At 72.4% G+C, this 44,711-nt stretch carries 35 protein-coding genes; 30 read left to right on the forward strand and 5 right to left on the reverse strand.

Translation table 11 applies throughout. The features are described 5' to 3' along the window. The 3 genes from BM393_RS24785 to BM393_RS24795 form a co-directional block, all read right to left on the reverse strand. Positions 1-308 (reverse strand): hypothetical protein (locus BM393_RS24785; protein ID WP_141225483.1); only part of this gene is annotated, 308 nt, incomplete at its 3' end. A gap of 3 nt (positions 309-311) precedes the next feature. Continuing rightward, positions 312-2,831, reverse strand: a complete 2,520-nt coding sequence (locus BM393_RS24790) for an RHS repeat domain-containing protein (RefSeq protein ID WP_141225484.1) — start codon at positions 2,829-2,831, stop codon at positions 312-314. 2 nt (positions 2,832-2,833) lie between these two features. Further along, entirely contained in the window at positions 2,834-5,212 is a 2,379-nt protein-coding gene (locus tag BM393_RS24795; RefSeq protein WP_175538505.1) for an RHS repeat domain-containing protein, read from the reverse strand. A 529-nt stretch (positions 5,213-5,741) separates the two neighbouring features. Here BM393_RS24795 and BM393_RS24800 point away from each other — a divergent pair. From BM393_RS24800 to BM393_RS24820, 5 genes are all read left to right on the forward strand, one after another. Further along, complete coding sequence (locus BM393_RS24800) at positions 5,742-6,629, forward strand: DUF2272 domain-containing protein (protein WP_091734208.1); 888 nt, start codon at positions 5,742-5,744, stop codon at positions 6,627-6,629. Then, entirely contained in the window at positions 6,626-7,237 is a 612-nt protein-coding gene (locus BM393_RS24805; protein WP_091734210.1) for a hypothetical protein, read from the forward strand. Before BM393_RS24800 ends, BM393_RS24805 begins: the two co-directional genes overlap by 4 nt. Positions 7,238-7,387: 150 nt before the next feature. Then, positions 7,388-8,323, forward strand: a complete 936-nt coding sequence (locus tag BM393_RS24810; RefSeq protein ID WP_091734212.1) for a sensor histidine kinase — start codon at positions 7,388-7,390, stop codon at positions 8,321-8,323. An 83-nt stretch (positions 8,324-8,406) separates the two neighbouring features. Continuing rightward, the gene (locus BM393_RS24815) at positions 8,407-9,093 is read left to right on the forward strand and encodes a response regulator transcription factor (RefSeq protein ID WP_091734214.1); all 687 of its coding nucleotides are present in this window, start codon (positions 8,407-8,409) and stop codon (positions 9,091-9,093) included. Beyond that, positions 9,084-9,941 carry a DUF4239 domain-containing protein gene (locus BM393_RS24820; protein ID WP_091734216.1) on the forward strand — a complete coding sequence of 286 codons (858 nt, stop codon included), beginning with the start codon at positions 9,084-9,086 and terminating at the stop codon, positions 9,939-9,941. Before BM393_RS24815 ends, BM393_RS24820 begins: the two co-directional genes overlap by 10 nt. Positions 9,942-9,956: 15 nt before the next feature. Here the strand turns inward: BM393_RS24820 and BM393_RS24825 are convergent, their stop codons facing one another. After that, the gene (locus tag BM393_RS24825; RefSeq protein WP_091734217.1) at positions 9,957-10,436 is read right to left on the reverse strand and encodes a hypothetical protein; all 480 of its coding nucleotides are present in this window, start codon (positions 10,434-10,436) and stop codon (positions 9,957-9,959) included. After that, entirely contained in the window at positions 10,433-13,948 is a 3,516-nt protein-coding gene (locus tag BM393_RS24830; protein ID WP_091734219.1) for a winged helix-turn-helix domain-containing protein, read from the reverse strand. The genes BM393_RS24825 and BM393_RS24830 overlap by 4 nt, the downstream gene beginning before the upstream one ends. 278 nt (positions 13,949-14,226) lie before the next feature. On the opposite strand from BM393_RS24830, the gene BM393_RS24835 reads away from it, so the two are divergent. The 25 genes from BM393_RS24835 to BM393_RS24950 form a co-directional block, all read left to right on the forward strand. Further along, a complete protein-coding gene (locus tag BM393_RS24835) occupies positions 14,227-14,805 on the forward strand; it encodes a DUF4255 domain-containing protein (protein WP_091734221.1) in 579 nt (192 codons plus the stop codon). 17 nt (positions 14,806-14,822) lie between these two features. Then, entirely contained in the window at positions 14,823-15,671 is an 849-nt protein-coding gene (locus BM393_RS24840) for a hypothetical protein (protein WP_091734223.1), read from the forward strand. 18 nt (positions 15,672-15,689) lie between these two features. Continuing rightward, on the forward strand, positions 15,690-17,309 hold the full coding sequence (locus BM393_RS24845; RefSeq protein WP_091734224.1) for a phage tail sheath C-terminal domain-containing protein: 1,620 nt from the start codon (positions 15,690-15,692) through the stop codon (positions 17,307-17,309). 107 nt (positions 17,310-17,416) lie between these two features. After that, positions 17,417-17,842 carry a phage tail protein gene (locus tag BM393_RS24850; protein WP_233218237.1) on the forward strand — a complete coding sequence of 142 codons (426 nt, stop codon included), beginning with the start codon at positions 17,417-17,419 and terminating at the stop codon, positions 17,840-17,842. An 11-nt stretch (positions 17,843-17,853) separates the two neighbouring features. Beyond that, positions 17,854-18,360 (forward strand): phage tail protein, encoded by a 507-nt coding sequence (locus tag BM393_RS24855; RefSeq protein WP_254783607.1) that lies wholly within the window; start codon positions 17,854-17,856, stop codon positions 18,358-18,360. 34 nt (positions 18,361-18,394) lie between these two features. Further along, complete coding sequence (locus tag BM393_RS25900; RefSeq protein ID WP_175538506.1) at positions 18,395-18,562, forward strand: DUF5908 family protein; 168 nt, start codon at positions 18,395-18,397, stop codon at positions 18,560-18,562. 1 nt (position 18,563) lies between these two features. Then, positions 18,564-19,307 carry a hypothetical protein gene (locus tag BM393_RS24860; protein ID WP_091734230.1) on the forward strand — a complete coding sequence of 248 codons (744 nt, stop codon included), beginning with the start codon at positions 18,564-18,566 and terminating at the stop codon, positions 19,305-19,307. 1 nt (position 19,308) lies between these two features. Beyond that, on the forward strand, positions 19,309-21,102 hold the full coding sequence (vgrG, locus tag BM393_RS24865) for a type VI secretion system tip protein VgrG (RefSeq protein WP_091734232.1): 1,794 nt from the start codon (positions 19,309-19,311) through the stop codon (positions 21,100-21,102). A 13-nt stretch (positions 21,103-21,115) separates the two neighbouring features. Then, the gene (locus BM393_RS24870) at positions 21,116-21,415 is read left to right on the forward strand and encodes a PAAR domain-containing protein (protein WP_091734234.1); all 300 of its coding nucleotides are present in this window, start codon (positions 21,116-21,118) and stop codon (positions 21,413-21,415) included. Positions 21,416-21,463: 48 nt separating this feature from the next. Then, positions 21,464-21,889, forward strand: a complete 426-nt coding sequence (locus BM393_RS24875) for a GPW/gp25 family protein (RefSeq protein ID WP_091734236.1) — start codon at positions 21,464-21,466, stop codon at positions 21,887-21,889. After that, complete coding sequence (locus BM393_RS24880) at positions 21,886-25,815, forward strand: hypothetical protein (RefSeq protein WP_091734238.1); 3,930 nt, start codon at positions 21,886-21,888, stop codon at positions 25,813-25,815. The genes BM393_RS24875 and BM393_RS24880 overlap by 4 nt, the downstream gene beginning before the upstream one ends. After that, a complete protein-coding gene (locus tag BM393_RS24885; RefSeq protein WP_091734240.1) occupies positions 25,812-26,612 on the forward strand; it encodes a hypothetical protein in 801 nt (266 codons plus the stop codon). Before BM393_RS24880 ends, BM393_RS24885 begins: the two co-directional genes overlap by 4 nt. Then, entirely contained in the window at positions 26,609-29,392 is a 2,784-nt protein-coding gene (locus BM393_RS24890) for a hypothetical protein (RefSeq protein ID WP_091734242.1), read from the forward strand. The genes BM393_RS24885 and BM393_RS24890 overlap by 4 nt, the downstream gene beginning before the upstream one ends. After that, on the forward strand, positions 29,385-31,325 hold the full coding sequence (locus BM393_RS24895; RefSeq protein WP_091734244.1) for a contractile injection system tape measure protein: 1,941 nt from the start codon (positions 29,385-29,387) through the stop codon (positions 31,323-31,325). Before BM393_RS24890 ends, BM393_RS24895 begins: the two co-directional genes overlap by 8 nt. Then, on the forward strand, positions 31,309-32,757 hold the full coding sequence (locus BM393_RS24900; RefSeq protein ID WP_091734246.1) for an ATP-binding protein: 1,449 nt from the start codon (positions 31,309-31,311) through the stop codon (positions 32,755-32,757). Before BM393_RS24895 ends, BM393_RS24900 begins: the two co-directional genes overlap by 17 nt. Before the next feature lie 5 nt (positions 32,758-32,762). After that, positions 32,763-35,705: a putative Ig domain-containing protein gene (locus BM393_RS24905; RefSeq protein WP_091734248.1), complete on the forward strand. Its 2,943-nt coding sequence runs from the start codon at positions 32,763-32,765 to the stop codon at positions 35,703-35,705. Between the two features lie 106 nt (positions 35,706-35,811). Next, positions 35,812-36,378 carry a DUF4157 domain-containing protein gene (locus BM393_RS24910; protein WP_254783608.1) on the forward strand — a complete coding sequence of 189 codons (567 nt, stop codon included), beginning with the start codon at positions 35,812-35,814 and terminating at the stop codon, positions 36,376-36,378. Positions 36,379-36,499: 121 nt separating this feature from the next. Beyond that, a complete protein-coding gene (locus BM393_RS24915) occupies positions 36,500-36,898 on the forward strand; it encodes a type II CAAX prenyl endopeptidase Rce1 family protein (protein ID WP_175538507.1) in 399 nt (132 codons plus the stop codon). Between the two features lie 13 nt (positions 36,899-36,911). Next, positions 36,912-39,017, forward strand: coding sequence for a choice-of-anchor D domain-containing protein (locus BM393_RS24920; protein WP_175538508.1), 2,106 nt, complete (start codon positions 36,912-36,914; stop codon positions 39,015-39,017). A 41-nt stretch (positions 39,018-39,058) separates the two neighbouring features. After that, complete coding sequence (locus BM393_RS24925) at positions 39,059-39,619, forward strand: TlpA disulfide reductase family protein (RefSeq protein WP_254783609.1); 561 nt, start codon at positions 39,059-39,061, stop codon at positions 39,617-39,619. Positions 39,620-39,772: 153 nt separating this feature from the next. After that, positions 39,773-40,033 (forward strand): DUF4266 domain-containing protein, encoded by a 261-nt coding sequence (locus tag BM393_RS24930; RefSeq protein WP_091734254.1) that lies wholly within the window; start codon positions 39,773-39,775, stop codon positions 40,031-40,033. Next, positions 40,020-41,240 carry a DUF3570 domain-containing protein gene (locus BM393_RS24935; protein ID WP_254783610.1) on the forward strand — a complete coding sequence of 407 codons (1,221 nt, stop codon included), beginning with the start codon at positions 40,020-40,022 and terminating at the stop codon, positions 41,238-41,240. Before BM393_RS24930 ends, BM393_RS24935 begins: the two co-directional genes overlap by 14 nt. A 10-nt stretch (positions 41,241-41,250) precedes the next feature. Next, on the forward strand, positions 41,251-42,321 hold the full coding sequence (locus BM393_RS24940; RefSeq protein WP_091734256.1) for an FAD:protein FMN transferase: 1,071 nt from the start codon (positions 41,251-41,253) through the stop codon (positions 42,319-42,321). Then, a complete protein-coding gene (dsbD, locus tag BM393_RS24945) occupies positions 42,318-44,249 on the forward strand; it encodes a protein-disulfide reductase DsbD (RefSeq protein ID WP_091734258.1) in 1,932 nt (643 codons plus the stop codon). The genes BM393_RS24940 and dsbD overlap by 4 nt, the downstream gene beginning before the upstream one ends. Before the next feature lie 16 nt (positions 44,250-44,265). Then, a partial coding sequence (locus tag BM393_RS24950; RefSeq protein ID WP_175538509.1) for an NAD(P)/FAD-dependent oxidoreductase occupies positions 44,266-44,711 on the forward strand: 446 nt, incomplete at its 3' end.

A 44,711-nucleotide genomic window follows, 5' to 3' on the forward strand; every position in this document is an offset into this window, starting at 1 on the left:
GTGACTTGCTTGAGCTGATCGATGCCGTCGAAACCCAGCGTCGTCACGCCGCTGCGAGCGTCGGTGTTGGTCTTGACGCGGTCCAGCGCGTCGTAGGCAGTGCTGGAGGTGAAGCCGAAGCCGGAGACACCTTTGGCCTTGATGACCTTGGTCGGATTGCCCTTGGCGTCGTACTCGTAGTCGGTGACCGGTGCCGGGGACACCGGCGGGGGCGGCAGCGTCGCCGCGTGTGCGCCGATCCCCAAGCACGCGGCTATCGCAGCCGCGAGTGCGCTCCGGCACTGCCAGTGCCATTTCTTGCTTTGCATGAATTACTCCCTGCCTGTTGTTTGTTGTGCCCGGCCGAGCGCGTCGAAGACGCGGCTCATGCTCCGCTTGAGCGTGCCTTGCGGGTCCTTGGCGACTTCCGCGGTCCGATTGCCGCTCTGGTCCAGCGTGTATTCGATGCGATTGCCTTGGCCGTCGGCCACAGCGGTCAGGCGATGCGCGTCGTCGTACTCGTAGGTCACGATCGCGCCATCGGGCTGTGTCGTCTTCTTGAGCAGCCCGGTGGGCCAGTACTCGTAGCTGGTCGTTGAACCACCGGTGGACACCGAGATCAGGCGCTGGCGAAGGTCATAGCCATAGGTGGTCGAGACCATGTTGGCGTCGATGACCTCCAGCGGCTTGCCATAGGCGTTGTAGCGGGGGAACTGCGTCAGGTGGCCGGCGCTGTTCACCGAGGACTTCAAGTCGCCCTTGGTGTGGTCGGCCGTCGTGTCGGTGTAGTACTCGTTGGTCACGACGAGCTTGCCGCGCGGGTCGGTCTCGGTGAGCACCTGGCCGGTGGCGTCGTAGGTCCAGCTCGTCGCGCGAGCCGGCACGCCGGACTGCAGCGTCGCATTGAAGCCTTGCGCACCGCTCTCATCGGTCGTCGCCTGCTCCACGCGCTTGCACAGCACGACGATGGGGTTGCCATCGGGCAGCAACGCGCTGGCCGGCGCGCAGCTCGCCACCGCATTGCCGTTGAAGGGATCGGGCTGTCCGTTGTAGACCAGCGTCGTGATGCGGCGCGGCTCCGCCGTCCGGGTGGCCAGACGCCAGTCGGGGTGCCATTGAGAACTCACTTTGCGTGCGCCCGCGGGTAAAGCTGCCCCCGCGCTCAACACCGGCGCACAAGCCGCGCCCGCCGTCAGGCCCTCGACACGTGACGACTCCAGATGCCGCACGTCAACATAGCTGTGACAGGTTTGACCACCATTGAAGTCAGTCCTGCGGTTGACATTCCCTTCGGCGTCGTAGTCCAGCGATGAACTTGACGCCTCGCATCCCGCGCCCGCCGGCTGCGACTGTTCCTTCGTTAGTGTGGAGCCTGCAATCTGCTGGCTCGTGAACCCCAGTGCCCGTCCATCAGGACCTGTCACGCTGGCATTCACAGCTTGCAGCACATCCAGCCGGCGAGTGGTCCGCAAGTTGGGAACATCGTCGGTGAGCGTCAGCGTCCACCGAGGGGGAGCCGGCCACTCCACGTGCCACCGCTCACCGTTGCTACCCGTGGCCGTCGTGATGGCGCGACCTTCCGAGTCGTACTCATACCTACCCAGGACCTGACCTCCTTCGTCGACCAACGACGTGATGGCCCAGGTCTGATCGGCATTCTCATAGCCGTAGCGCCGCGACGTGTCGTCCGGATGACCGATCTCGCTCAGGCCGCCAAAGCCTCCATACCGAAACGTGTGACGACGGCCGCCCGGGTCGTTTACAGCCTTGACCCGAACGGTCGAAAAATAGAACGGATCAGGCTCGTACTCGAAGCCCAACGTCCTCCCCGTCTCGTCGCGGACGGCGCTGATGACGCGCACGCGCATCGTGCCCTCCTCCTTGGCAAGCACTTCGCCATAGAGATAGTCCAGATATCGACCATCGGCGAAATGCACACGCGTGAGTTCCGGGCTCGAATCACCGACATACCGTTCGACGGCAGATGCCGTCACGTCGTAGTAGTTCCAGCCCGCATTGCTTCGGGTGAAGGTCGCCTTGTCGAGCTCCAGCGGCGTCGACGCCGAATCGCCGAAGGACTGGAACGACTTCGACGTCCCGTCGCCGCGCATGAAGACCGGCGTGTAGAGATCACCATTGATCATGGCGCGCTTGAGAAGATTGGCCTGCCAAAGCCTTCCGAAAGTGGCCGGTCCGCCTGGATACCGATCGATGCTCATGGCGGCATCCCGCGGTGCATAGCTGAGGACAAGCTCGTGCCCCCGCCCCCATCCGACAATGCGCTCGCGCTGCGACTTGAGGCCAGTCAGCACACCGATCGGATTCCCCCGATTCGGCGTGCATGTTGGGGCGGGACGCTCATCGCGGAACCTCATGCAGAGGCTGAACTCGGGTCGCCAGTCCGAGTTCAGGTATCCCCCACAGTCCATCAACACATCGAAGTAGCTGTTGGTGACATACGAGGAGGTCTCTCCGTTTCGCTTATTGCGCAACGTGGTGTTGATGGTGTACGTGCACTTGTGGATCGGATAAGGAAGCACGTCATGGAATCCAGAGGGGAAACAGCGCCCAGGGCTGGCAACGCTGGTCTCTACAGATTCGGGGTAGTCGATGGGCGCTTCAATGATTGGCCTCACCTTTGCCCATAACGCCTCCTTCAAGGCGTCCGCCGTTGGGTAGCAACCCGGCACCCCGCCTGCCGGGCTTAACGCCCGGTGGACGAAGTCGTAGGAGTTGTAGAGCTTGTGGCAATCCTCCGCATAGGAGGAGTGAGCAGCCAGCAAACACAGCAGCGCTGTCCCCCACTTCAACCATCTCGCCATTGCTATTCCCTTCTTATCGACGCTGATCAATCTCAATCCCTGCCTATCGATTGTTGTTCCCGGCCCAGCGCGTCATACACGCGCGCCAGGGTCCGCTTGAGCGTGCCTTGTGGGTCTTTGGCCGCTTCGGCCGTCCGGTTGCCGCTCTGGTCCAGCGTGTACTCGATGCGGTTGCCCTGGCCGTCGGCCACGGCGGTCAGGCGATGCGCGTCGTCGTACTCGTAGGTCACGATCGCGCCATCGGGCTGTGTCGTCTTCTTGAGCAGCCCGGTGGGCCAGTACTCGTAGCTGGTCGTTGAACCACCGGTAGATACGGAGGTCAGGCGCTGGCGCGCGTCATAGCCGTAGGTGGTCGAGACCAAGTTGGCGTCGACCACTTCTAGCGGCTTGCCGTAGGCGTTGTAGCGCGGGAACTGCGTCAGATGGCCCGCGCTGTTTGTCGAGGACTTGAGGTCGCCCTTGGTGTGCTCGGCGGTCGTGTCGGTGTAGTACTCGTTGGTCACGACGAGCTTGCCGCGCGGGTCGGTCTCGGTGAGCACCTGGCCGGTGGCGTCGTAGGTCCAGCTTATCGAGCGAGCCGGCACGCCGGACTGCAGCGTCGCATTGAAACCTTGCGCGCCGGTCTCGTCCGTCGTCGCCTGCTCCACGCGCTTGCACAGCACGACGATGGGGTTGCCATCGGGCAGCAACGCGCTGGCCGGCGCGCAGCTCGCCACCGCATTGCCGTTGAAGGGATCGGGCTGGCCGTTGTAGACCAGCGTCGTGATGCGGCGCGGCTCCGCCGTCTTCGTCGCCATGCGCCAATCGGGATGCCATTGGGAGCTGATCATTCGGACGCCCGCCGGCAACGCTGCCGCCGACACCGATTCGCACGCCATTGCCGACGACACACCTTCGATTCGCGTCACCTCCAGCTTGCGGACCGCGTCATAGGCCATGCAAGTGCGGTTGCCGTTGAAGTCGTCGCTGCGCGTGACGTTGCCAGCGGCATCGAAGGCCGAGCTCGAAGTGGACGCCGCACATCCCGCGCCTGCCGGCTGGCTCTGCGCGTCCAGCAACTGCAGGTTCCCTACCACCGTGCCATTCCAGGTGGATTGCCGTCCATCCGGTGCCGTGACCTGCGCCTCCCTCGGAGTCCCATCCAGACGCACATGCTCGCGCACGAAGACGTCGAGTTCAGGGTCGTAGCGCTCCACTGGCAGGGCGAACTTCGGCGGGTTCGGCCAGGCAATCGTCCAGCCGTTCAGCGACCCCGTCTGGGAGAAAGTGGCGCGGCCCTGGTCGTCATAGCGATAGGTTCCGATGCGCCCGCTGCCTTCGTCCAGGCGCCCCGTCAGCAAATGACGGAACGTGGTGTTCTCATAGAGGAACCGCTTCGTTGTCTGGTCCGCATAGGTGATGGATGTGAGGTTCCCGACATCGTCGTACGACAGCGGCAATACGACGCCGGCCGGGTCCGTGATGCTCTGGATGGCCGCGTATTTGAAATCGACAGACTTGTACTGGAAGGCGATCTGCCGACCGGCTTCGTCACGGATCGAGCTGATCAGATTGCGGCTCTCCGTGTACTCGCCGCCCGCCGGAACCGGAGTGATGGTGTAGTCCAGCCGGCGGCCATCGATATAGGCAATCGACGCCAACGTGCCATCGGGGCGAAACACCTCGATCGCGCGCTCAGCCTGGTCGAAGTACAGCGTCTGCTGGCTGTCGACCTGAGGCCACAGATCCCGCTCCGTGGGGTCCGCCTGGTCGCCGAAGGACTTCCAGGCCCCCAGGCCTCGCTGGAACAGATGGATGCGCTTGGGGTTGCCCTGGTTGATCCACTGCTTGTGGAGGTTGCTGAACCAGTAGCGGCCGAACGAGTTGGAGCCTCCCTCATGGATCGTCCCGTTCTCGGGCATCAGCAGGCTCAGGTAATTCATCTTGAGCGCGTGGCCGCGCCCCCAATCGAAGATGTCCTCGGGTTGCTGCTTCAGGCCGGTGAGCGGCTCGATGGGATTTCCGACGCCCGGCCGTCTCTGGCAATTGCCGCCAACGAAGAGGTCCCTGTCGATGATCGGCTTGCAGCTGTCGGTAGCACTGGTAAGGGCTTTGGTACGGAACTTCTCTCCGCAAGTCATCAATAGTTCGAAGGTTGACTTCTCCTCATCAACGGTGACGCGATCCGGATACCAGATGTGGGTCCTGGTCGTGCGAGCTGTGTAGTCACAAATTGCTGTGGGATATCGCGACGTCCCATACTCCCCATTCGGTCGGCAGGAGCCGGGTAATACCACCGTCGTTTCAGTCCATTCGCCGGAACTGCCCTTCTCCGCAGCAAGGGGCGCAACGGCTGCATAGGTTGCCGCGGACACATCACCGATGGAGTCCCGGCACTCTTGATACACGCTCCTTGTCGCTGGCGTGTCCATGTGGAGATACCTCGCGACAGGCCCACTCGGCGTCCACATGTGCCAGCAGTCCTTGGCCGCCATCGCCGGCAGCGCGAAGAGGCTCAGCCCTGAGGCAATCAGAAGACGGGCCCGCAGCCTGCGAGCTGGAATGAATCGATGCGCTGGGTCGCTCACGCGAGAACTCCCTGATGTGGTTTGGCAAGCCATCAGGAAGTCGCACACGTCCCAAGGGAAACCCCTGCGGCCGCACCATGGTCCAACCGGCAAGCGTCTGTCGCGCTCAATGCCAAGTCGGTCTCACTCCCTGATTCAGGGCGGCGATTCTCCATGATGAAGATGTCGATTGCAGGAATCGCTCCGGACAGTTGCAGGTCTCACCACGGCATCACAGACATGCAGCTCTCGCGAGGACCAGACCGGCCAGCGAAAGCACGATGCCCGCCTCCGACATTCCTCCCCCCAAGCTCAGCCCCACGCCGATGCCCCGATCGCCACCGCACCCCGACGATGAGCGCTCCACGCCGCCCTTGCGGACGCAGGAGCCCGCATGTCCTCGCGCATCCTTCGCTTCCCTCCCCTCCTTGACCGCCCCGGCATCGCCGGCCTGGCGCTGCGGCTCCTGGCCGCGCTGTCCATCTCGATCCTGCCCGGCTGCGCGGCGCTGCAACCGCCGCCCACCGAGCGATGGCCGGCCACCGATCCCGCGCCGGTCTACGCCGTCGAGGACATCCGCCCCGCGCCCGGCCTGGGCGGCGAACCCGCGCCCGACCCCGCCTCGACCGAGCGCCTGCTGGCGCTGGCGCTGCAGGAATGGCAGCTCTGGGGCCGGGGCCGCTGGGACGCCGCCACCAACCTCACCGAACGCCGCCTCGACGAGCCCCGCGGCCTGGAGGCCGAGCCCCACCTCCACGCCCGGGTGCTGCTGTACTGGCTCGGCGTCAAGGGCGGCGACTTCCCGGTCCAGCGCACCCGCCACGAGGACGGCTCGCTGCGCCCCTGGAGCGCCGTCTTCATCTCCTGGCTGATGCGCGGCGCCGGCTTCGGCGAGCGCCAGTTCGAAGCCGCCGAGCTGCACTGGCAGTACATCCGCGCCGCGCTGGACCACGGCGTCCGCGCCGGCTTCGAGGCCCGCGACGCCGCGTCCACCGCCCCGCGCCCCGGCGACCTGATCTGCGCGCCGCGCGACGCGGCCCCGGACGCGCCGTCGGGTTTCGCCCAGTGGAGCGCCCTCGCCCGCCCGCTGCGCGCCCGCGCCTGGCCCTGGCACTGCGACCTGGTCGTGCAGGTGGACGGTGCCGAGCTCGGTGCCATCGGCGGCAACGTCAGCGACAGCGTCACCTGGACCCGCACGCCGCTGGACGCCGACGGCAGGCTGGTGCCCACGCCCGAGCGGCCCTGGACCGTCGTGCTGCGCCAGAAGGGAGCCCCGCCATGAGCGCCGCGCTGGACGGCCCGCCACCGCGCGGGCGGCGGGCCGCGGTGCTCGGCTTCTGGCAGGGGACGGTCGGCGTGGCCACCGGCCTGAGCGTCATCGCCGGCGTGCTGATCTCGGTGACGCAGCTGGTCGAATGGGTCGACGACAGCAAACGCGCCAACCTGACCGGGCGCCTGCAGTCGCTGCAGCACGTGGCCCACCTGCTCGAGCGCGACGAGCGCATCCGCCTGCGCGCCCGCGCCTTCCTCAAGGAGCGACTGCCGGAGATCCTGCCGCGCCTGGACGAGCTGATCCGGCGCGCCGGCTCCGGCGAGGACCTCTACCTGAGCCAGGACATGGAGGACTACGCCGCCGTCCACTTCCATTACGAGCAGCTCGGCGCGCTGGTGAAGCTCGAGTACATCGAGTTCCCGCTGGTCTACGAGGTCATCCCCTTCCCCGACGACTACCTGGCGGCCGTCGAGCCGCTGCGCCAGGCGCTGGCCGACAACTGGAAAGGCCCCGGACGGCCGCTGCCGGATCTGGGCGCCAACATCGTCTATCTGAAGCGTTGTTACGCCTTCAGCCGCGCGCATCCGGACCAGATGGCGCGATGTCCGCCGCCCTGAGCGGTCGCGCCGGACGCGGCGAGGCGGTCCGCCGGCCTCCGGAAGGTTTCCGGAAGGTCGCGCTCCCCGGTCCCGCCTACCGTTGACGGTACCGATCCCCGGATCGTTCCTTCGACACGACGACGCCGCCATGGCGCACAGGGAGCTCCCATGAACCTCACCCCGCACCGTTGCCCTCCACCCCCGGCCTCGCCCCCCGCGGGCCGGCCCCGCCAGGGCGGCTTGCCCGCCCGGCTGGCCGCCGAGCACCGGCTGCAGCGCCTCACCCGGCTGCAGACCACGCTCGCCGAAGCCCACGCCGAGGCCGAGCGCCGCGAGCGCGAGCGCATGGCCCAGCTGCTGCATGACCAGGTCGGCGGACTGATCGTCCGCCTGCGCCTGGCCCTGGGCGACTGGCGCAGGACACAAGCGGACGGAGTCGGTGCCGATGCGAGTTCCGGCTCGGACTCGGACTCGGGCTCGGGCTCGGACGCCGGCTCCCACGCGGACGCGGCCTCGGGCGCCGTCCGCGGCCTCGGCGGCCGTGACACCGCGCCGGCGCACCCGGCGACGCGCTTCGGCGAGTTGCTCGGCGAGCTGTCCGAGACGGTGCGGACGCTGGCCTTCGCACTAGCGCCGCCGGACTGGCACGGCGACCTGCCGACGGCGCTGGAAGCGGTGGCGGTGGAGCTGGGCCTGCGCGGCACCCTGGAGGTGCGCATCGACGGCCGCGCGCTGTCGGCGGCCGACACCGTCGAGGTGCCGGATGCGCAGCGCGCCGCCGCCTGCCGGGTCGTGCGCGAGCTCTGCCTGAACGTGCAGAAGCACGCCCGGGCGACGCGGATCGAGATCACGCCCAAGATCCGGCAAGGCTGGTTGAGCGTGCGGGTGCGGGACGACGGTCGCGGCCTGCCGGCCGCGCCGCGCGGCGCTCACCGTCCGGAGCAAGCCAGCGAGGACGACTGGCGCGGAGCCGCCGATGGCCACGGCCTCGGCCTGGGCGGCGCTCGCGCGCAGCTGCAGGCGATGGGCGGCGCGCTGGTGCTGCGCTCCGAGCCGGGCCGCGGCACCAGCGCCACGCTGCTGCTGCCGCTCGCGCCCAAGTGAAGCGATCGAGGCGCGCGCCTGCGACCGCCCGCGCCCCGTCGCCATCCCATCCCCTCCCTTCCCCATTCACCGAGGAGACTCCCATGCCCCTGCGCATCGTCCTGGCCGATGACCACCAACTCGTGCGCGAAGGCCTGCGCGCGCTCCTGTCCCGCGATGCGGCGCTGGACGTCGTCGGCCTGGCCGAGGACGGCGCCGCCGCCGTCAAGCTCGTGCGTCACCTGCAGCCGGACCTGCTGATCACCGACATCGCCATGCCCGGCCTCAACGGCCTGGAGGCGACGCGGCGCGTGCGCGCGCAGCATGCGGCGGTGCAGGTGATCTGCCTGTCGATGCACGGCGACCAGCGCAGCGTGGTCACCGCGCTGCAGGCCGGCGCTTCCGGCTACGTGCTCAAGGACGCGTCCAGCGAGGAACTGCTGCGCGCGGTGCGCGACGTGGCCGCCGGCCGCATCTACCTCAGCCCGGGCCTGATGGGCGGCCTGGTCGACGAGATCCGCACGCGCCAGCGCCTGCCCGACGGCGCCGCGTCCGCGCCGGCCGGTCCCGCGCTGACCGCGCGCGAGCGCGAGATCGCCCAGCTCTTCGCCGAGGACCTGAGCACGCAGGAGATCGCCGACCGCCTCAAGCTCAGCGCGAAGACGGTCGCCACCCACCGCGAGAACGTCACCCGCAAGCTGGGCGTGCGCGGCGTCGCCGGCATCACCCGCTATGCGCTGGGCGAGGGCCTGAGCGACGGCGCGCCCCAGGGAGCCGGGTCATGCCGCTGATCGTCCACGCGTGGCCGGCCTGGGTGCTGGGCGGCGCGCTGTCGCTGGTCTGGGCAGCGATCGGGCTGGGCGCGCAGGCGCTGTTCCCGCGCCGCTGGCGCGAACGGGCCACCGCGACCGACCACCGCGTCGCGCTCGCGTCGCTGGCCGTGATCGTGACGGTCAACGTGCTGCTGCTGGCGGTCTCGGCGTTGTCGGTCCGGGACGCCTTCAGCGCCGCCGAACAGGCGGTCGAGCGCGAGGCCACGGCGATGGCGCAGCTGGCACGCTCGCTGGCGGTCTACGGCACGCCCGAGTCGCGCCTGGCCCGCGAGCGGCTGCGCGGCTACGGCCGCAGCGTGATCGGCAAGGAGTGGATCGCGATGCAGCGCGACCAGGCCAGCCTGCCGACGCTGGATGCCTTCGACGACCTCTACCGCACGCTGGGCGACCTGCATCCCGCGGCGGCCTCGGAGGCCGCCCTCCTCGCGCAGATCTGGACCCAGGCGAACGAGCTGCTGAGCCAGCGCCGCGCGCGGCTGATGGCCGCCCGCGACCAGGCGCCCGCGACGCTGTGGGCGGTGCTGCTGGCCAGCTCGCTGCTGACGCTCGCGCCGGTGGCGGCGTTGCCGGTCAGCGCCGGCAGCCGCGGCGCAATCGCGGTGCTGGCGCTGGTGCCGGGCCTGGTCTTGCCTGTCGTCGTGGCGATGGACCGGCCCTTCCTCAGCGCTGGGCGGGTCAGCGCGACGCCGATCGAGAACGCGCTGGCCCACATGCAGCGCTGGGATGCCCGGTGGAGCGCCGATGCCCCGTCGTCGTCGTCGTCGTCGTCGTCGCCATCGCGGCCTGGCGCGGCGCCCCTGCGCTGATGGCCGCGGCGACGATCAGTCGTCGCTGCTGCTGCCGTTGCGGATCTCCGGATCGGAGGTCGCGATCAGCGTCTGCGCGTTGCCGGAGGCCGGGCGGCGGAACACCAGCACCACGCCGCGTCGCGTGCCCGGCCCGACCGGCACGGTGACCGTGGTCGCCTGGTCCAGGCCGGTCGCGACGAAGGTGTTGGGCAGCCCGCTCGGCTTCTCCAGGGTCTTGGCCACCGCGACGAACAGCGTCACGCTGGTGTCCGGCTTGCTGTTGCCGAGTTGCACGAGCACCTCCGGCGACAGACCCACGGACTGCTGCGCGAACATGATCGCGTTGGTGTTGACGGTATCCAGCGGCTTGGGACTCGGGATGCGCTCCCAGCGCGCATTGAAGTAGGCGCAGGGAATCACGTTGTCGGCCGGCCCGATCAGGGGCACGACGAAGTACAGCGTCGATTCTTCGGCGTCGGCGCGCGCGAGCGCAGCGGCAGTGAGGTCGTTCATGAGGGTCGCCTTCCTTTCAGGGAGGGAGTTGGGACATCAGCGAAAAGGGCCGCGTGGGCCGGCACATAGCCGCCCGCCGTCAGCCGCCGGGTCCAGCCGTCGTCAAGCGCCTGCGGGCTCGCGCAGGCGCGCAAGGCCAGCCAGGCCTCGAGCACCAACCCGGCCTGCCCGGCGTCGACCGCCGGCTGGATCTGGTCGCGTTGCCGCGCGCAGCGCGCGCGATCGGGCCCTGCGCCGGCCGCATCGGCCCGCAGGCCCAGCAGCGCCCGGCGCGCCCGCAGTTCATGGTTCTGCCAGTGATGCGGCCGCAGGCGCAGCAGCGTCGCCATCGCCTCTTCGGTGGCTGCCAGCCGCGTGCGCACGCCAGCCCAGTCGCCGGCGCGCGCGGCGGTCCCGGCCTCGGCCAGCGCGACCCGCATGAGGGCCTCGCGCCGCAGGAAGTCCCGCGCCGGATCGCTGCCGGCGGTGGCCGGCTCACCGGCCAGTTGATCGCGCAAGGCCGCCAGCGCCGCGTCGACGGCCTGACCGGCGTCCAGACGCGCCAGCAGCAGGCTGCCCTCGGCGTGCTGGCGGTCGGCGCGCCAGTAGCGGTTCTCCGGATCGTGCCGCTCGGCCTGGCGCAGCCGCGCGACGCCCTCGGCCATCGTCGCCGCCGCCTCGCCGAGACGCCCCGCCGCGCGCAGCGCCTCCGCGCGGCGCAGCTCCAGCGTGCCCAGGTCACGCAGGCGCAGCTGCTCGTCGGGATGGGCGGCCGCCTGCGCCAGGCGCTCGGCGCGCGCGGCGTCCAGCGCCGCCAGGGCCTCGATCGGCCGGCCCCGCACATGCGCCACCAGGCCGAGCCAGGTCCGCGAGGTGGCCACGCCGTCGCGCAGGTCTGCGTCCGCGGGCGAACGCACCAGCGCCTCGAGCTTGAGCGCGAGCGAGGCCTGGAACCAGCGCTGCGCGTCCTCCCAGGCCCCGCGCCGGAACGCGATCGAGCCCAGGCTGTTGAGCGCGTAGCCCAGTTCCCCCTGCGCGGTCGCGTCCTCGGGCGCCTGCTGCCGCCAGCGCTCGCTGGCGATGCGGTAGCGGTCCATCGCCCGCGCCGCCGCGTCGAAGTCGCCGGCGTCGAAGGCGATCTGGCCCAGCCAGAACGAGGCCGCGCCGAGGGTGCGGTAGTAGTCGCCGGCGCTGACGCCCGGTACGCGCTCCAGCGGCTCGAGCGGCGCCAGCAGGCGCAGCGCCGCGTTCAGCGCGTCGATGGCGATGTCGGTGCGACCCTTGCCGCGACTGCTGTTGACCTCGCCGATCACCACCAGCGCCTTGGCGCGTGCCAGCGTGTCGGCGCCATTGGCCACGGTCGCCGCGGTCGCTGTCGTCGCCAGCTCGGCCTCCGTCTCGCCGCCCTCGGCCGGACCGAGCAACCGCAGACCCTGCTCGCCGATGCGTCCCAGCAGGTCCAGCTTGCCGATCGGCCGCAGGCCGTCCGCCAGCTCGCCGAGCATGAAGGACGCCAACTGCCGGCTCTGGCGCTCGCGCTCCGCCGCGACGCCGGCCTGGCGCGCATAAGCGATCGCCGCCACGCCCGCGACCGCCGCCAGCAGGAAGGCGCCGGCGCTGGCCGCGCCCAGCCCCCAGCGTCGCAGGCGCAGCCGTCGCTGCGAGCGCGCGATGAAGTCGCGGGCCTCGTCGCCGAGCAGCCCCGGCGCCTCGGCCAGGATGCGCGCGGCGTTCCACAGCGTCGTGCCGCGGGGCAGCAGCAGCGCGCTGGCCTGCCCCGCCTCGCGCCAGCGCGCGACCCAGGGCCGCAACTCGTCGCGCGCCGCCAGCGCGGCGCGGTGCTGCGCCACCCAGGCGGTGACCCGCGGCCAGCGCCGCAGCAGCGCCTCGTGGGCGACGCGGTAGCCGTTGACGCCGCCCGCGTGGTCCGCCACCAGCAGCCGGGCCTCGACGAAGGCGGCGACCAGCGCGCGCTCGGGCGCGTCGCTCAACTCCGCCGCGGCGACCCAGCGGCCGGTCGGCGACGCTTCCTCGCCGGCCAGCGCCACCAGTCGCGGCAGCAGCCGGGGCAGCGCCTCCTGCTGGTCCGCCGGCAGCTCGCCCAGCAGCGCCTCCGCGCGGCGGCCGATCGCGCCCTCCAGGCCGCCCAGGTCCTCGTAGGCCGACCAGGCCAGCACCTCGCCCGGTGCCCGGTGCAGGTAGAGCTGCTGCAGCGTGTACTGCAGCAGCGGCAGCGCGTCCGGGGCCTGCATCGCGTCGGCGCAGAGCCGGTCGTCGAGCCGGTTCAGCCCGCTCGCGTCGGTGCCGTAGCTCAGCCCGGCGGCGCGCGCCGGCAGCCGGATCATCTGCGCGATCGCCGACGCGGCGGGCGGCGCCAGGTCGAGGTGGGCGCCGCTCTCCTTGCCGCGCATCAGCAGCGGTCGCCGCGCCATCGCCGGATAGAAGTCGTTGCGGCAGACCGCCAGCACCACCAGCCGCGCGCTGCGCACCAGCCGCGCCAGCGCGTCGAACCAGGCCGCGGTGCGTGCGTCATCCTCCTGCAGCACGGCCTCGAGCCGGTCCAGCACCAGCAGCGGCGGCGCCTCGGCGCCGCCGCGCAGCGCGCGCGTCGCGTCCAGCCCGATCGCGAGCTGCCGCAGCACTTCGTCCGGCGCGTCGCGCAGCGCCGCCGACAGCGTGTCGATGCTGTGACCGGACAGCAGCGGCACGCCCTGGCAGTCCCAGTCCAGCATCGCGCCGGCCAGGCCCGCCCAGGCATCGAGGCCGCCCAGCGCGCCCAGGTCGACGCTGGCCGCGGTGCAGACGCGCAGGCGGGGGACGTCGCCGTCCCCGTCACCGCGACCCTCGTCGACGGCCGGGCTCGCCAGCGCCGGCACCAGTCCCGCCTGCACCAGCGAGGTCTTGCCCGAGCCGCTCGGCCCCAGCAGCACCACCAGCGGATGACCCAGCCGCCATTGCCGCGTCAAACGCGCATGCAGCGCGGCGACGGCCTCGTCGCGGCCGAAGAACACGCTCGCATGCGCGGCGTCGAACGGCTCCAAACCGCGGAACGGCGACTGCCCGCGCCAGCCGCCGGCATGGCTGCGCGGCCCCTGCGCCGACAGCACGCCCAGGGGCGCCACCACGCGGTAGCCCTCCTTGCGGATGGTCTCCAGGTAACGCGGCGTCGCGGCGCTGTCGCCCAGCGCGCGGCGCAGGCCGGCCACCACCTTGTGCACCGGGTTGTCGCCCAGCGTGGTCGCCTCGGGCCAGCAGTCCTGCAGCAGCGCCTCGGCGGACACCACCTCGCCCGGCTGGCGGCACAGCGCGACCAGCACCGCCATCGGCCGCGGCTCCAGCACCACGGTCTCGTCGCCGCGGCTCAGCCGCCGGGTCCGCACCTCCACGCGCCAGTCGCCGAGCAGGAACTCGCGCGGCGCGGCGGCAAGCACGCCGCCGGCGACCGATCCGTCCGCACCGGCGACCTTCGGCCGCGATGGCGCGGCCAACGCTGGCATCGCGGGCACCGAGCCCCCGCCGCTGCTCCTGTCCATGGTGATTGCTCCCTGCGACACGCCTCTGCGGGCGTGTGATGGCGCGGAGTCTAGGAGCGCCGGCCGCGCGCGTCAGCCCCTGCGCCCCGGCAGGGTTGACAGCTTGACAGCCGCGCCCGCATCGACATGCGCAACACCGAGGCGGATCTCGGCAATCGCGACGGCCAACATCCGCATCCGCCGGATGGGCCGCGGCGGGGCGCGCTCCTATCGTTCATCCCATCGACCCTCCGGCGCCTCGCGGCGTCCGAACCTCCCACCCGCCCTCGGCCCTCACCATGATCGACGCCGTCCTCCTCCACCTCGCCGGCCACCTCAACGCCGTGCTGCGCCGCTCGCACCAGTCGGCGGAGGACCTGGTCGCGGTGACCGCGCTGCACGAGGCCGACGGCGGACCGGCGGCCGGCGCCTCGCACCGGCTCGCCGCCTTCCTGGTGAACCTGGAGCGCGACCCGGTCGCCAGCCTGCCGGCCCAGGCGCTGGGCAGCGGCGAGCGCCTGGCCCGCTCCGCCCCGCCGGTGCAGCTGAACCTGCTGGTGATGTTCGCCGCCAACTACGGCGGCACCACCTACCCGGAAGCGCTCAAGCTCATCGGCAGCACCATCGCCTGCTTCCAGGCCACGCCGGTGCTGGACACGCAGAACTCGCCCGGCCTGGATCCGCGCCTGGACAAGCTCACGCTGTCCATCGAGCCGCTGAACCTGAACGAGATGGCGACGCTGTGGGGCGTGCTCGGCGGGCGCTACCTGCCCTCGGTGCTGTACCGGGTGCGCCTGCTCACCATCGACGCCCGCCAGCCCGATGCCCAGCTGCCGTCGGTGCGCACGCCGGGCGTGGGCGTCGGGGCCCGCGGCTGACCGCGAAGGAGCACCTCATGGGCCCCTACCTCCCCCTGCTGCGCATCGACGTCGAGCACGGCTATTACGCCGACGGACGCTGCCGCGGCCTGCGCTTCGTCCCCGCCGGCACCACCGCCGAGCGGCTGCGCCGCGCCGACGCGCTGGTGCGGGCCGACGGCGGCACGCTGCTGGTGCACGGCCCGGCCGAGGCGATCGAGCGACTGCGCGCCGACACCGATCCCGACGACGGCGAAGCCGCGCTGGACTGGCTGGTGCATGCGACCGACGACGACTTCGCCTGCGGCACCGAGGACCCCGCCGACCGGCCGCGCGAGCTGCTGTGGGTCGCGCCCGGAGCTCCGAGCACCGACGACGCGACGCTCGTCGCCACGCCCAAGGCGCTGGACGCGCCCGAGGTGACGGCGCTGCTCGCGCCGGGCGACCGCTGGCTGCCGCCCTTCGCGCTGCTGCACCTGCCGCTGCCCAGCCTGCCGGCGCATGGCCCGGCCGACAACGCCGCCGCATGGCCAGTGCAGCTCCGCTGGCCGCTGGCGCCGCGCGCCACCGTCTGGAAGTACTGCCTGTTCGGCGACTGGCCGGAACCGGCGCTCGCCGTCGTCGACCTGGCCGGCGAGACCGAGTTCAGCGCGCCCGCCCCGGACCGCCTGGACAACGGCACGCCGATGCTGGCCATCCGTTCCCGCGTCCGGTTGCCGCTGGCCCAGCGCTCGCCGCGACGCTTCCAGCTGCGCAGCCGTCCCGACGGCGCCGGCAGTCCCAAGGTGCTGATCCGCCGTCTGCCCACCGCGGCGGCGCAACTGCTCGCCCGCGAAACGATCGACGGCCAACCGACGATCGTCTCCGAGATCCACGTGCATCGATAACCCGCAGAGGAGGCCGCCATGGCTATGAAGACACCCGGTGTCTATATCGTCGAGAAGAATGCGTTTCCCAACTCGATCGTCGAGGTGGCCACCGCGGTGCCGGCCTTCGTCGGCTACACGCGTCGCGCCGAGAACGGCGGCAAGTCGCTGCTCAACAAGCCATGGCGCATCAGCTCCATGGCGGAGTACCACACCTACTTCGGCCACGGGCCCGATCCGCGCCTGACCATCACCGAGGCGCCCGCCCCCGCCCCGTCCGACTTCCGCGCCGACGGCAAGGACTACGCGCTGACGCAGGCCGACGGCGCCGACGGCGGCCGCTTCCTGCTGTACCGCGCGATGGTGCACTTCTTCCAGAACGGCGGCGGCCCCTGCTACATCGTGTCGGTGGGCGGCTACGGCGGCCAGGTCGAGGCGCCCGCGCTGGCCGGCGGCATCGAGGCCCTGATCAAGGAACAGGAACCGACGATGCTGGTCATCCCCGACGCGGTGCTGCTGCCGCGCGCCGACTGCGTCTCGGTGCAGCAGGCGATGCTGCAGCACTGCGGCGGCAAGATGCGCAACCGCATCGCGATCCTGGATGTCTGGGGCGGCTACCTGGACCGCAAGGACCCGGCCGGCGATCCGGTCGAGGCCTTCCGCAACGACCTGGGCGTCAACTACCTGGACTTCGCCGCGGCCTATTACCCGTGGGTCAACACCACGGTGGTCCAGGACAAGGACCTGGACTACACCCGCATCGCCAATCCCGCGCTGCTGGCCACGCTGCTGCGCGCCGAGCTGTCGCTGCCCGAGAACGTCGATCCCAAAACCACGCCGCCGCGCATCGCGCAGCAGGCCCAGGCGGTGGCCGACATCCTCAAGACCGACGACGACTGGACCCAGTACGTCACCGGCCTGGTCAACGCCTCGACCAAGACCGACGAGGAAAAGCAGAAGGCGCTCACGCCGGCCGCGCTGGCGGTCGCGGTGGAGACCCACAAGTCGCTGCTGCACAAGAGCCTCGTGTCGATGAGCCCGCTCTACAACGCGGTGATGACCGAGGCGCGCAACCGGCTCAACCTGCTGCCGCCCTCGGCCGCGATGGCCGGCGTCTACACCATGGTCGACAACAGCCGCGGCGTCTGGAAGGCGCCGGCCAACGTCAGCCTCAACGGCGTGGTGTCGCCGCAGGTGTCGATCTCGCACGAGGACCAGGAGGACCTGAACGTCACCACGCAGGGCAAGTCGATCAACGCGATCCGCTCCTTCATCGGCGAGGGCGTGCTCGTCTGGGGCGCCCGCACGCTGGACGGCAACAGCCTGGACTGGCGCTACATCAACGTGCGCCGCACGATGATCATGCTGGAGGAGTCCTGCCGCCTGGCGGCCAAGGCGATGGTCTTCGAGCCCAACGTGGCCAACACCTGGGTGACCATCAAAAGCATGATCGCCAGCTTCCTCACCGGCATCTGGAAGCGCGGCGGCCTGGCCGGCGCGGTCCCCGACGACGCCTTCAGCGTGCACGTCGGCCTGGGCGAGACGATGACGCCCGAGGACATCCTCGAAGGCGTCCTGCGCGTGACCGTGCTGGTGGCCATCAGCCGCCCGGCCGAGTTCATCGAGATCACCTTCCAGCAGCAGATGCAGAAGTCGTGAGGCCGGCCCGGCCCGCGGCCGGCGTCCCGACCCACGACCCCGATTTCCATCCATAACCCTCGCGGAGGCAGGCAATGGCAGACGACGGATCAGCGCAATCGACCACGGTGTGGCCGCTCCCCAAGTTCCGCTTCGAAGTGAAGTGGGACTCGGCGGTGATGTCCTTCCAGGAAGTGTCCGGCCTGGACGTGGAAGCGCAGCCCATCGAGTACCGGCACGGGGACAGCCCCGCGTTCTCGGTGCTCAAGATGCCGGGCATGAAGAAGTACAGCGACGTCACGATGAAGAAGGGCGTCTTCAAGGGCGACAACAAGTTCTGGGACTGGTTCAACGAGATCAAGATGAACACCATCAAGCGCAAGCCGGTGACCATCAGTCTCCTGGACGAGGCCGGCAAGCCGACCATGGTCTGGACCCTGGCCAACGCCTGGCCGACCAAGATCACCAGCACCGACCTGAAGTCCACCGGCAACGAGGTGGCGATCGAGACCATCGTCATCGCGCACGAAGGCCTCACCATCGCCAACGCCTGATGCCGCCGCCCGTGCCACGTTCCGCGTCGGCCCCGGGCCCGGCCCGGGCACCGGACGCGCTGCGGGCGCAGCTGCTGTATCCGCCGCCGGCCTTCCACTTCGCGGTGACCTTCGGGTCCAACGCGAAGGACCGCGACGGCGCCTTCCGCGAGGTCACCGGGCTGGGCCCGGAGCTGGAGACCGAGACGGTGGTCGAAGGCGGCCAGAACGCCTTCGTGCACCTGCTGCCCAAGGCCGCGAAGCATCCGAAGCTGGTGCTCTCGCGCGGCATCGCGACGATGGAGTCGCGGCTGCTGCTGTGGTGCCAGGCGGTGCTGGAGGGCGGCTTCGCGCAGCCCATCGCGACGCAGCAGCTGCATGTCTTCCTGCTCGACGGCGATGGCGCCCCGCTGCGGGTCTGGGCGGTGAGCAACGCGTATCCGGTGAAGTGGTCGGTCGAGGCCTTCCAGGCCACCCGCAACGAGGTCGCCATCGAGCGCATCGAGCTGGCCTACGCGGGATCGAGCCGGCTGGTGTGAGCGTCACAGAGGACCAGGACCGAGGACGACGAGCATGAGCATCGAAGTGAGACAACTGCTGATCCGCTCCCAGGTGACGCCCGCGCCGGCCCCGCCGGCGCCCGCCCTGGCGCAGCGCGAGCTGCTGCGGCTGCGCGAGCAACTGCTGGCCGAATGCCGCGCCTGGCTGGCCGACCGGCTGCGCGCGCAGCGGGAGCGCTGAGATGCCGGCCTCGTCCTCGTCCTCCTCCCCCTCCGCCTCGGGCGGCGGCGCCGACGGCGCCTCGACCGAGCTCACCCGGCTGCTGCTCACCCGCTACAGCCTGAGCCGCACCGGCACGGTCCAGCTGGACAAGGCCACCAGCTTCCAGGCGCAGATCAATCCGGCCGAGTTCAGCCACAGCTTCGGCATCCGCTACGACAAGACCAAGGCGCAGGGCTCGTCCGGCGTCGAGCCCAAGTTCAGCACGATGGACGACGAGCGCGTCGCCTTCAACATCGTGCTGGACGGCACCGGCGTCGTGCCGCCAGTGCCCGGCCAGCCGCCCGACGTGAAGGGCCAGCTGGCGCAGCTGAGCAAGGTGGTCTACGAATACGTGGACCTGCGCAGCGAGCCGCCCTACGTGCGGGTGCTGTGGGGCACGCTGATCTTCTTCGGCCGGCTGGAATCGCTGAAGGCGCAGTACACCCTGTTCAAGCCGGGTGGCGACCCGCTGCGGGCCAAGGTGGACCTGAGCTTCGTCGGCGCGATGAGCAAGGAGGAGGAACGCCGCGTCACCCAGCGCGCCAGCACCTCCGAGCAGACGCGCACCGTGCGGATGTACGGCAACGAATCGATCGGCCAGGTCTGCGAGCGCATCTACGGCGATCCCTCGGTCTTCATGAAGGTCGCCCGCTTCAACGGCCTGACCGACTTCCGCAACATCCCGCCGGGCACCGTGCTGCGGTTCCCGCCGATGGAGAAGTGACATGCCCGGCGTCTCCCCCAACCAGGACACGGTCGGCGTCGTCACCCTGGCCGTGCTCGCGGACGGGCAGCGGCTCGAGGCCAGCGCCGACCTGATGTCGGTGACCATCCGGCGCGCGGCCAACACCGTGCCGTCGGCGCGGCTGGTGTTCAACGACGGCGACATGCCGGACCGCGACTTCCCGCTCAGCGACTCCGCGCACTTCAAGCCCGGCGCCCGGCTGACGATCCGGGCCGGCTACGGCCAGCAGGAGGACACGATCTTCGAAGGCCTGGTCGTGCGCCACGGGCTGCGCGTGCAGGGCGACAACGACGCGCGCCTGATCGTGGACTGCCGCGACGCGGCGGTGAAGATGACCATCGGCCGCCGCAACGCCAACTACATCGACCAGCTCGACAGCGACATCATGAGCACGCTGGCCGGCGCGCACGGCCTGTCGGCCCAGGTCGACGCCACCACCATCACCCATCCGGAGCTGGTCCAGCACTTCTGCAGCGACTGGGACTTCCTGCTGACGCGGGCCGACGCCAACGGCCTGCTGGTGATCGCGACCGACGGCGCGCTGGCGGTGACCGCGCCCGCGGCCGAGGGCGAGCCGGCCCTGGCGGTCACCTACGGCATGGACCTGATCGACTTCGAGGGCGACGTCGACGCGCGCCACCAGTACGGCAGCGCGATGGCGGTCTCCTGGGACCCGAAGGCGCAGGCCGCGCTCGAAGGCAGCGCCGCCGATCCGGCCGCGCTGCCGGCGCAGGGCGACCTGGACAGCGCGACGCTGTCGGCCGTCATCGGCCTGGAGAGCTTCCGGCTGCAGGCCGGCGCGCCGCAGTCCAAGGACATGCTGAGCCAGTGGGCCAAGGCGCAGCAGGTCAAGTCCGGCCTGGCGCGGATGCGCGGCCACCTGAAGTTCCAGGGCAGCGCCAAGGCGCGCGTCGGCGGGCTGATCGCGCTACAGGGCGTCGGCGCCCGCTTCAGCGGCACCGTCTTCGTCACCGGGCTGCGCCACCACATCGAGGACGGCGCCTGGACCACCGAGGCCGAGTTCGGCCTCGATCCCGACTGGTTCAGCGCGCGGCCCGACGTGCCGGCGCAGCCGGCGGCAGGCCTGCTGCCGCCGGTGCCCGGCCTGCAGGTCGGCGTGGTGCTCAAGCTCGACGGCGACCCCACCGGCGAGCCCCGCATCCAGGTCAAGGTGCCGGTGCTGCAGGCCGAGACCGAGGGCGTCTGGGCCCGGCTGCTGCAGGGCCACGCCAGCAGCGGCTTCGGCGCCTTCTTCCTGCCCGAGGTCGGCGACGAGGTGGTGCTGGGCTACTTCGCCGGCGATCCCTCGCACCCGGTCGTGCTGGGCAGCCTCTACAGCAGCGGCCGCACGCCGCCCTACGCGCTGGCCGCGCCCAACGACACCAAGGCCTTCGTCACGCGCTGCGGCCACAAGCTCGAGTTCGACGAGAAGGACCAGGTCATCACCGTCGCCACGCCGGCCAACAACCGCATCGTGCTCAGCGACAAGGACAAGTCCATCCGGCTCGAGGACCAGAACGGCAACACCGTCGAGCTCAAGCCCGGCGGCATCGCGCTGGACAGCCCCAAGGACATCACCGTCACCGCGCAGGGCCGCATCGCGCTGGACGCGGTCGGCGCGGTGAGCATCAGCTCGCAGGCCGACGTCCAGGCCACCGGCCTGAACGTCAACTGCGAGGCCCGGATCGGCTTCACCGCCAAGGGCAATGCCGCCGCGGAGCTCTCGGCCTCGGGCCAGACCGTGGTCAAGGGCGCGATGGTCATGATCAATTGAGCAAGGAGCCACCATGCCCCCCGCCGCCCGACTCACCGACCTGCATGTCTGCCCCCTGGTCACGCCGGGGCTGCCGCCGGTGCCGCATGTCGGCGGGCCGGTCATCGGCCCGGGCGTGCCCACCGTGCTGATCGGCCTGCTGCCCGCCGCGGTGCAGGGCGACAACGCGACCTGCGTCGGCCCGCCCGACGCGATCGTGATGGGCTCCACCACCGTGCTCATCGGCGGCCGGCCGGCGGCGCGCGTCGGCGATGCCACCGCGCACGGCGGCAACGTCGCGCTGGGCCTGCCGACCGTGCTGATCGGCGGCTGACGCGCCCCACGACGCCCCTTCACCGCCCCACCCCTCACGGACCTCGACATGGACGGCGAACTCGACTTCCTCGGCACCGGCTGGGCCTTCCCGCCGGCCTTCGACCGGCGCACCCGCGGCGCGGTGATGGTCTCCGGCGTGGCCGACGTCGAGGAGAGCCTGCGCATCCTGCTGACCACCACGCCCGGCGAGCGCGTCATGCATCCGAGCTACGGCTGCGGCCTGCGGCGCATGGTCTTCGAGACGATGAACGACAGCACGCTCACCGAGATCCGCAGCCTGATCGAGAAGGCCATCCTGTTCTTCGAGGCCCGCATCGCGCTGAACGCCGTCGACATCGACACCTCGGGCCTGTACGACGGCGTGCTGCGCATCCGGCTGGACTACACGCTGCGCAGCAGCAACAGCCGCCACAACCTCGTGTTCCCGCTCTACCTGCGCGAGGGCGAGGTGCTGGGGAGCGAACCCGCATGACGACCGGCACCGAACAGCGCGAGCGCTTCCCGATGGCCCTGGAGCCCGGCTACTTCAGGCCGGACGACCTGAGCTTCGAGCAGCGCGTGGACATGATGGCGCGGCTCGCGGAGCAGCTGCGCTTCATCGACCTCGACGACCAGGAGGACGGCGACTGGCGCGGGCTCTTCGCCACCGACCCGACGCTGGTGATGGCCGGCATCGCGGCGCTCGATCCCTGGCCGCTGCAGCAGCAGTTCGGGCGCGACGCGGACTCGGCGCCGCTGGAGCTGCTGGCGCGCCAGGTGCTGGGCCTGGCGGCGCGGCTGGACCACTGGTGGCGCGCGCTCGCCGGCATCCATGACGACGCGCCGCGCGTGCTGCGCGAGCGCATCCAGCAACTGGTGGAGCAGCAGCTCGCCGCCGATCTGCGCTGGGTGGAGCGTCGCTTCCTGCGGCGCGGCGACGAGGCGGCCGCGAGCCGGCCGGCCGGGCCGGTGGAGCGCGACCTGTCGCGGATGTGGCATCGCACGATCGGCGAGGAGCCGGCGGCCGATGCCGCCGCCGAGCGCGAGGACCGCGAGCGGCTGCGGGAGCGCTTCTTCGCCTTCCTCAGCGCGGTCGAGGAAGTCCGGCGGCTGGCGCGCGAGCTGCTGCCCGACAGCATGGCCACCGCCAACCACGAGCCGGCGGCGGCCTTGTTGATCGCCTTCCTGAAGGTCTGCGAGACCGCGCAGCGCGAGGTCAACCGCCTGCCGGCGCGTCACACCGCCTTCTACTACCGCGATTGCCTGGGCTTCGGCCCGGCGCCGGCGCACGCCGACCGCGTCCACCTGGCCTGCCAGCGCGACCCGCGCGCGCCGGGCGACCTGACGCTGCCCACCGGCACCGCCTTCGAGGCCGGCAAGGATGCCGCGGGCCGGCCGGTGCGTTTCGTCAGCGAGGCGCCGATCGCCGTCACCGACACGCGGGTGGCCGCGCTGTGCACGCTGCGGCTGGAGCGGGATCCGCTGATCGCGCCGGAGCGCGACCTCCGTTACGTCACCCGCGCGAAGGTGGCGCGTCCGGTCGCGGACGGCCGCACCGTCTGGCCGCTCTTCGGCGCCGCCGGCGGCGCGGGCGCGGAGGACGCGCGCATCGGGCTGGCGGTGGCGTCGCCGCTGCTGGCGCTGCGCGAGGGCGATCGCGAGATCCGCGTGATCCTGCGCCAGACCTCCTCCGGCGCCGCGCCGGACCTGCGCGGCCTGCGCGACGCGGCGCTGCGGGCCGAGTCGGCGTCGGCCTTCCGCGACGCCTTCGGCGACCTGCTGCCGCAATGGCTGCTGGCCGACGGCGCGGACAGCCCGGCGGCCAGCGCGAGCAGCGCGAGCGCCACGACCGGTACGGGCGTGAGCGGCATCGAGATGGACGTCGACGACCTGTCGGAGGCCGACTGGACCGCGCTGCGCAATACCGCGCATCGCCTGACCGGCAACGGCCTGCCGGCGCTGTTCAACGGTCCCGGCCGGCCTCATCGCGCGCTGGTCTTCGACCGGCTGCTGCAGGGCGCCTTCCGCGTCAGCCTGAGCACGCCGTCGGGCTGGCACGCCGTCGAGGCGCGGCTCGAACGCGCCGCCGGCGCCGGCCTGTCGCTGTTCATCCGGCTGCGCGCCGACGCGCCGCCGGTGACCGGCTGCGACCCGGCGGTGCATGGCGCCGAATGGCCCACGCGGCTGCCGGTGCTGCGCCTGGAGCTGGCCACGCAGGCGCGGCTCTATCCCTACTCGCTGCTGGCCCGACTGCCGCTGGCCGAGGTCGACCTGCGGGTGAAGGCGCGCGGCGTGCGCGACGTGCGGCTGGCCAACAACCTCGGCCGGCTGGATCCCTCGAAGGCCTTCGCGCCCTTCGGCCCGCTGCCGGGCCTGTCGTCCTACCTGGTCGTCGGCTCGCCCGAGGCCGCGCGCAAGACCCTGGACCACCTTTCGCTGGACCTCGAATGGGGCGGCCTGCCCAACGAGCCGGGCGGTTTCGACACCCACTACGCCGGCTACGCCGGCCCGGCCGGCAAGGAGCTGCGGCAGGGCCAGTTCAGCGTCGAGATCGCCTGGCTGCGCGACGGCCAGTGGCAGGACTGCGCCAACCGCTCCGCCCGCCAGCCGCTGTTCGCCGGCACCAATGCCGCCGGCGAGCTGATCGCGACGCAGCACATCGAGCTCGATCCGGGCTCGGTGCGCAAGCTCAGCCGCGCCACCGAGGAGGACTGGTCGACGATGGCGATGCCGCGCAACGGCCTGTGCCGGCTGCAGCTCAGCGGCCCGCGCGCCGCCTTCGGGCACACCGCCTACCCGATCGAGCTCGGCGCGACGGTGGCCGCCAACGCGCGCACGCGCCGGCCGCGTCCGCTGCCGAACCCGCCCTACACGCCGGTGATCGAGCGGCTCTCGCTGAACTACGAGGCGGCCAGCGTCATCGCACTGGACCGCGACGACGACCCGCCCGAGGGCGTCGACGGCGAGCGCCTCTTCCACCTGCATCCCTTCGGCCTGCAGACGCTGCTCTCGGCCGTCTCCGGCGGCGGACACGGGCTGCTGCCGCGGCTGGGCGCCGACGGCAACCTCTACCTCGGACTGAGCGGCTCGGACCCGGGCGGCGTGCTGACGCTGCTGTTCCAGCTGCGCGAGTCCTCCGCGCGCGGCCCCCTCAACGGCGCCCGTCCGCGCGCGCTGCAGTGGTGGACGCTGGCCGACGACGACTGGCGCCCGCTGCCACCGACCCGCGTGCTGGGCGACACCACGCACGGCGGCCTGACCTCCGGCATCGTCACGCTGGACCTGCCGCGCGACATGAGCACCACCCACACCGTGATGCCGGCCGGGCTGTACTGGCTGCGGCTCTCGGCGACGAGCGACTTCGACGGCTTCGGTGGCCTGATCTCGGTGCGCACGCAGGGTCTGCGCCTGCGTCGCGAACTGCCCGGCGACGCGGGCGCCCCGCCGCGCGCCGCCGGCGCGCCGGCCGCGCCGCCGCAGCCGCTGGTGGACGGCGTCATCACCCGCCCCACCGCGACGCTGGCCGGGCTGGCGTCGGTCGCGCAGGTGGGGCGCTCCTTCGGGCTGCGCGCCGCGGAGGACGAGCGCGCGCTGATCACCCGCGCTGGCGAGCGTCTGCAGCACAAGGGCCGCGCCTCGCTGGGCTGGGACGTCGAGCGACTGCTGCTGGCGCGCTTCCCCGAGGTGCTCAAGGTCCGATGCCTGCCGGCCCAGGACGGCAGCGGCGTCGTCACGGCGGTGGTCCTCCCGACGCTGCCGCGCAACCTGCCCGCCCTCGCCTGCGCGGCGCCGCGCTTCAACGCGATCGAGCTGGCCCGCATGGCCAGCGCGCTGCGCGAGATCGGCTCGCCCTTCGCGCGCTTCCAGGTGCGCAACCCGGCCTACGACCGGCTGCAGTTGCGCGCCACCATCGGCCTGGCGCGCGGCGCGCACGAAGGTGCCACGCTGCGCCGCGTGAACCAGGAGATCGTCGAGTTCCTCTCGCCCTGGTTCGACGACGGCTACGGGCCGCGCTTCGACTGGCTGGTGCGCAGCGAAGACCTGGAGGCGCGGCTGCGCGGGCTGGAGGGCGTGAGCTTCGTGACGCGCTTGTCGCTGATCACCGTGGCCTGCGACGACCACGGCGTCTACACGCTGGCCGACACGGCGCGCGCGGAGATGGTCGCCGACCGGCCCGACCAGCCGCCGGCCATCGGCGCGGCCCATGCGCACGCGCGGCTGCCGTGGAGCATCGCGCTGCCGATGCCGCAGCACATCCTCACCGCGGTCGACCGCTTTCCGCAGACGGTGGCGCCCAGCGCCACCGGCGTGGACCGGCTGGCGGTCGGCAGCACCTTCGTCATCGGCGGACCGGCCGGACAGGACGCCTCGGGCGTTCCGGCCGGCCCCGCCTTCGTGATCGGCAGGGGCGCGCCATGACGACCCGCAACCGCGACACGCTGAAGCAGTTCTTCCAGGAGGGCCGGCTGCCCACCAGCGACCACTTCGGCGACCTCATCGACTCGATGCTCAACATGAGCGACGAGGGTTTCCGCAAGACGCCGGAGAACGGCCTGGAGGTCTCGGCGCCGGTCAGCCACGACGCGCTGCTGAGCTTCTACCGCGAGCAGAGCGGCCGCGAGGCGATCTGGTCGATGAACTACGGCGGCGACAGCGACCAGCTGATGTTCCATCACGGCGACGCGCGCGCCGCCGCGGCGCAGGCGCCGGTGCTGGCGCTGGACACCGCGGGCCGCGTCGGCATCGGCACGGCGCGGCCGCGCCAGACGCTGGAGGTGGCCGGCGTGGTGGCCTCGTCCGGGCGGCTGGGCGACCTGCGGCGCGCCGACCAGAAGGGCCAGCCGCTCAAGGCCGACGGCGAGTGGCACGACCTGACCGGCCCGCTGGGCGGGTGCCAGGCCTTCGAGGTGATGGCCGGCGTCGGGCAGAAGGACGGCGGCCGCTTCGCGATGCTGCATGCGATCGCGATGAACACCTACAACCCGCTGCCGGGCTGGCTGGAGTTCCTCTCGCCGCGCAAGCGCATCCGCAGCCAGCACGCCTGGTACGGCCGCCGCTGCGACCGGCTGCAGCTGCGCTGGGCCGGCGACCACGGCCGGCGCGCCAGCTACCGGCTGCAGATCCGCACGCAGTGCGACTACGGCGAGGACAAGCTGATCCAGGCCGCGGTGACGCAGCTGTGGTTCGACCCCGAGATGGCCGGAGGCACGCCATGAGCAGCGGCACCGCGATGCGCAAGCACCCGGTCTTTCCGTCCGACCTGCCGGGGCCGGTGGCCAATCCCGCCGTGCCGGAGATGCCGGTCCGGCTCTCGCCGCCGACCGGCGAGGAGCGCGAGCTCGGCTTCGACGGCCTGCGCGCCCGCGGCCTGGAGTGGCTGCAGGCGCTCGGCGGCGGCGTGTGGACCGACCACAACCTCCACGACCCCGGCATCACGCTGCTGGAGCAGCTGTGCTTCGGCCTCACCGACCTGGTCTACCGCGCCGGCTTCCCGGTGGCCGACCACCTGACCGGGCCCGACGGCACGATCGACTACGCCGGCCTGTCGCTGCATCCGCCGGCCGAGGTCTTTCCCTGCCGGCCGACGACGCCGGCGGACCATCGGCGCCACCTGCTCGACGCCGTGCCCGGCCTGGACGACGCGACGCTGACGCCGGACGCGGACAGCGGCCTGTACCGGCTGCGGCTGAAGCTGTCGCAGGACGGCGGCGGCGCGCCCGGCGCGGCGCCGTCGCTGGCCGCGGACCGCATCGCGGCGGCGCGCGCGGCCTACTTCGCCCGTCGCAACCTGGGCGAGGACCTGGCGCCGGACATCGTGCGCCTGCGCGACGTGCCCTGCGAGCTGCATGCCGACATCGACATCGCCGGGCCGCGCGACGGCGTGGACATCCTGGCCGAGGTCTACGACCGCTGCGCGCGCCACATCGCGCGGGCCGCCGTCTCGCGCACGCTGGACGAGCTGCTGCGCGAGGGCCGGTCGCTGGAGGACATCTACACCGGCCCGGCGCCGCGCCACGGCTTCATCGAGGACGCGCCGCCCTCCGAGGCCGGCCACGCGGCCGAGCGGCTGTTCCTGTCCGACCTCACCGCCGTCGTGCTGGCGGTGCCGGGCGTGGTCGACGCGCGCGTGATCGCGCTGCGCGCCGAGGGGCGCGAGGCGACGGCCGGCTCGGTCGAGTGGCGCGGCGAGGACTGGGCGCTGGCGCTGCGGCTGCCCGACCGCGACCAGCCCTCGACGATCACCGTGCGCCGGCGCGGCAATGCGGTGCCGGTGGCATGGAACGACCTGCGCCGGCGGCTGGAGGACCTGCGCGCCGCCGGCCGCGCGCACCAGGCGCGCGGCCAGGCCGGGCATGCGGCGCGCCCGGCGGCGCTGCTGCCGCTGGGCGTGCACCGGCGGCTGGACACCTATGTGTCGGTGCAGGACCACCTGCCGGCGATCTACGGCCTGGGCCGCTACGGCGTCCCGGCCTCCGCGCCGCCGCAGCGGCAGGCGCGCGCGAAGCAGCTCAAGGCCTACCTGGTGATGCAGGAGCAGGCGATCGCGCAGGGCCTGGCCCAGTTGCAGCACCTGCGGGCGCTGTTCTCGGTGGCGCCGGGCGCACGCCAGGGGCTGTGGTCGCAGCTGATCGGACCGGACGCGGTGCCGGCGATCGACCGGCTCTACCGACAGCCACCGCAGGCGGTGATGGACACGGTCTACCGGCCCTTCGACCGCTCCGCGAAGCGCAAGAACCGGGCGCTGGACCACCTGCTCGCGCTGCATGGCGAGACCTACACGCAGAACTCGATGCGGCAGTTCCTGGGCCACCTCGGGCCCGAGGAGGCGGAGACGCTGCTGCTCGAGAACAAGGCCACCTGGCTGCGCGACATCGTGACGCTGACCCGCGACCGCGCCGGCGGGTTCGACCCGGGGCGTCCGTCCTGGGACGCGCCGGACAACTGCGGCGGCCTGCAGCGCCGGGCCAGCCTGCTGCTGGGTTTCCGCCTGTGGCACGACCGGCCGCTGACGCGCGTGCTGCGCGAGCAGCGCTTCACGCTCGTCGAGCATCCGGGGCCGGCGCACCAGCCCTGGCTGCTCGATGCGGACGACGACGTGGTGCGCCTGGCGCCGGCGGCCGGCCAGGCGGTGCAGCCGGCCGACCGGGCGCAGGTGCTGGCGGACCTGCAGCGCATGCCCTGGCTGCGGCTGCCGCTGCCGGCCGGCCTGCTGCGCGCCGGGCAGCACGGCGCGCGCTACCGCCTGCTGCCGGGAACGAGCGGCGGTGTCGGTGGTGTCGGCGGTGTCGGCAGCAGCGGCAGCGGCAGCGGCAGCGGCGAGCATGGCCCGCGTCGGCTCGCGCTGGGTCCCGACGAGCACGGCCGCTGGTGGCTGCTGGGCGAGTTTCCGGATGCCGACGCCGCGCGACGCGGCGCGGCCAGCCTGCGCCTGTACCTGCGCCACCTGGACCAGGAAAGCGAAGGCCTGCACGTGGTCGAGCACCTGCTGCTGCGACCGACGCAGCCGGGCGGCCCGGCGCATGCGCGGCTGGACCTGCCGGAGGACTTCCACCGGCTGCGCGTGACGGTGGTGCTGCCCGGCTGGACGCAGCGCTGCTCGCAGCCGGCGTTCCGGAACTTCGCGGAGGAGACCTTGCGCATCAGTTGCCCCGCTCACTTGACGCTGCGCTGCCTGTGGCTGGACGCGGCGCCGATGCAGCGCTTCGAGGAGGCGCATGCCGCCTGGCTGGAAGCGCGCATGGCCTGGGTCGCGTCGCCGGACGCGGCATCGGCGCAGGCGCTCGCGGACGAGGCGGCCTGCCGCGTGATCGAGTGCCTGCCGCTGCCGCCCGATGAAAAAGCAGCCACCGCGCGCGGCAACGGAAACGGAAACGGAAACGGAAACGGCAACAGCAGTAGCGGTCGCGGGAGTAGCGGCAGCGGCAGCGGCAGCGGCAGCGGCAGCGGCGACAGCGACGGCGACGGCGACGGCCCGGTGGTGCAAGGCCATGCGTGACTCGACCGCACCCACTGCGCACCTCGTCGAGCGCCTGACCGTCGACGCCGGCTTCGGCGCGGGCATCGCGCCCGGCGACGCGGAGGCCCGCCTGGTCGCCTGCGCCCAGGGACCGTTGCTGCGCGTGATCGACGAGGTCTTCGATGCCTGCTGCCCGCTAGACGAGCAATGGCGGCTGGATGAACTGGAGATCGACCTGGGCGAGCTGCCCGCCGCCGATTGGGAGACCGAGGCACCGCGCCTGCTGCGCGAGCGCCTGCGCCGCGTGCTGGAGGAGCTGCGCGCGCCGGGCGGCGTCAGCGCCAGCGGTCGCGCGACCGGCCTGCGGGTCCGCACGCGGCCCCAGGCGCGGCTGGACGCGCTGCTGCACTTCCTGCGCCACGGCCGCCTGCCCTGGCAGGGCCGCGGCGACGACCCCGCCGCGCTGATCCGCGACGCGCTGCGCGAGGACCCGGCCGCCCTCGCCGCCGGGCTGCGCGCCGCGCCGGACCGCCCCGCGCTGCTGCGGCGACTGGCCGCGCAATTCGACGAGGACACGCTGGCCGCGCTGGTCCACGCCTGCATGCCCGGCGAGCCCGCCGCCGCGGCGCGGCTGCTGGCCATCGTGGCCCAGGCGCGTCGCGACGGCCGCGCGCCGCGCACGCTCGCCGCGCTGTGGGAATCGGTGCTCGGCCAAGCGATGGACCATGCGGTCGCGCCACGTCCGGCGGCACTGATGCTGCTGCGGGCGCAGCTGCTCGCGGCGCTCGACACGGACGGCAACGCCACGGCCGGCAGCGATCCGCTGCAGGGCGTCGCCCACGCCTGGGCACCGCTGCTGCGCGAGGACCGGGACTGGCTGCGCGCGACATTGCAGCGCGCGGCCGAAACGGTGACGCTGCGCGAGCGCCTGTCACAGGCGCTGCCGGAAGCGCTGCTGCCGCGACTGCTCGCCCTGTGGATGACCGAGCCCGAAGTGCGCGCCGTCACCGACTGGATCGCCGCCGTGGCGGCCGGCGACACGGCAGCGATGTCCATGGCCGCAAGTGCGTCGAGCGCGACAGGTGCGAGCAACGCGCCCGGGACGATGGCGGCCGGGGCGACGACGACGGCGACCGCCACGGCGACGGTCGTCGCGGCTCGGCGGCGTCGTCTGTGGCAGGCGACGCTGGGCCACGCCGCCCGACATTCGTCCGCGAGCTTCGACGCGATCCGCTACGAGACGCAGGTGCGCGAGGACCTGACGCGCCATGCCGGCGCCGGCACCGAGCCGCCGGCGCGCTGGTACGACCGCGCCGTGCGCCAGGCCACCGCGGTGCTCGCCGCGGCACTCGGCGCGCTGCGCCTGCCCTGGCGCAAGGCCGCGCCGCCCGCGGCCACGGCCACGGCCGGTGCGTCCGGGACGGCGACTCAAGCCGCCTCCCCCGCGACCGCCACCGCCGAGCCGCTGCCGGAAGTGATCGCCGTCGACAACGCCGGACTCGTGCTGCTGTCGCCCTACCTGCCGCGGCTGTTCTCGATGCTGGCGCTGGCCGACGACCGGGCCTTCGCCGGGCCCGAGGCCGCCGCCCGCGCCGCGCTGCTGCTGCAGGCGCTCGCCACCGGCAAGGCCGCGGCGCCCGAGCCGGCGCTGGTGCTCAACAAGCTGCTGTGCGGCGTGCCGCTGGACGCGCCGCTGCCGCGCGAGATCACCCTCACCGAGGCCGATCGCACGGCGATCGACGGCCTGCTCGGCGCGGTGATCCAGCACTGGCGGATCCTGGGGTCGACCTCGCCGGCCGGCCTGCGCGACACCTTCCTGCGCCGCGCCGCGCGCCTGGAGCGCCGCGACGACGCCTGGCAGCTCGCGGTCGAGCCCGGGCCCTTCGACATGCTGATCGATCAACTGCCATGGGGTTACGCGACGCTGCGGCATCCGTGGATGGAAAGGGTGATTCATGTGGACTGGCGCTGACCCGTCGCCACGCGCGGCCATCAACGCGCGGGCCCTGGAGGCCGAGCTGCGCTGGCTGGACCGCGCGCTGCAGCTGCGACTGGCCGGGCATTTCGGCCACGAGGAGGCCGCAGGCGGGACGCTGCTCCCGGTCGCCACGACCGGAGCGACCGGCTCGATCGACACGAACGGCGCGACCACCGCGACGGCGCGCCTTCCCGATCCTCCCGCCCTGCCCCGCGACGGCGCGGCCGACGACCACGACCTCGCGCGCCTGATCCGCCAGGGCGGGCTCGGGCCGGCGGAGCGGCTGGTCCTGGCGCTGGCGCTGGCGCCGCACCTGCGGCCGCAGCTGCTGGACCTGCTGTTCGTCAGCAACCGCAACCTGGACCGCGGCTTCTGCGAATTCGGCGGCTGGAAGGGGCGGCACCACGGCGGCTTCCTGCCGACGGTGGAGACGGCGGCCTTCCTGGTCGCCGGCGAGGACCTGGCGCGGCGCTTCGAGCTGCGCCGCATGCTGGACGAGGCCGCGCCGCTGCGCCGGCTGGGCCTGGTGAGGCTGGTGCACGAGTCGCCGGGCGAGCCCTGGTACGGCGCGGCGCTGGTGGCGGGCGCCGACACGCTGGACCTGCTGTGCACCGGCGAGGCGCGCAAGCCCGACTACAGCGCGCAGTTCCCCGCCAAGCTGATCGAGACGCGGCTGGACTGGGACGACCTGGTGCTGGACGCCGAGGTGATGGACGAGGTGCAGGCGATCACCACCTGGGCCCGCCACGGCGAGACGCTGATGCGCGACTGGCGCCTGGAGAAGTCGCTCAAGCCCGGCTACCGCTGCCTGTTCTTCGGGCCGCCCGGCACCGGCAAGACGCTGACGGCGACGCTGATCGGCCGGCAGGTGCAGGCGGACGTCTACCGCATCGACCTCTCGATGGTGGTGTCCAAGTACATCGGCGAGACGGAGAAGAACCTGGCCCAGGTTTTCGACCAGGCGCAGCACCGGCGCTGGATCCTGTTCTTCGACGAGGCCGACGCGCTCTTCGGCAAGCGGACCGCGACCTCCAGCAGCAACGACCGCCACGCCAACCAGGAGGTCTCCTACCTGCTGCAGCGGGTGGAGGACTTCCCCGGAACGGTGATCCTGGCCAGCAACCTCAAGGGCAACATCGACGACGCCTTCGCGCGACGCTTCCAGTCGGCGGTGTACTTCCCGATGCCCGATGCCGAGCAGCGACTGCGGCTGTGGGAAGGCTTGGTGCGGCACACCGGCCGGCTGGACGCCGGGGTGGACCTGCGCGAGCTCGCCGAGCGGCATGAACTGGCCGGCGGCGCGATCGCCAACGTGGTGCGCTTCGGCGCGATCAACGCGATGCAGGCGGGACGCGAACGCATCCTGGCCGCCGACCTGCGCAAGGGCATCGCCAAGGAACTGCGCAAGGAAGGACGCACGGTGTAGCCGCCATGGGGACACGCTCCTTCTTCAGAATCCCGCGACTCCCGCGACTCCCGCGACTCCCGCGACTCCCGCAACTCCCGCGCGCGTGGCGCGCGACCGATGAATGGGCCGAGGCCGCCGGTGATGAGGGCCTCGGCGCGAGGGTCGACGCGGCGGTCGACGCGACACGCACCGCGCCGGCCGCGGGCGCGGCCTGCCGCCATTGCGCGCGGCTGCGCTGGTTCGTCGGCGGCTCGCTGCTCGCGGCGGGGCTCGTGATCCTGCACGCGGCGGCGCAGGCACCGGCCGGTGGATCGGCCTCCGCGACGCCGGCGTCGGCCGCCGCCGACAAGGCCGGTGGCAAGAATGGCGGCAAGGGCTCATCGGTCTACATGGCCAAGCCCGCCGCGCCGCCGGCATCAACGGCATCGACAGCGGCATCAACAGCCTCCGCCACCTCCGACGCGACGCTCTACGTCGCGACGCCACGGCCGCTGCCCGAGCGGCCCGAACGACCCTGGACGGCGACGGCCGTGCCGGACGCGCCAGCGGCGAAGGCCTCGGCGCCGGCGCGCGACGACCTGATGTGGCTGGTCTACCAGACGGTGCCGCTGCCCAACGCCCGACTCCACCAGCCCTACAAGGCGCGCGACGTGGTGCGCGGCGGCCGCGCGCCCTATCGCTTCAGCGTGGACGGCGCGCTGCCGCCGGGCATGTTCCTGGAGGAGGACGGCGTGCTGGCCGGCACACCCACTGCCACCGGCACCTTCCGCTTCCTGCTGACGGTGCGCGACGCCTCGCGGCCGCCGCACCTGGACCAGGCGATGTACGTGCTGCGTGTCGTCGATCCGAAGCCGGCCACGGCGACGCCTGCCGCACCACCGGCGACCAAGCCGGCGGCCGCCGCGGCGCGTCCTGCCAAGAGCCGGCCGGACAACACGCTGAAGTCGGTGACCGAGGACCAGACCAACCTCACCGTGCCGCGCGATCCGCCGCTGCCAATGACCTATGTGCTGACGGCCGCGAAGCTCGAGACGATCTTCAAGAACGCCGAGGCCTCGATGGGCGAATCGCTGATGACCGCGGCCAATGCCGCCAACGCGGCTGACGCCACCGATGGGACCGCCGTCGGGAACGAGGCGTCCGCGCCCCGCCCGCTGGCGGTGAAGCCGCCGGTGCTCGGCCCGACGCTGGACCAGCTGCGCGAGATGCTGACGCCGCTGCAGGACGTGGAGCATCCGACGCGCGCGGTGTTCCAGGACTCGCTGCGGGCGCGGCAGTGCGAATACTTCCTGCGCCACGTCAACGCGCTGGCCCTGGAGCAGCACAAGGACGCGATCCGTCGCTGCCCGCGCCGGGAGGACCTCGCCGAGACCGATCGACCGCACCTCGCGGCGAGCGGCAGTGCCGCCACGGTGAAGGCGACGAAGGCGGCCAAGCCCACCCCGCCCACCACGCCCACCTCGACGCTCGCCCCCGGCAGCCTGCCGGTGATGACCTTCCTGGACATGCTGATGCCGCCGCATCTGCTGGAGGAGATCACCGACGTCGCCGGCACCGAGCATCCGCTGTCGCAGGCGCGGCCGCTGCGGCTCAAGCCCGATGGCTGCGGCTGCAGCCTGCAGGACATCGAGAACGACGTCTTCGGCTTCCTGCCCTACTGGATGGGCGGCGAGACCGACGCGCCCATCCCGGTGCGCTTCGACAAGTTCACCCGGCTGCAGTACATGGGCGTCCTGCTGCGCAACAACGGCGAGTACCTGCGGCCGACAGGCTGGGACAGCCCCGGCGGCGGCTTCGCGCGGCGGGTGGACCAGCATGGCGTCGGCCTGGACCTGGTGCTCTACCGCCGCGACTTCCGCGCGCTGATGCGCCTCACCAACGAGGAGCGCAAGACGGTGCTGGACACCACCGCGGCGCAGGTCGGCGAGATGCTGGACCTGCGCCACGGCGACCTGCAGGGTGGGCTGGAGACCCTGCTGCCGCCGGGCTGGCGCGAGGAGGCGCACGTCTACGACGGCCTGACCGTGTTCTTCGAACCCACCGACGACGAGGCCGCGGACCCGCGCTTCGAGCAGTTCCTGCTCGCCTATCTGCATCGCCTGACCGAGACGATGCAGGCCCGCGGCACGCGCGCCTTCCACCTCAACCTGGTGATTCCGCAGCACCTGCTGGGGGAGACGTCGACCGCGTTCCGCTTCAGGAACCTGCTGGCCATCATGAAGGCGGCGGAGCGCCAGCGCGGCATCGGCGACGACAGCGGCCGCAAGGAACGCAGCGCGGCGGCGGCGACCTACAAGTCCTCGCCGGACTACGTCGGCACCAGCGACATCACGGTGAGTTTCCTCGCGCCACTGGGCACCGGCTCCGACATCGGCAAGATGCAGTTGCGCTCGCGCACCGACTTCAATGACGAGCTGGCCGGCCAGGACCGCATGGCGGTGCTGGGCAGCGTGGTGCCGGTGCTGCTGCATCCGGGCGGCAAGCCCGAGGCGCTGGCGCCAGAGGAGCAGGAGTCGCTGGACCGCGACCTGGTCTACATCGGCTGGTCCTTCGGCGGCGTCGCGCTGTGGCCGCTGCCGGTGGCGGGCCTGGGCGCGGGCGAGAGCGTGCTGACGGCGCTGGACCATCGCTTCTGGTCCTTCCTGGACCAGGACACCAGCTTCTGCCGCATCGTCTGCCCGATGCGCATGCCGCTGCGGCTGGCGCTGGAGGCGCTGATGGTGCTGGTCGGCACGGCGCTGCTGGTCTATGGCTGGAACTGCCGGGTGAGACGGATGGGCAGCGTCATCCTGATGGGCCTGTGGGCCGGCGCGATCGCCACGCTGGCGGTGGCCTTCGCGATCTTCTCCTGCGACCCGTCGCTCAACGAGCTGCGCAAGGGCAACACGCTGCTGGTCGCGATCATCCTCATCCTGGTGGTGGGCGGACTCGTCGTCACCTTCAAGCCGCGGGTGGAGCCGCCGTGAGCGCGACGGACACCGCGGGCGCCGGCAGCGCGGGAAGCACGGGAAACACCGGCCACGCCAGGCGCGCCGTCCCGCGGCGCATCGATCACCTCATGGGGAGCAGACGATGAAGGACTCGACCACGGACAGCGGCACGCGGGAGCAGGTGCCCGCGGCGACGACGACGGCGCAGCGGCGCGCCGGAATGGAGGGCGGTGAGCTGTCGGAGGCCATCGACGCATCGCCCCGGCAACTGGCGCAGCGCCGGCGGATCGACGCGACCTTCGGGCCGGTGGCGCAGCGCGCGACCGACGCGCTGGAGGAGGACGAAGCGGGCACCGCGCAGGCGAAGGCCGCGCCGGCGCAGCGGCAGGAGAACCGCACCGGCATGCCGGACGGGCTCAAGGCCGGCATCGAAGCACTGTCGGGCACCGACCTGTCGGACGTGCGGGTGCATCGCAACTCGGCGCAACCGGCGCAGCTCAACGCGCTGGCCTACGCGCAGGGGAACGACATCCACCTCGGTCCCGGCCAGGACCATCACCTGCCGCACGAGGCCTGGCACGTCGTGCAGCAGCGCGAGGGCCGCGTGCAGCCGACGATGCAGATGGCCGGCGTCGACATCAACGACGACGCCGGGCTGGAGGCCGAAGCGGACCGCATGGGCGACGAGGCGCTGCGACACGGCGGGTGACGCGTCCAGCGCGGGCGTCGCCCCCATGGCGGTGCTCGGCCGTCTGATTCATTTTTTTACGACAACCTTTTTCGAGCCCCCCGGAACACACGCAGAACGTCACCGACTTCCGCCTGTGTCCATGCCGACCTTCCTCCTCGCACTGCCCCCCTGGGAGACGCTGCTGCGGCAGTTGCTGCTGGCGCCGTGTCTGGAGGAGATCCTCTTCCGGCTCGGCCTGCAGGACCTGCTGGCCAACTCTCGCGCCCTCGCGGCGCGCCGTCACGCGGTCACGCTGACGGCGCTCGCCTTCGGCGCCGCGCACGCGCTCGCCCTGCTCGTCGCCGCGGCGCCCGGCCCCTGGCCGACGCTCCCCGCGCTGCTGCTCGCGCTGGCCACCGCCGCACCGGCCTGGTGGATCGGCCACGGCTATCGCCGCCATCGCTCGCTGCCACGCTGCATCGCCTGGCATGTGCTCTTCAACGCCTGCTGGCTGCTGCTCGCGGCGCCCGTGGTCCTTCCGCTTCTCTCCACCTCCTGACGAGGCTCGCGCCATGATGACCCTGCCCCGCTCCCGCGCCCTCCCCGGCGCCCGCTCCGCTGTCGCCGCTTCCCCGGCCTCCGCCGCGCTCTCCACGCTCGCCGTCATCGCTGGCGCGCTGCTGGCGGCGCCCGCGTTCGCCGCCGACCCGGTCGCCGGCCAGACCCGGTTCTCGCAGGTCTGCGCGGCCTGCCACACCGTGGCCTCCACCGCCGTGGTCGACCGCGGGCGCAACAACCCCGCGATGATCCAGAACGCGATCAACACGATCCCGGCGATGACCGCGGCCGTCTCGGGCAACGTCAGCGCCACGGACCTGGCCGACATCGCCGCCTACCTGGGCAACTCGCCGGCCTCGATCAGCTTCGCGCAGACCACGGTCGGCCAGACCAGCGCTGTCTCGACCGTCACCATCAGCGCCAGCCGCCTGGCCGCGCTGAGCAGCCTCACCGCCGTCGCCAGCGGCGACTTCGCCGTCCAGGGCGGCAGCTGCGGCACCAGCGTCCCCGCCGGCACCAGCTGCACCGTCGGCGTCGTCTTCAAGCCGACCGCCGCCGGCGCGCGCAGCGGCGCCTTGACAATCACCCACAACGGCATCTCGACGGCGATCCCGATCGCGCTCAGCGGCACCGCCAACGGCGCGCTGCAGGCCGGCCTGTCCGCCGACGCCAGCAGCGTGGACTTCGGCACGCAGACCGTGGGCGTCGCCTCCGCCGCGCGTACCGTCACGCTGACCAACACCGGCACCGCCTCGCTGGACTTCGGCAGCATCGGCGTCAGCGGCGCCAACGCCGGCGACTTCACCCGCGGCGGCAGCTGCGCCGTCGGCACGCCGCTGGCCGTCGGCGCGACCTGCACCGTCACCGCGACCTTCTCGCCGGCCGCCGCGGGCGCCCGTTCCGCCTCGATCGCCGTGGCCGCCACCGCGCCGGCCGCCGGCGGCGCCGCCGCCAACGTGAACCTCGCGCTGAGCGGCACCGGCCAGATCGCCGCCGCGCCGGTGTCCAGCCTCTCGGCCAGCTCGCTGAGCTTCGGCACGGCCACGGTCGGCACCACGACCGCCGCGCAGACCCTCACCGTCACCAACACCGGCAGCGCCGCGCTGAGCTTCAGCGCGATCGCGGCCAGCGGTCCGTTCGCGGCCACCCACACCTGCGGCGCCAGCATTCCCGCCGCCGGCACCTGCACCGTGTCGGTCACCTTCACGCCGACCGCCGCCGGCGCGGCCACCGGCGCGCTGAGCCTGACCAGCAACGCCGCCGGCTCGCCGCAGAGCGTGGCGCTGGCCGGCACCGGCGCGCTCGCCAACACGGCGATCCTGGGCTGGAGCCCGGCGGCCGGCGCCGACTTCGGCACCGTCACCGTCGGCGCCGACGGCGGCCTCAAGCACTTCACGCTGAGCAACACCGGCACCGCCGCCGCGACGCTGGGCAGCTTCAGCCTGGCCGGCGCCGCCGCCGCGGACTACCGCGTCGACACGGCCTCCACCTGCGTCGCCGGCGCTTCGCTGGCGGTGGGCGCGAGCTGCGACCTGGCGATCGGCTTCAGCCCGCGCGCCGTCGGTGCCCGCGCCGCCACGGCCAACGTCGTCGCCGACAACGCCACGCTGCCCGCCGCGCTGGCGCTCAGCGGCACCGGCCAAGGCGCGCCGCAACCGGCGCTGCAGCTGTCGGCGACCTCGATCGACCTGGGCGCGGCCGACACCGCCGGCCGTCCGCTGACGTTGACCAACAGCGGCAACGCGGCGCTGCACATCGCCTCCCTGGCGATCAGCACGGCGCGCTTCTCGATCGACACGAGCGGCACCGGCAGCTGCGGCGCGGCGCCGTTCACCGTCGCGCCCGGCGCGAACTGCCAGGTGACCGTGCGCTGGCTCGGCGCGGGCGCGGCGGCCTCCGATGCCGCGGCCACCGACACCGCCACGCTGACGCTGCAGGGCGACATGTCGCCCGCCACGGCCACCGTCGCGCTCAGCGGCTCGGCCGGCAACACGGCGATGTCCAACAGCGGCGGCGGCGGTTGCACGATCGGCGCCGGCACCGGCGCGGCGGATCCGCTGCTGCTGCTGATGGCCGGACTGTCCGGACTGATCCTGTGGCGCCGTCGCGCACGCCGCTGAACACGGCCGCGATCTCCCACCCTCAACGCCCTGGAGCCCCGATGTCCACTCGCCCAACTCCCTCCCACGATGCCGCGCGCCGCGGCGCGTCGTCGCGCGCCCTCACCGCGATCGCCTCGCTCGGCGCCGCGCTCTTCATGACGCTGTCGCCGGTCCACGCCGCCGATGTCGGCCAGGCGCTGCCGGTCGCGAGCGTCCCCGGCGCCGACGGCGCGCCGGTGCCGCTGTACGACGGCAAGGCCAAGCTCACCTACGTCGACTTCTGGGCCTCGTGGTGCGGCCCCTGCCGCGAGTCCTTCCCCTGGATGAACGAGATGCAGGCCAAGTACGGCGCGCAGGGCCTGCGCATCGTGGCGGTCAACCTCGACGCCCGCCGCGACGACGCCCAGGCCTTCCTCAAGGAGGTGCCCGCCAAGGTCGCGCTGGCCTTCGATCCGAAGGGCGGTTCCGCGCAGCGCGTCGGCGTCCGCGCGATGCCGAGCTCGGTGGTGCTGGGCCCCGACGGCCGCGTGCTGATGGAGCACGCCGGCTTCCGCGCCGAGGACAAGGCCGAGCTCGAGGCCCGCATCGCCGCCGCATTGAAGGCGGCCAAAGCGCCCTGAGCGCCATGAATGCCGCCCTGAGCGCCCGAGCTTCCCGAGCTTCCCGAGCGTCCTGATCGCGCGATGGCGCCCCCCGGCGCCGCGTCCCGACAACCGCCGGCGCGGCCACCCGCGCTCCGCCGCTCCCCCTTGCTTTCACCCTGGAGTCCCACGATGTCCCTGCCTCCGACGCCCCGCCGCCGCGCCCCGCTCGCGACGGCCGCCCTGGTCGCCGGCGCGACGCTGCTCGCGTTCGCGACCACCGGCTGCGCGATCCAGCCTCCCAAGCCCTGGGAGAAGGGCGCGCTCGCCCGCCCCGAGATGACGATGGGCGGCGACGTGCTCGGCGACCGTTTCGCCCAGCACATCTACACCAGCAAGGAAAACGCCTCCGGCGGCAACGGCGTGGGAGGAGGCGGTTGTGGCTGCAATTGAGTTCGAACGCCTCCCCGGCGCCGTCGACGCGCCCGCGACGCGCGATGCCGGTGGCCCCGCTGCCGACACGACCGGGGTCCGCGCCGGCGCCTGGGGCGGCGTGCTCGCCGCAGCGCTGCTGCTGCCGGGGCTGCAGCCAGCGGCGCAGGCCGAGACCGCGCCCGAACAGGCCGAGGTCGCCGTCAAGCTGCTGTCCTACCGCGACCGCCAGCCCGGCTTCGATCGCATCAAGGTGACCGCGCCGTCGGTCTACCTGATGGTGCCGGTGGCCGGCCGCTGGTCGGTCGAGGGCTCGCTGGTGACGGACAGCGTCTCCGGTGCTTCGCCGCGCTTCCACAGCGCCGTCTCGGGCGCCTCGCGGCTGGACGAGGAACGCAAGGCCGGCGACATCCGCGTCACGCGCTACAACGACCGCGACGCCTGGTCCGTGGGCGCGGCCTACTCGACCGAGCACGACTACCGCTCGCGCACGGTCTCGGCCGACTACCGGCGCTCCAGCGAGGACAACAACACCACCTGGAACATCGGCGCCGCCTTCGGCGACGACTGGATCGGCTCCTCCAACGACCCGACGCTCAGCCGCGGCCGCAACACCACGCAGCTGACCGCCGGCGTGACCCAGGCCTGGACCGCGGTGGACCTGGTGCAGCTGAGCCTGGGCGCAAGCTGGGGCCACGGCATGTACTCGGACCCCTACAAGTTCCCGGACCGCCGTCCGGACCGGCGCGAGCAGTACACGGTGATGGCGCGCTGGAACCATCACTTCAGCGACTGGCGCGCCACGCTGCGCAGCAGCTGGCGCTATTACGCCGACAGCTTCGGCGTGCGCGCCAACACGGTCGAGACCGCCTGGGTGCAGCCGCTCGCCGGCGGCTGGACGCTGACGCCGATGCTGCGCTACACGACGCAGCGCGCGGCCAAGTTCTATTACGACCCGGTCTACGACCCCGCGCTCGGCGCGCCCTTCCCGCCCGGCTACACCGCCACCTCGCCGCAGTACCTGTCCGGCGACCAGCGCCTGTCGGCCTTCGGCGCGATCACCGCCGGGCTCAAGGTCGCCTACGAGTTCGCGCCGCGCTGGACCGCCGATTTCAGCCTCGAGCACTACGAGCAGCGCGCCGCCTGGCGCCTGGGCGGCAGCGGCTCGCCGGGTCTGGACCGCTTCCAGGCCGACTGGCTGCAGATCGGCCTCTCGCACAAGTTCTGAGGCCACGACGATGCTGCGCGACGCCACGACCTCGGCGGCTGCCCCGGCGGCTCCCCTGCCGCCGGACGGTCCCGCCGAACGGGAGCATCGCCACGCCTTCACGGCGATGGCCTCGCCCAACGAGATCGTGCTGGCCGGCGTCCCGCCGGCGCAGGCCGCCGACGCCTGCGCCTTCGCCGAGGCCGAGGTCCGCCGCATCGAGCGCAAGTACTCGCGCTACCGCGACGACAGCGTGATCTCGGCGATCAACGCGCGCGCGGGCCGCGGCGGCGTGACCGTCGATGCCGAGACCGCCCACCTGCTCGACTTCGCCGCCGAGCTGCATCGCCAGAGCGACGGCCTCTTCGACCTCACCAGCGGCTGCCTGCGCCGCGCCTGGGACTTCAAGACCGGCCGCGAGCCCTCGCCCGACGCGCTGGCCCTGCAGCTCGCGCGCATCGGCTGGCACCGCGTGCAGTGGGACGGCCGCGCCATCGCGCTGCCGCAGGCCGGCATGGAGATCGACTTCGGCGGCATCGGCAAGGAATACGCCGCCGACCGCGCCGTCGCCGTGCTGCGCGAGCTCGGCTTCCGCCATGGCTTCGTGAACCTGGGCGGCGACCTGCGCGTGCTCGGTCCGCGTCCGGACGGCCAGCCCTGGGTCTTCGCCATCCGGCATCCGCGGCGCGAGCACGAGGTCTGCGCGCGCATCGCGCTGGGCAGCGGCGCCCTGGCCACCAGCGGCGACTACGAGCGCTTCTTCATCGCCGCCGACGGCCGGCGCTGCTGCCACATCCTCGATCCGCGCACCGGGCAGCCGGTGCGCCACTGGCAGGCCGTCAGCGTGGTCGCGCCGCTGTGCATCGCCGCCGGCGCCCTGGCCACGATGGCCATGCTGATCGGCGCGCCGGCCGCCACGCGGCTGAGCACGCCGGGCGTGGGCTTCCTGCTGATCGATGCCGACGGCCACCGCCACACCCACGATCCGGAGCAGCTCCTCCACACCCCGGCCGAGGGCCTCGCGACGCCGCCATCGAACGCGTCCACGCCGGCCCTGCCCACCGCTTCCTTCCCTTCCTCCACTTTCTCCACGCCGTCATGAGATTCCTCGCCTCCTTCCTCGCCGGCGCCGCGACCGCGATCACGCTGGTCCTCGCCGCGCCGGGCAATGCCCGTGCCGCCACCGATCAGCCGCCTTTCCTCGACGTCGTGCAGGCCTTCCCCGGCCAGGCGCGCGTCGACGACGCCGGGCGCGGCCCGCTGCTGGTCCAGTTCGACGTCCCTCCCGGCTACCACCTCTACCGCGAGCGCTTCGCGATCGAGGCCGAGGGCGCGGCGCTGCCCGCGCCGCAGCTGCCCGAGGGCAAGGCCGAGTTCGATCCCAACTTCAACAAGACGATGACGCTGTGGGCCGGCGCGGTCCGCATCGCACAGCCGCTGCCCACCGGCGCGCTGCCCGCATCGTTGACGGTGCGCTTCCAGGGCTGCGCCGACCGCGGCCTCTGCTATCCACCGCAGCAGGCGCTGGTGCACCTGACGCGCGGTGGCGACGGCACGGTGACGGCCCGCTGGGAGTCGCAACCCGATGCGCTGACGGCACCGGTCGATGAGCCGTCCACGTCAGCCGCGCCCGCCGCTTCGGCGTCGCCCGCGCCGTCCGGCGCCACGACGGCGACGGCGACCGGAGCCGCACCGGCCACCGCGGCTGCCACCGCTGCCACCTCGGCAGACGCGCCCGTCGACCGCAGCGCCGCCGCGCTGCAGTCGGGCAGCCTGCTGCGCGTCATCGGCATGTTCCTGCTCGGCGGGCTGCTGCTGTCCTTCACGCCCTGCGTGCTGCCGATGCTGCCCATCCTGTCGTCGATCATCGTCGGCCAGGGCGCGCCGGTCTCGCGCGCCCGCGGCTTCACGCTGGCGCTGGCCTACTCGATGGGCATGGCGATGGTCTACACCGCGGCCGGCGTCGTCGCCGGGCTGCTGGGCTCGGGCTTCGCCGCCGCGCTGCAGAACCCGTGGGTGCTCGGCTCCTTCGCGCTGCTGCTGTCGGTGCTGGCGCTGTCGATGTTCGGCGTCTGGGAATTCCAGATGCCCGGCTTCATCCAGGACAAGGTCAACAACGCGTCCAACCAGCTCAAGGGCGGCCGCCACATCGGCGTGTTCCTGATGGGCGGGCTGTCGGCGCTGCTGGTGGGCCCCTGCGTCGCGGCGCCGCTGGCCGGCGCGCTGGTCTACATCAGCCAGACCCGCGACGTGGTGCTGGGCGGCTCGGCGCTGTTCGCGCTGGCCTGCGGCATGAGCGTCCCGCTGCTGCTGCTGGGCCTGTCCGCCGGCACGCTGCTGCCGCGCGCCGGCCGCTGGATGGAGCACGTCAAGACCTTCTTCGGCGTCGTGCTGATCGCGGTCGCGCTGTGGCTGGTGTCGCCGGTGCTGCCGACCGGCGCGCTGATGTTCCTGATCGGCGCCGCGGCGCTGATCCTGGCGATCTGCCTGGGCGCGTTCGAGGCCGGCAAGCCCCGCGCGCTGAAGGCCGGGGGCGCGCTGGTGGCGCTGTGGTCCATCGCGATGATCGGCGGCGCGCTCTCGGGCGGCAACAGCGTGCTGCAGCCGCTGCGCCACCTGGCGCGCGGCACCGGGTCCGCGCTGCCGATGGCCAGCGCGGAGGCGGCCGCCGCCACGCCCACGTTCGAGCGCATCACCACCGTCGCGCAGCTGGACGCGGCGCTGGCCTCGACGGACCGGCCGGTGATGCTGGACTTCTATGCCGACTGGTGCGTCGCCTGCAAGGAGATGGAGCACCTGACCTTCGCCGATCCCGCGATCGCCGCCCGGCTGCGCCAGGCGCGCCTGCTGCAGGCCGACGTCACCGCCAACAGCGCGGACGCCAAGGCCCTGCTCAAGCGCTTCCAGCTGTTCGGGCCGCCGGGGATCCTGTTCTTCGACGCCAAGGGCCGCGAGCTCGCCGCCGCGCGCACGATCGGCTTCCTGCCGGCCGATGAATTCGCCCAGCGCCTGGACCGCGCCAAGCTGTGAATCGACAGGACACCCCATGAGCACCGCCACCCGCCACACCGCCCTCCTCATCCTGGGCTCCGGCCCCGCCGGCTACACCGCCGCCCTGTATGCGGCCCGCGCCAACCTCCAGCCGCTGCTGGTCACCGGCATGGCGCAAGGGGGTCAGTTGATGACGACCACCGAGGTCGACAACTGGCCCGCCGACGTGATGGGCGTGCAAGGCCCCGAGCTGATGCAGCGCTTCCAGCAGCATGCCGAGCGCTTCCAGACCGAGATCGTCTTTGACCACATCAACAGCGTCGACTTCTCCAAGCGTCCGTTCACGCTGACCGGCGACAGCGCCGTCTACACCGCCGACACGGTGATCCTGGCCACCGGCGCGTCCGCGCAGTACCTGGGCCTGCCGTCCGAGGAGTCCTTCATGGGCCGCGGCGTCAGCGCCTGCGCGACCTGCGACGGCTTCTTCTATCGCGAGCAGGA

The organism is Mitsuaria sp. PDC51 (assembly GCF_900113225.1).
In the GTDB taxonomy this organism is placed as follows: Bacteria; Pseudomonadota; Gammaproteobacteria; order Burkholderiales; family Burkholderiaceae_C; genus Roseateles.

What these genes read in the sequence shown, in the direction of transcription:
- BM393_RS24795 (WP_175538505.1), bottom strand. Translation starts at nt 5,212, where the DNA reads ATGGACACGCCAGCGACAAGGAGCGTGTATCAAGAGTGCCGGGACTCC.
- BM393_RS24800 (WP_091734208.1), top strand. Translation starts at nt 5,742, where the DNA reads ATGTCCTCGCGCATCCTTCGCTTCCCTCCCCTCCTTGACCGCCCCGGC.
- BM393_RS24805 (WP_091734210.1), top strand. Translation starts at nt 6,626, where the DNA reads ATGAGCGCCGCGCTGGACGGCCCGCCACCGCGCGGGCGGCGGGCCGCG.
- BM393_RS24810 (WP_091734212.1), top strand. Translation starts at nt 7,388, where the DNA reads ATGAACCTCACCCCGCACCGTTGCCCTCCACCCCCGGCCTCGCCCCCC.
- BM393_RS24815 (WP_091734214.1), top strand. Translation starts at nt 8,407, where the DNA reads ATGCCCCTGCGCATCGTCCTGGCCGATGACCACCAACTCGTGCGCGAA.
- BM393_RS24820 (WP_091734216.1), top strand. Translation starts at nt 9,084, where the DNA reads ATGCCGCTGATCGTCCACGCGTGGCCGGCCTGGGTGCTGGGCGGCGCG.
- BM393_RS24825 (WP_091734217.1), bottom strand. Translation starts at nt 10,436, where the DNA reads ATGAACGACCTCACTGCCGCTGCGCTCGCGCGCGCCGACGCCGAAGAA.
- BM393_RS24830 (WP_091734219.1), bottom strand. Translation starts at nt 13,948, where the DNA reads ATGGACAGGAGCAGCGGCGGGGGCTCGGTGCCCGCGATGCCAGCGTTG.
- BM393_RS24835 (WP_091734221.1), top strand. Translation starts at nt 14,227, where the DNA reads ATGATCGACGCCGTCCTCCTCCACCTCGCCGGCCACCTCAACGCCGTG.
- BM393_RS24840 (WP_091734223.1), top strand. Translation starts at nt 14,823, where the DNA reads ATGGGCCCCTACCTCCCCCTGCTGCGCATCGACGTCGAGCACGGCTAT.
- BM393_RS24845 (WP_091734224.1), top strand. Translation starts at nt 15,690, where the DNA reads ATGGCTATGAAGACACCCGGTGTCTATATCGTCGAGAAGAATGCGTTT.
- BM393_RS25900 (WP_175538506.1), top strand. Translation starts at nt 18,395, where the DNA reads ATGAGCATCGAAGTGAGACAACTGCTGATCCGCTCCCAGGTGACGCCC.
- BM393_RS24860 (WP_091734230.1), top strand. Translation starts at nt 18,564, where the DNA reads ATGCCGGCCTCGTCCTCGTCCTCCTCCCCCTCCGCCTCGGGCGGCGGC.
- vgrG (WP_091734232.1), top strand. Translation starts at nt 19,309, where the DNA reads ATGCCCGGCGTCTCCCCCAACCAGGACACGGTCGGCGTCGTCACCCTG.
- BM393_RS24870 (WP_091734234.1), top strand. Translation starts at nt 21,116, where the DNA reads ATGCCCCCCGCCGCCCGACTCACCGACCTGCATGTCTGCCCCCTGGTC.
- BM393_RS24875 (WP_091734236.1), top strand. Translation starts at nt 21,464, where the DNA reads ATGGACGGCGAACTCGACTTCCTCGGCACCGGCTGGGCCTTCCCGCCG.
- BM393_RS24880 (WP_091734238.1), top strand. Translation starts at nt 21,886, where the DNA reads ATGACGACCGGCACCGAACAGCGCGAGCGCTTCCCGATGGCCCTGGAG.
- BM393_RS24885 (WP_091734240.1), top strand. Translation starts at nt 25,812, where the DNA reads ATGACGACCCGCAACCGCGACACGCTGAAGCAGTTCTTCCAGGAGGGC.
- BM393_RS24890 (WP_091734242.1), top strand. Translation starts at nt 26,609, where the DNA reads ATGAGCAGCGGCACCGCGATGCGCAAGCACCCGGTCTTTCCGTCCGAC.
- BM393_RS24895 (WP_091734244.1), top strand. Translation starts at nt 29,385, where the DNA reads ATGCGTGACTCGACCGCACCCACTGCGCACCTCGTCGAGCGCCTGACC.
- BM393_RS24900 (WP_091734246.1), top strand. Translation starts at nt 31,309, where the DNA reads ATGTGGACTGGCGCTGACCCGTCGCCACGCGCGGCCATCAACGCGCGG.
- BM393_RS24905 (WP_091734248.1), top strand. Translation starts at nt 32,763, where the DNA reads ATGGGGACACGCTCCTTCTTCAGAATCCCGCGACTCCCGCGACTCCCG.
- BM393_RS24910 (WP_254783608.1), top strand. Translation starts at nt 35,812, where the DNA reads ATGAAGGACTCGACCACGGACAGCGGCACGCGGGAGCAGGTGCCCGCG.
- BM393_RS24915 (WP_175538507.1), top strand. Translation starts at nt 36,500, where the DNA reads ATGCCGACCTTCCTCCTCGCACTGCCCCCCTGGGAGACGCTGCTGCGG.
- BM393_RS24920 (WP_175538508.1), top strand. Translation starts at nt 36,912, where the DNA reads ATGATGACCCTGCCCCGCTCCCGCGCCCTCCCCGGCGCCCGCTCCGCT.
- BM393_RS24925 (WP_254783609.1), top strand. Translation starts at nt 39,059, where the DNA reads ATGTCCACTCGCCCAACTCCCTCCCACGATGCCGCGCGCCGCGGCGCG.
- BM393_RS24930 (WP_091734254.1), top strand. Translation starts at nt 39,773, where the DNA reads ATGTCCCTGCCTCCGACGCCCCGCCGCCGCGCCCCGCTCGCGACGGCC.
- BM393_RS24940 (WP_091734256.1), top strand. Translation starts at nt 41,251, where the DNA reads ATGCTGCGCGACGCCACGACCTCGGCGGCTGCCCCGGCGGCTCCCCTG.
- dsbD (WP_091734258.1), top strand. Translation starts at nt 42,318, where the DNA reads ATGAGATTCCTCGCCTCCTTCCTCGCCGGCGCCGCGACCGCGATCACG.